The organism is Rossellomorea vietnamensis (assembly GCF_008180615.1).
GTDB classification, from domain to species: domain Bacteria; phylum Bacillota; class Bacilli; order Bacillales; family Bacillaceae_B; genus Rossellomorea; species Rossellomorea vietnamensis_D.
In genome coordinates, this window is the sequence record NZ_VTEH01000006.1 from 57672 (window position 1) to 115342 (window position 57671).

53 protein-coding genes (2 of these 53 cut by a window edge) are annotated in these 57671 nt (G+C 41.6%); 42 read left to right on the forward strand and 11 right to left on the reverse strand.

Annotated features, from left to right (window positions below; all coding sequences use genetic code 11):
* The 8 genes from FZC79_RS10035 to FZC79_RS10075 all read left to right on the forward strand — a co-directional run.
* A protein-coding gene (locus FZC79_RS10035) for a YaiI/YqxD family protein (protein WP_148946664.1) crosses the window boundary here: on the forward strand, positions 1-134 show its 3' end. It extends 340 nt beyond the left edge of the window; the window shows 134 of its 474 coding nt (coding positions 341-474); its start codon lies beyond the left edge, outside the window; the stop codon is at positions 132-134.
* Between the two features lie 50 nt (positions 135-184).
* Positions 185-1990, forward strand: a complete 1806-nt coding sequence (gene dnaG / locus FZC79_RS10040) for a DNA primase (protein ID WP_148946665.1) — start codon at positions 185-187, stop codon at positions 1988-1990.
* Positions 1991-2030: 40 nt separating this feature from the next.
* Complete coding sequence (gene rpoD, locus FZC79_RS10045; protein WP_113927522.1) at positions 2031-3161, forward strand: RNA polymerase sigma factor RpoD; 1131 nt, start codon at positions 2031-2033, stop codon at positions 3159-3161.
* Between the two features lie 249 nt (positions 3162-3410).
* Positions 3411-3950 carry a hypothetical protein gene (locus FZC79_RS10050; RefSeq protein ID WP_148946666.1) on the forward strand — a complete coding sequence of 180 codons (540 nt, stop codon included), beginning with the start codon at positions 3411-3413 and terminating at the stop codon, positions 3948-3950.
* A gap of 182 nt (positions 3951-4132) precedes the next feature.
* On the forward strand, positions 4133-5275 hold the full coding sequence (locus FZC79_RS10055) for an acyl-CoA dehydrogenase family protein (protein WP_148946667.1): 1143 nt from the start codon (positions 4133-4135) through the stop codon (positions 5273-5275).
* Positions 5276-6193: 918 nt separating this feature from the next.
* The gene (cccA, locus tag FZC79_RS10065; RefSeq protein ID WP_148946668.1) at positions 6194-6571 is read left to right on the forward strand and encodes a cytochrome c550; all 378 of its coding nucleotides are present in this window, start codon (positions 6194-6196) and stop codon (positions 6569-6571) included.
* A 133-nt stretch (positions 6572-6704) separates the two neighbouring features.
* Positions 6705-7424 carry a tRNA (adenine(22)-N(1))-methyltransferase gene (locus FZC79_RS10070; RefSeq protein WP_148946669.1) on the forward strand — a complete coding sequence of 240 codons (720 nt, stop codon included), beginning with the start codon at positions 6705-6707 and terminating at the stop codon, positions 7422-7424.
* Positions 7411-8529: a Nif3-like dinuclear metal center hexameric protein gene (locus FZC79_RS10075; RefSeq protein ID WP_148946670.1), complete on the forward strand. Its 1119-nt coding sequence runs from the start codon at positions 7411-7413 to the stop codon at positions 8527-8529. Before FZC79_RS10070 ends, FZC79_RS10075 begins: the two co-directional genes overlap by 14 nt.
* A 343-nt stretch (positions 8530-8872) precedes the next feature.
* On the opposite strand, the gene FZC79_RS10080 is transcribed toward FZC79_RS10075, so the two are convergent.
* On the reverse strand, positions 8873-9829 hold the full coding sequence (locus tag FZC79_RS10080; RefSeq protein WP_148946671.1) for a 4-hydroxy-3-methylbut-2-enyl diphosphate reductase: 957 nt from the start codon (positions 9827-9829) through the stop codon (positions 8873-8875).
* Between the two features lie 452 nt (positions 9830-10281).
* On the reverse strand, positions 10282-10923 hold the full coding sequence (vrrA, locus tag FZC79_RS10085) for a VrrA/YqfQ family protein (protein WP_148946672.1): 642 nt from the start codon (positions 10921-10923) through the stop codon (positions 10282-10284).
* A gap of 400 nt (positions 10924-11323) precedes the next feature.
* Between vrrA and FZC79_RS10090 the strand changes: the two genes are divergently transcribed.
* Positions 11324-12628, forward strand: a complete 1305-nt coding sequence (locus FZC79_RS10090; protein ID WP_148946673.1) for a DEAD/DEAH box helicase — start codon at positions 11324-11326, stop codon at positions 12626-12628.
* Positions 12629-12661: 33 nt separating this feature from the next.
* Positions 12662-13555: a deoxyribonuclease IV gene (locus FZC79_RS10095; protein ID WP_148946674.1), complete on the forward strand. Its 894-nt coding sequence runs from the start codon at positions 12662-12664 to the stop codon at positions 13553-13555.
* 40 nt (positions 13556-13595) lie between these two features.
* On the opposite strand, the gene FZC79_RS10100 is transcribed toward FZC79_RS10095, so the two are convergent.
* Positions 13596-13850, reverse strand: coding sequence for a DUF2624 domain-containing protein (locus FZC79_RS10100; RefSeq protein WP_148946675.1), 255 nt, complete (start codon positions 13848-13850; stop codon positions 13596-13598).
* 114 nt (positions 13851-13964) lie between these two features.
* Here FZC79_RS10100 and FZC79_RS10105 point away from each other — a divergent pair, with 114 nt between their 5' ends.
* From FZC79_RS10105 to FZC79_RS10120, 4 genes are all read left to right on the forward strand, one after another.
* Positions 13965-14843: a YitT family protein gene (locus FZC79_RS10105; protein WP_148946676.1), complete on the forward strand. Its 879-nt coding sequence runs from the start codon at positions 13965-13967 to the stop codon at positions 14841-14843.
* Positions 14844-15235: 392 nt separating this feature from the next.
* On the forward strand, positions 15236-16018 hold the full coding sequence (locus FZC79_RS10110) for a metal ABC transporter ATP-binding protein (protein WP_148946677.1): 783 nt from the start codon (positions 15236-15238) through the stop codon (positions 16016-16018).
* On the forward strand, positions 16015-16878 hold the full coding sequence (locus FZC79_RS10115; RefSeq protein WP_148946678.1) for a metal ABC transporter permease: 864 nt from the start codon (positions 16015-16017) through the stop codon (positions 16876-16878). The genes FZC79_RS10110 and FZC79_RS10115 overlap by 4 nt, the downstream gene beginning before the upstream one ends.
* Positions 16875-17285: a Fur family transcriptional regulator gene (locus tag FZC79_RS10120; RefSeq protein WP_148937687.1), complete on the forward strand. Its 411-nt coding sequence runs from the start codon at positions 16875-16877 to the stop codon at positions 17283-17285. Before FZC79_RS10115 ends, FZC79_RS10120 begins: the two co-directional genes overlap by 4 nt.
* Before the next feature lie 57 nt (positions 17286-17342).
* Here the strand turns inward: FZC79_RS10120 and FZC79_RS10125 are convergent, their stop codons facing one another.
* Positions 17343-17909, reverse strand: coding sequence for a hypothetical protein (locus FZC79_RS10125; protein ID WP_148946679.1), 567 nt, complete (start codon positions 17907-17909; stop codon positions 17343-17345).
* Between the two features lie 348 nt (positions 17910-18257).
* Here FZC79_RS10125 and FZC79_RS10130 point away from each other — a divergent pair, with 348 nt between their 5' ends.
* Positions 18258-18659 (forward strand): DUF4190 domain-containing protein, encoded by a 402-nt coding sequence (locus FZC79_RS10130; protein WP_148946803.1) that lies wholly within the window; start codon positions 18258-18260, stop codon positions 18657-18659.
* A gap of 383 nt (positions 18660-19042) precedes the next feature.
* On the opposite strand, the gene ispG is transcribed toward FZC79_RS10130, so the two are convergent.
* Positions 19043-20155: a flavodoxin-dependent (E)-4-hydroxy-3-methylbut-2-enyl-diphosphate synthase gene (gene ispG, locus FZC79_RS10140; RefSeq protein ID WP_148946681.1), complete on the reverse strand. Its 1113-nt coding sequence runs from the start codon at positions 20153-20155 to the stop codon at positions 19043-19045.
* A 479-nt stretch (positions 20156-20634) separates the two neighbouring features.
* On the reverse strand, positions 20635-20979 hold the full coding sequence (locus FZC79_RS10145) for a hypothetical protein (RefSeq protein WP_148946682.1): 345 nt from the start codon (positions 20977-20979) through the stop codon (positions 20635-20637).
* A 301-nt stretch (positions 20980-21280) separates the two neighbouring features.
* Between FZC79_RS10145 and FZC79_RS10150 the strand changes: the two genes are divergently transcribed.
* On the forward strand, positions 21281-23047 hold the full coding sequence (locus FZC79_RS10150; protein WP_252183302.1) for a methyl-accepting chemotaxis protein: 1767 nt from the start codon (positions 21281-21283) through the stop codon (positions 23045-23047).
* A 363-nt stretch (positions 23048-23410) separates the two neighbouring features.
* On the opposite strand, the gene FZC79_RS10155 is transcribed toward FZC79_RS10150, so the two are convergent.
* Positions 23411-24181 carry a DUF1189 domain-containing protein gene (locus tag FZC79_RS10155; RefSeq protein WP_148946683.1) on the reverse strand — a complete coding sequence of 257 codons (771 nt, stop codon included), beginning with the start codon at positions 24179-24181 and terminating at the stop codon, positions 23411-23413.
* A 235-nt stretch (positions 24182-24416) separates the two neighbouring features.
* Between FZC79_RS10155 and FZC79_RS10160 the strand changes: the two genes are divergently transcribed.
* The 10 genes from FZC79_RS10160 (at position 24417) to phoU (ending at position 36572) form a co-directional block, all read left to right on the forward strand.
* The gene (locus FZC79_RS10160) at positions 24417-26048 is read left to right on the forward strand and encodes a Na/Pi cotransporter family protein (RefSeq protein ID WP_148946684.1); all 1632 of its coding nucleotides are present in this window, start codon (positions 24417-24419) and stop codon (positions 26046-26048) included.
* Between the two features lie 75 nt (positions 26049-26123).
* A complete protein-coding gene (locus tag FZC79_RS10165) occupies positions 26124-26603 on the forward strand; it encodes a DUF456 domain-containing protein (RefSeq protein ID WP_148946685.1) in 480 nt (159 codons plus the stop codon).
* A 322-nt stretch (positions 26604-26925) separates the two neighbouring features.
* Positions 26926-27534 (forward strand): superoxide dismutase, encoded by a 609-nt coding sequence (locus tag FZC79_RS10170; RefSeq protein WP_148946686.1) that lies wholly within the window; start codon positions 26926-26928, stop codon positions 27532-27534.
* Between the two features lie 174 nt (positions 27535-27708).
* The gene (locus FZC79_RS10175; RefSeq protein ID WP_148946687.1) at positions 27709-28926 is read left to right on the forward strand and encodes an MFS transporter; all 1218 of its coding nucleotides are present in this window, start codon (positions 27709-27711) and stop codon (positions 28924-28926) included.
* Between the two features lie 635 nt (positions 28927-29561).
* On the forward strand, positions 29562-31721 hold the full coding sequence (locus FZC79_RS10180; RefSeq protein WP_148946688.1) for a penicillin-binding transpeptidase domain-containing protein: 2160 nt from the start codon (positions 29562-29564) through the stop codon (positions 31719-31721).
* A gap of 232 nt (positions 31722-31953) precedes the next feature.
* Entirely contained in the window at positions 31954-32982 is a 1029-nt protein-coding gene (locus FZC79_RS10185; RefSeq protein ID WP_148946689.1) for a PstS family phosphate ABC transporter substrate-binding protein, read from the forward strand.
* A gap of 123 nt (positions 32983-33105) precedes the next feature.
* Complete coding sequence (gene pstC / locus FZC79_RS10190; RefSeq protein WP_148946690.1) at positions 33106-34053, forward strand: phosphate ABC transporter permease subunit PstC; 948 nt, start codon at positions 33106-33108, stop codon at positions 34051-34053.
* A gap of 2 nt (positions 34054-34055) precedes the next feature.
* Positions 34056-34940, forward strand: a complete 885-nt coding sequence (gene pstA / locus FZC79_RS10195; protein ID WP_148946691.1) for a phosphate ABC transporter permease PstA — start codon at positions 34056-34058, stop codon at positions 34938-34940.
* Positions 34941-34958: 18 nt separating this feature from the next.
* Complete coding sequence (gene pstB, locus FZC79_RS10200) at positions 34959-35786, forward strand: phosphate ABC transporter ATP-binding protein PstB (RefSeq protein ID WP_148946692.1); 828 nt, start codon at positions 34959-34961, stop codon at positions 35784-35786.
* A 129-nt stretch (positions 35787-35915) separates the two neighbouring features.
* Entirely contained in the window at positions 35916-36572 is a 657-nt protein-coding gene (gene phoU, locus FZC79_RS10205) for a phosphate signaling complex protein PhoU (RefSeq protein ID WP_148946693.1), read from the forward strand.
* Positions 36573-36607: 35 nt separating this feature from the next.
* Here phoU and FZC79_RS10210 read toward each other — a convergent pair whose 3' ends face one another.
* Together FZC79_RS10210 and FZC79_RS10215 are read right to left on the reverse strand one after the other, a co-directional pair.
* A complete protein-coding gene (locus FZC79_RS10210) occupies positions 36608-37066 on the reverse strand; it encodes an endolytic transglycosylase MltG (RefSeq protein ID WP_148946694.1) in 459 nt (152 codons plus the stop codon).
* 11 nt (positions 37067-37077) lie between these two features.
* Positions 37078-37437 (reverse strand): hypothetical protein, encoded by a 360-nt coding sequence (locus FZC79_RS10215; protein ID WP_148946695.1) that lies wholly within the window; start codon positions 37435-37437, stop codon positions 37078-37080.
* A 792-nt stretch (positions 37438-38229) separates the two neighbouring features.
* Here FZC79_RS10215 and FZC79_RS10220 point away from each other — a divergent pair.
* The 9 genes from FZC79_RS10220 (at position 38230) to FZC79_RS10255 (ending at position 47475) form a co-directional block, all read left to right on the forward strand.
* A complete protein-coding gene (locus tag FZC79_RS10220) occupies positions 38230-38919 on the forward strand; it encodes a DUF4912 domain-containing protein (protein WP_148946696.1) in 690 nt (229 codons plus the stop codon).
* Positions 38920-38928: 9 nt separating this feature from the next.
* Positions 38929-41244, forward strand: coding sequence for a glycosyltransferase family 4 protein (locus FZC79_RS10225; RefSeq protein WP_148946697.1), 2316 nt, complete (start codon positions 38929-38931; stop codon positions 41242-41244).
* A complete protein-coding gene (locus FZC79_RS10230; protein WP_148946698.1) occupies positions 41241-42287 on the forward strand; it encodes a nucleotidyltransferase family protein in 1047 nt (348 codons plus the stop codon). Before FZC79_RS10225 ends, FZC79_RS10230 begins: the two co-directional genes overlap by 4 nt.
* A gap of 6 nt (positions 42288-42293) precedes the next feature.
* Positions 42294-42926, forward strand: coding sequence for a hypothetical protein (locus FZC79_RS10235; protein ID WP_148946699.1), 633 nt, complete (start codon positions 42294-42296; stop codon positions 42924-42926).
* 57 nt (positions 42927-42983) lie between these two features.
* Positions 42984-43133: a 50S ribosomal protein L33 gene (rpmG, locus tag FZC79_RS10240; RefSeq protein WP_148946700.1), complete on the forward strand. Its 150-nt coding sequence runs from the start codon at positions 42984-42986 to the stop codon at positions 43131-43133.
* Positions 43134-43423: 290 nt separating this feature from the next.
* Positions 43424-43987, forward strand: a complete 564-nt coding sequence (locus FZC79_RS10245; protein ID WP_148946701.1) for a 5-formyltetrahydrofolate cyclo-ligase — start codon at positions 43424-43426, stop codon at positions 43985-43987.
* Positions 43980-44765, forward strand: coding sequence for a DUF92 domain-containing protein (locus tag FZC79_RS10250; RefSeq protein WP_187442725.1), 786 nt, complete (start codon positions 43980-43982; stop codon positions 44763-44765). Before FZC79_RS10245 ends, FZC79_RS10250 begins: the two co-directional genes overlap by 8 nt.
* Positions 44766-44856: 91 nt before the next feature.
* On the forward strand, positions 44857-45033 hold the full coding sequence (locus FZC79_RS23085; RefSeq protein WP_187442726.1) for a hypothetical protein: 177 nt from the start codon (positions 44857-44859) through the stop codon (positions 45031-45033).
* Between the two features lie 897 nt (positions 45034-45930).
* Entirely contained in the window at positions 45931-47475 is a 1545-nt protein-coding gene (locus FZC79_RS10255; protein WP_187442727.1) for a rhomboid family intramembrane serine protease, read from the forward strand.
* 233 nt (positions 47476-47708) lie between these two features.
* Here the strand turns inward: FZC79_RS10255 and FZC79_RS10260 are convergent, their stop codons facing one another.
* A complete protein-coding gene (locus tag FZC79_RS10260; RefSeq protein ID WP_148946703.1) occupies positions 47709-48596 on the reverse strand; it encodes a hypothetical protein in 888 nt (295 codons plus the stop codon).
* A gap of 192 nt (positions 48597-48788) precedes the next feature.
* Between FZC79_RS10260 and FZC79_RS10265 the strand changes: the two genes are divergently transcribed.
* The 7 genes from FZC79_RS10265 (at position 48789) to FZC79_RS10300 (ending at position 57589) form a co-directional block, all read left to right on the forward strand.
* Complete coding sequence (locus tag FZC79_RS10265) at positions 48789-50246, forward strand: spore germination protein (RefSeq protein ID WP_148946704.1); 1458 nt, start codon at positions 48789-48791, stop codon at positions 50244-50246.
* A gap of 239 nt (positions 50247-50485) precedes the next feature.
* Entirely contained in the window at positions 50486-50683 is a 198-nt protein-coding gene (locus FZC79_RS10270; RefSeq protein WP_148946705.1) for a YqgQ family protein, read from the forward strand.
* A 19-nt stretch (positions 50684-50702) separates the two neighbouring features.
* The gene (locus tag FZC79_RS10275; RefSeq protein WP_148946706.1) at positions 50703-51674 is read left to right on the forward strand and encodes an ROK family glucokinase; all 972 of its coding nucleotides are present in this window, start codon (positions 50703-50705) and stop codon (positions 51672-51674) included.
* An 844-nt stretch (positions 51675-52518) separates the two neighbouring features.
* Positions 52519-54402 (forward strand): LTA synthase family protein, encoded by a 1884-nt coding sequence (locus FZC79_RS10285; RefSeq protein ID WP_148946708.1) that lies wholly within the window; start codon positions 52519-52521, stop codon positions 54400-54402.
* Positions 54403-54656: 254 nt separating this feature from the next.
* Positions 54657-55844, forward strand: a complete 1188-nt coding sequence (locus FZC79_RS10290; protein ID WP_148946709.1) for a M14 family metallopeptidase — start codon at positions 54657-54659, stop codon at positions 55842-55844.
* A 299-nt stretch (positions 55845-56143) separates the two neighbouring features.
* Positions 56144-57265 carry a hypothetical protein gene (locus FZC79_RS10295; protein ID WP_148946710.1) on the forward strand — a complete coding sequence of 374 codons (1122 nt, stop codon included), beginning with the start codon at positions 56144-56146 and terminating at the stop codon, positions 57263-57265.
* 15 nt (positions 57266-57280) lie between these two features.
* Entirely contained in the window at positions 57281-57589 is a 309-nt protein-coding gene (locus tag FZC79_RS10300) for an MTH1187 family thiamine-binding protein (RefSeq protein ID WP_148946711.1), read from the forward strand.
* 55 nt (positions 57590-57644) lie between these two features.
* On the opposite strand, the gene FZC79_RS10305 is transcribed toward FZC79_RS10300, so the two are convergent.
* Positions 57645-57671 carry the end of a DUF2759 domain-containing protein gene (locus tag FZC79_RS10305; RefSeq protein ID WP_148946712.1) on the reverse strand. 147 nt of this gene lie beyond the right edge of the window, so the window shows 27 of its 174 coding nt (coding positions 148-174); its start codon lies off the right edge, out of view; it ends in the stop codon at positions 57645-57647.

The following is a 57671-nucleotide window of genomic DNA, read 5'->3' on the forward strand; positions in this document are numbered from 1 at the left end:
TCCGGTATCTGTCCGCTAAAGAAAGGCGGAAAGGGAAGTATGGAAAAGGTCCCAAACCGTTTACATCTGAAGATAGAGAAAGGTTTGTCTCTGTGTTCAAGAAAATTTTGTCGAATTTTGCAGGAGATCAATGAGATTGATCGAATGCATTATTTAAGTAAAATAATAATCAGGTGATGTGTTTGTGACAGGGAGAATTCCTGAAGAAAAAATTAATGAGATTCGTCAGTCAGTTGATATAGTGGACGTTATAAGTGATTATGTGCAGCTGAAGAAACAGGGAAGAAATTACTTCGGCCTTTGCCCGTTTCATGGAGAAAGCACACCATCTTTTTCTGTTTCCCCTGATAAACAGATTTTTCACTGCTTTGGCTGCGGAGCTGGCGGTAATGCCTATACTTTCCTTATGGACATAGACGGTATTTCATTTCAAGAATCCGTAGTGAAGCTTGCAGGTAAGACAGGTCATGAGCTGACAGTTGATATCAGCCCTGCTGAAACGACAGCCAGTAAAGCTGAAGAAAAGATGATTGAAGCACATGAACTATTAAGTAAATTCTATCATCATTTACTCGTAAATACAAAAGAGGGCCAGGATGCCCTGGAATACCTTTTGGAGAGGGGATTCACCCGTGAAAGCATCGATAAATTCCAAATCGGCTGGAGCCTTCCAAGCTGGGAATTCACCGTCAATTTCCTTACCAAAAGGGGATTTACACCGGACTTGATGGCGGACGCGGGGCTTCTGGTCAAAAAAGAATCAGAAGAACAGTATTTTGACCGGTTCAGGGGAAGGATTATGTTTCCCATCCATGATCAGAGAGGCAAAACAATTGCTTTTTCCGGCAGGGCGATGGGCGGCGAGGAACCTAAGTACCTTAACAGTCCTGAAACGGTCATATTCAACAAAAGTTCTGTACTCTATAATTTTCACAATGCACGGCCTGTCATAAGAAGGAAAAGCCAGGCCATTTTGTTCGAAGGCTTCGCAGACGTAATTTCCGCTGACAGGGCAGGTGTGGAAAACGGTATTGCTTCAATGGGGACTTCATTGACTGCAAAGCATCTGCAAATGCTGAAGAGGGTAACAGACTCCATCGTGATCTGTTATGACGGTGACAAAGCTGGATTGGAAGCAGCTTTTCGCGCTGCCAAAATGCTCAATGAAGAACAATTCAATCTAAGGATAGCAATGATTCCTGAAAAGCTTGATCCCGATGACTACATCAAAAAGTACAATGCGGAGAAATTCCAAAATGATGTAATAGGGGCAAGCTTGACCTTCATGGCATTCAAACTTGTTTACTTCCGTCAAGGAAAAAAATTGAATGATGAAGGAGATAGGCTTCAGTATATAGAAGAAGTATTAAAGGAAATCAGTTCACTTCAGAATCATATTGAACGGGATTATTATCTAAGGCAGCTGGCAGATGAGTTTTCCTTATCTCTGCAGGCGCTGCAGCAGCAGCAAAAACAGGTTTATTTCGCTGACAGGAAATCAGACAAAAGGGAACAAAGAAAGCCTGATTATGTTCAGCCTTTGCAGCCTAAAGCGGAAACCAAGCTGTTCCCGGCATATCACACTGCTGAAAGGCGGCTGATTGCCCATATGATGAAAAATCCTGATATCTGCTTTAAAGTCCAGGACCTCTTGGGAGGCAGCTCATTCAACCTTGATGAGCATCAAGCAATCATCACCTATTTATTCGGTTATTATGAAGAGGGAAATGAGGCTGATTCCAGTGGATTCATACAGTTCCTGCCGGACAGCAGGCTCAGGAGGGTCGTATCTGAAATCGGAATGATGTCCATTTCGGACGAATGCAGTGAACAGGAATTAATTGATTATGTTAATCAGGTGTTAAAACATCAAAAGATGTTGACAATAAAAGAAAAACAAACAGCGCAAAAAGAAGCTGAAAGACAAAAAGATTATAACAAAGCTGCCATGATTGCAATGGAAATCGTGAGGCTTAGAAAATCGTTATAAAGCGGGATCAAATGTAAGGAAGTTGGAAGGAGGGGAACAAATGGCTGAAAAGTCAGCACGTTCCAAAGAGGTAGAGTCAGAAGTCACAGTAGACCAGGTGAAAGAACAGTTAATGGAGCTCGGAAAAAAACGTGGCGTATTAACATATGAAGATATAGCCGAGAAATTGGCTAATTTTGAACTTGAATCCGATACTATGGATGAGTTCTACGAACAGTTAGGAGAACAGGGAGTAGAAATCATCAATGAAAATGAAGAGGATGACGATCCGAATATCCAGCAGTTGAATAAGGCTGGTGACGAAGAGTTCGACCTTAATGATTTAAGTGTTCCTCCGGGAGTAAAGATTAATGATCCGGTCCGTATGTACTTGAAGGAAATCGGAAGAGTGGACCTATTGTCCGCGCAGGAAGAAATTTCTCTGGCTAACCGGATTGAAGAGGGTGACGAGGAAGCAAAACGCCGCCTTGCGGAAGCCAACTTACGGCTTGTAGTTAGTATTGCAAAAAGGTATGTAGGACGCGGTATGCTGTTCCTTGACCTGATTCAAGAAGGAAATATGGGCCTGATCAAAGCGGTTGAAAAGTTTGATTACCGAAAAGGGTTCAAATTCAGTACGTATGCCACATGGTGGATACGCCAGGCCATCACACGAGCAATCGCCGATCAGGCAAGGACCATCCGTATACCAGTTCACATGGTTGAGACGATTAATAAGCTGATCAGGGTTCAGCGCCAGCTGCTTCAGGATTTGGGACGTGAGCCGTCACCGGAAGAAATAGCTGAAGAAATGGATTTGACTCCTGAAAAAGTAAGGGAAATCCTGAAAATTGCCCAGGAACCAGTATCTCTTGAAACGCCTATCGGTGAAGAAGACGATTCTCACCTTGGTGACTTCATTGAGGATGCAGAAGCTCAGTCTCCTTCTGAACATGCTGCCTATGAACTCCTTAAAGAACAGCTGGAGGACGTGCTGGATACCCTGACAGACAGGGAAGAAAATGTACTAAGACTTCGCTTCGGCCTGGATGATGGGCGTACCAGGACTCTTGAGGAAGTTGGAAAAGTATTTGGTGTAACTAGAGAACGTATTCGTCAAATCGAAGCCAAAGCGTTGAGAAAGCTGCGCCACCCGAGCCGCAGCAAGCGCTTGAAAGATTTCTTGGAGTAGAAGATGATTTCCAGATAGATTACTTTCCTAAGGGAGAGTAATCTTTTTTTGTATTTCTTAGCGGATAACTTTAACAATCAAGTCCTCGTACAGCCAATTGTGAACAAATATTTAAAGGAGAATAAACTATTTGCCTGGCGAGCTAAAAGGACGTTTGCGAATTTGCTCTCTCTCTTTCCAACATAATTCTTAATAAAAAAAGGGTTCCCGGGTACCGATGGCGAAAAATACAGTACAGGATGTGGAACGATGAATAGTAATAATCAAAAAACAAACATAATAATAAACGAAATCCTTTTTTGGAAACATAATAAGATGCTTCCTGAGCAGTACTGTGACTATTTATTAGCGCTTTATAATCAGGGGAATGAGATAGAGGATATCGAGACAGGAAAATCAAGATTCTCTTCTGCTTCCTTAATTCCTTCTATCCTGATCTGTACTTTAATTCCAATTTCATTATTTGTCATTTATTTTACTGAATTGTCATTCGTTTTGCAAACAGCGATTTTGACAGGTTTTGTCGTCTCATTAATTTTTTCGGGGATTTATTATTCTAATAAAGAATTAATCCTTCCGGTCATCTACATAACCATTGCATTGCTCATTCTTTTGCAGACGGTTAGTTTTGCGGATGCCTTTTATAAGGGAGATAAACTCATTACATATGGACTCTTGTTTTTTAACTGTTTAATGTGGTTGCTGTGCGGTTTGTACAGGAAGCTTCTTTATTTTACTTTAGCCGGAGCTGTCGGGATTATCCTTTTGATTGTCTCTATCCTGATATAATAACGGAATTTTAAAAAGTTTTTAAAAGTTGAGAAAATTATGCCAAACCTTTTATAATGAAGAGTGTAAGCGCAAACAACACTTTTTTGGCAGCATGGACATTCTGGAATCATGGCGGAGGCTTGGGTATTTCAAGCAGCCAGGTTCTTAAAACGGATGTTTGCATAATAAGGGGGATGGACATGAATTTTGATTTGACTTCTGAACAAAAAATGATTCAAAAAACAATTCGGGATTTTGCCAGGGAGGAAGTTGCTCCGGGAGCAATTGAAAGAGATCGGACTAAGCAATTTCCAAAAGAGATATTTCAAAAGCTCGGCGACCTGGGGATGATGGGGCTGCCGTTTTCGGAAGAATATGGCGGAGCAGGCGGAGATACAGTAAGTTTTGCGATTGTGACACAGGAATTGAGCAAGGCGTGTGCTTCCACAGGAATTACTTATTCCGCGCATATTTCCCTAGGCGGTGCGCCAATCAGTATGTTTGGTACGGATGAACAAAAACATAAATACCTGACGCCTATTTGTACCGGGGAATCTTTTGGTGCCTTTGGATTAACCGAGCCAAATGCCGGATCTGATGCAGGGGGTACTCAGACTGCGGCTGTAAAAGAGGGAAATGAATATGTCATCAATGGCAATAAGAGTTTCATCACTAATGCAAGCTACGCAAAGAATCTTGCGCTTACGGCTATTACAAACCGCAGAGAGGACGGGAGCAAAGAAATCAGCGCCATCATTGTTCCAACAGATGCACCTGGATTCACAGTTGTAGACAATTATGAAAAGATGGGGCTTAATGCTTCCAATACAACTGAACTTGTCCTCGAAAACGTAAGGGTCCCTGAAGAGAACCTTCTTGGAAAAAAAGGGGAGGGCTTTAAGCAATTCCTTGCAACTCTTGATGGTGGACGTATTGGCATTGGGGCCATGGCGCTGGGAATAGCAGAAGCAGCTTTTGAAAAAGCCCTTCAGTATTCGCAAGAAAGAAAACAATTTGGAAGATCCCTATCCAAGTTCCAAGTAACTCAATTCAAACTTGCTGATATGGCTATGAAAATTGAGCTGGCGAAGAATATGATTTATAAAGCAGCCTGGCTGAAAGATCAAGGCAGGCCTTTCGCCAAGGAAGCTTCAATGTGCAAGCTGTATGCTTCCGAGATCGCGATGGAAGTCGCTGATGAAGCCATCCAAATTCATGGAGGCTACGGATATATGAAAGAGTATGAAGTGGAACGCTATATGCGTGATGCGAAACTTCTTGAAATCGGTGAAGGAACTTCTGAAGTACAGAGAATGGTCATCTCCCGATTGATCGGATGTTAATTCTTGATGAGATGGAGCCTGGAATTTTTATTCCGGGCTTTCTTTCTTAAAGGCTCTTTTCGCAAAGATTGTGGCTTTTCTAATTGTATGGATTTCCGCCCCAGTCGCGCGACTCCGCGGGGCGGGCGCCCGGCCTCCTCGAGAGGAAGGTTCCGTTCCAGTGGGTACGGAACCCGGGTATCACCTGTCCCGCTAGTCCCGCAGGAGGTCGCACGCCTTCCGCTCCAATCCTTCTACGTAAAAGGGGAGGAGGAAAAAATCATTCAAAAGGAACAATCTTTTAGAAAAGAGCCTTCTTAACAGATAAGTATAAAATTTAAGTTCGAATTTAGGGAGCGTTTATGAATCCGGCTTCACCGCCCAGCCCCTCGGAGTCAAATAACCCTTGGCGAATAAAAGGAAAGACCGCCTTTTTTTCTCCTGAGAACATTTGCCTGTCGGGGCTAAAAGGGTTGCTTGTACTTTTTTAAAAAGCCCTTAAAAAGCATCTTCATCTTAGGGTCTTCTGTGCATTTTGCCTTGAATAAGTAGAGAATTGCTCATTTGATTAAAGGATGTATGAGTAATGGGTTAAGGAGAGCCTGAAATTACATGCAGAGGCTGCTATCTGACATTGCATTTCTCAACTTGGAAATCGGATTAGTCAGAATTTGTATCGGGCAGCACTGAATCTCAAAGATAGAGGGATCGCTAGTCAGAAGGCATTCATTCGCATTTCGACATTTTCATTGAAAAGAGAAGAGTGGTACAGTACGTGCATTGTCGGCTTTACTGTGCGTTCAAAAGTGTCTAATTTGCGACAAACGTCGAAAAAGTACTGCTTAGGACTTTTACTTTCTTTCTATTTAAAGTAAAATAAATATTGTTTATAATAAACACAACCTATACTATCAACTGTTACATAAGGGAGGTTAATTTATGAATCGCAATCCGATTATTCCATTCGTTCTTATTATGGTTTTTGGAATCGGCCTTGTTTTCTTTATGTCTTTAGAAGGATTGAATAACTCTGAAGAGATGGCAGAAGGACATGGTGAAGGTACGGAAGAGACTGAAGAGGGCGGTACAGCTGAAGGCGGCGAGTTCGATCCTCAAGCTCATTATGAGAAAGCGTGTATCTCTTGTCACGGTGGAAACTATGAAGGTGGAGCAGGTCCGGCTCTTACTGGTCTTGGTGACCGTTATTCTCAGGAAGAAATCGTGGATATTCTTCAAAACGGTAAAGGCAGCGGAATGCCAGCCGGTCTTGTACCTGGAAACGAAGAAGCCATGGCAGAATGGTTACTGGAATTATAATTCTCTGAAAAAGTTCTTTGCTCATGCAAAGGACTTTTTTTTGTAATGAAACTTGGTTAGAATGAAAAGCGTAAAGGATACGCGTTCGATCTTATAACCGTTAAAAACCAAATACATACTAAAAGGTGAAAATATGAATTCAGAGAAATTATCGAAGAGGTTAGAAGTTGTTGTCTCATTTATCCCCCAGGGCTCCAGGATTGCCGACATCGGCTCCGATCATGCCTACCTGCCTTGCTATGCCGTGGACAAAGGTATCGCGGTTTCAGGGGTAGCAGGGGAAGTAGCGGAGGGCCCGTATCAATCCGCAGTCAAACAGGTGAAGTATTCGCAGCTGGAAGATTCCATATCTGTCCGTAAAGGAGATGGACTTCAAGTTATCCAGCCCCATGAAACGGACTGCATAACCATTGCCGGTATGGGAGGAGCCTTAATAGCCAGTATCCTGGAAAATGGTAAAAGTAAACTTGAGGGAGTCAGCCGTCTGGTTCTTCAGCCAAATGTGGGGGCATCCTCCATCAGAAAGTGGCTGTTGAAAAATGGCTGGGAATTGAAGGCCGAACAGATTTTGGAAGAAGATGATAAAATATATGAAGTCCTCGCCGCAGATAAAGGAAATCCAGAAGAGCCTTATACAGAGGCGGATAGGGACAGTGAACTGCTGCTTGGTCCTTTTTTAATGAAAGAGAATAGTTCTGTGTTTAAGCGAAAGTGGAAACACGAATTAAAGCAATGGAAGACGATCATAGACAAAATGGAAGCAGCTGAAGATTCTCCTCAATTGAGGGAGAGAAGAGCTGGAATCCAAAAGAAAATAGAGATTGTTGAGGAGGTATTGGATGAAAACCGTTAATGGCCATGAAATCATCTCGCTGTTCGAGGCCCTCGCACCAAAAGAGCTTGCTGAAGAAGGAGATAAGATCGGCCTGCAAATAGGAAGGCTTAACCAAAAGATAGAAAAAGTAATGATTACCCTGGATGTCCTTGAAGAAGTTGTGGATGAAGCCGTCGAAAAAGGCGTTAAATTGATCATTGCCCATCATCCTCCATTGTTCAGATCCTTAAAGTCCATTCGGACAGACACGGTTCAGGGAAGAATGATCGAAAAGCTGATTAAAAATGACATATCTGTTTATGCGGCACATACCAATCTGGATGTAGCGAAGGGCGGTGTAAATGATTTATTGGCAGAGGCTTTGGAATTGAAGGATACAAAGGTATTGCTTCCGACCTTCCGTGAGAAATTAAAGAAGCTGGCTGTATTCGTACCTGAAGAAGACGCTGATAAGGTCAGGAAAGCACTGGGAGATGCCGGTGCCGGACATATAGGAAATTACAGTCACTGTACTTTTTCAAGTCCGGGTACAGGCCGCTTCCTGCCCGGTGAAGGAACGGATCCGCATATTGGAGAAAGAGGCAAAATGGCAGAAGCTTCGGAAGTTAGAGTCGAAACCATTTATCCTGAAAAGTTGGAAAAGAAAGTGTTGAAAGCCTTGATTAAAAGCCACCCTTACGAAGAAGCTGCATATGACATCATGCCGGTGGATAACGAGGGAGAAACTTTAGGGCTGGGCAGAGTTGGAAAACTTTCATCACCGATGTCTCTGAAGGAGTTTGCATCTTATGTAAAAGAGAAGCTTGGTGTGGGAAATGTAAGGGTAACCGGTTCCTTATCAGACACAATTCAAAAAGTCGCTGTATTGGGCGGAGATGGAAATAAATTCATCCATAGTGCTAAGTACAGTGGTGCAGATGCCTTTGTGACTGGAGATTTATACTACCATACTGCTCATGATGCAATGATGCTTGGACTCAATGTAGTGGATGCAGGGCATCATATCGAAAAAGTGATGAAAGAAGGCGTTGCCCGGTGGATGACTCATAGATGCCGGGAAAAAGGAATGGAAGTGGAGTTTGTAGTTTCAAAGGTGAATACCGATCCATTTACATTTTTATAAGACATAAAAAAAACAGGAAAGCAGGCATTCGTTACGAATGCCTGCTTTTCTGTTAAAAAATGATAAATTATTATCCCTCTAAGGACAACTATTAACTATGTTATCCTCTTCCAGCCCCTCAGAGTTAAATAATTTGGGGCCGAAAAGGCAAATGAGCGTTTGTTCAAAGATAAGAAAGTATAAAAATTTTCAGATCGAAAATTAGGCAGCGTTTCTGAATCCAGCTCCAGCGCCTAGCCCCTCGGGGTCAAATAACCCCTGGAGAATAAAAGGAAAGCCCATCTTTTTTTCTCCAGGGAACATTTGCCTGTCGGGGCTAAAAGGGGCGCTTGCGCTTTTTTTATTATTCCACTGCCGTCTTCGGTTTTTTGACTTTGGGAAGAATTTTGTTCAAAGGCACTTTCTTCTCCCTTGTCCATGTTTCTTCATTTTCGGTGTCGAATTGGCTGATGAAGTTCATTACTTCCTTCACAATAGGAGTAGGTGTGGAAGCTCCTGCTGTCACGGCAACCAATTCTGCATCTTTGATCCATTCAATTTGAAGCTCGCTGATATCCGCAATGCGATAAGCTTTTGTGCCGGCAATTTCTTCTGAAACTTGAGCAAGGCGGTTGGAGTTATTGCTTTTAGGATCTCCGACTACAATGAGAACGTCTGCCTCGCCCGCTTGTTCGGCTACAGCTTCCTGACGTACTTGTGTAGCCAGGCAGATCTCCTTGTGCACTTCTACCTGCGGGTACTTCTCTCTTACTTTTTCCATTACATCGGAGACGTCCCATTGACTCATGGTGGTTTGGTTGGTGACGGTGATTTTTTCATTTGTAATGTTTAATTGTTCAACATCATCCATCGTTTCTACGAGATGGACAATTCCGGGAGCTACACCTACAGCCCCTTCAGGCTCTGGATGTCCTTTTTTGCCGATATAGATGACATCAAAGCCTTCTGCTTCCTTAGCCCTGATAAGGTCGTGCGTCCTTGTTACATCAGGACATGTAGCATCGAGTGTGACCAGCCCTTTATCTTTTGCCAGCTGTTTTACTTCCGGGGAAACACCATGAGCTGTAAAGATGACGGTGCCTTCTGTAACCTGATCTAAGATCTCTTTGCGGTTTTTGCCGTCCAATGTGATAATGCCTTCTTCTTCAAAAGCATCCGTTACATGCTTGTTGTGGACGATCATCCCAAGGATATAGATCGGCCTTGGCAGGGATTTATCTAAAGCGGCGTTACGTGCAATGACCATTGCATCAACGACGCCGTAACAATAGCCTCTCGGCGTGATTTTCTTAACATTCATATTTGAAATCCTCCTGTAAATGAAGTCGGACTGTTTATTTGTACCTACAGGGTTCATTATAAAGTAGATTCCTGTCGATGACAAAGAATCTTTTCTGAAGAAGGACCATATTAATATAACTGCTCTTTTAAGCTGTAGTTTATTTTACTCCAGGCGAGGACTTCGCGGGGCGTACAGCTGAAGCGGGAATTACTTTTAAAGCAGCATCAAGCTTTTCGAAAGGCTGTATCCGCATACCTTGTTGCTTTCATAATAATTCAAAGAGCCGGATTTCCCCCCGTATACTAAGGTTTTCTCTCAGACCTGAGAGAGCAGCTCTTTTCTTTTCCTGTTTACTAGGGTGCACCGGTGAATTATAGTTATTTTTTGGGAATTAGTCTGAAATAACAACAAAGCTTACGAAAAGAGCGAAAGAAAAAGCCCTCATCCCTTTTGGTGAGAGCGCTGGCTGGCTATACATATAACTTTGGTTTAGAATTTCCGGCTGTGGAAGCTTCTTTAGGTTTTCTTGCAGAATTTGATGATTTTCTTTTACTCTTTTTGCTGGATGAAGCTGTCTTTGCTTGAATTTCTTCCTTTTCTTCTATTTCATCTTCAATAACTTCAGCTGTATCTGTGGATTCTTCTTCTTCACTGGATTCAGCGGCACTCAGCCCCCGGTAAAGCTTCCACATGGCTGGGAGATTCTTGACAAGGGGACCATACTGCTGAACCTGTTGAATCATCGGTCCCATTTGCTGTGCACTCTTCAATACCTGCTGGGTGTTGTTGAGAAATCCGTTTAGTGAGCCTGGGTTCATAATGTTTTTTAAGAATGAGCCTCCCGTGGCTGGTGCGGACCGTTGAAATCCCGCAGCTCCTTGAAGAGGATTAAATTGGCTGGCTGCTGTTTGGGCAGAGCCGCCCCTGTTAAGAATTTTAGCTAAAAGCCCGCCTGATTTCTGTCCGGCACCTTGGGGAACCCTGCCCTGCATCCCGCCAGGTCTCATCATTCCGAATCCTGAAGGACCTGGTCCCCGCATCCCCCTTATTTGCTGAAAAGGCTGCTGTCTGAAGGAATTTGGATTAAAGGGCATTTGCTGTCTTGGCTGCATATTGGGCCTCCTTTCTGATTTCGCTCATAAAGTCTCTTAATACAATATGCTGAATGGGTGAAAACGTCTAAGGAAAGAGCACAAAAATAATAAATATGTGAATCTGCTAGAAGTTTTAAAAATTGTTTATTATAATGAAGAGATGGAATTTTGTCTGAGAAGAATTGATTTGTAAAATTATGCAGCTTTATTTTGAATCTGTGACAAAAAACGGTATTGTTATATAGAGGGACTGTTTTTTGCGTGGATGTTGTTTTCGTATCTGTAAATGACCCTAAGGCCTTCGTGCTTGTATCCTGTAAAGCGGAAAGTTTACGAAAGAACCTGTATGAATACCAAAGCGAGAAATCTAAGATAATCTCTTCACAATATAACATGTGACAATTTAAGGAGTGACGAAATGAAAAATCAATTTCAACAGTATGATTTTCAGCCGTTTATCAATGAGGCCATTGAACGCCTGAAATTTTATGAGCCAACAGAAATACAGAAAAAGATGATTCCTCTGATCAACAGAGGGGAAAGCGCAATTGGACAGTCGCAAACAGGAACAGGAAAGACACATTCTTATTTGCTGCCGATTTTGAACAAGCTGGATAAAGATTCTCAAGAGGTACAAGCCATTATTACGGCGCCGACACGGGAACTTGCTCAGCAGATTTATCAGGAGATATTAAAGATCACTGATGAAGAGGGAATCACTTCCCGCTGTTATATTGGCGGAACGGATAAACAGCGTATGATCGACAAACTTAAAACACAGCCGCAAATTGTAGTGGGTACCCCGGGAAGGATCAATGACCTTGTGAAAGAAGGTGCGCTGCATGTACATAAAGCAGCCACGCTGGTTGTGGATGAAGCCGACTTGATGCTTGATATGGGATTCATCTATGATGTCGACCAGATAGCGGGAAGAATGCCTGAAAAGCTTCAAATCCTTGTTTTTTCAGCGACAATTCCTGAAAAGCTAAAACCATTTTTAAAGAAATACATGGAGAACCCTCAGTATGCACATGTAGAGCCTGAGCATATTTCAGCTAAAAACATCAAGCATATTCTCCTTCCAAGAAAAAGCCGGAAGAAAGAGGAACTGCTCTTTAACGCGCTGACCTCATTTAATCCTTATTTGGCTATTGTGTTCACTAATACAAAGGCAAAGGCGGATGAAGTGGCGGACTTCCTGCTGGGCAAGGGAATGAAAGTTGGAAGGATCCACGGGGATCTTTCTCCGCGCGAAAGAAAGAAAGTGATGAAGCAGGTCCGTGCCCTGGAGTATCAGTATATTGTTGCAACAGATCTTGCAGCAAGAGGGATTGATATTGAAGGAGTCAGCCACATCATCAATTACGAAATACCCGGAGAGCTTGATTTTTATATCCACAGGACGGGAAGAACCGCAAGAGCGGGTTCTTCAGGTGTTGCTGTAACGATTTATGAGCCTTCGGACGAAGATGCTCTGAATCACTTGGAGAAAATGGGAATCACGTTTGAGAATCAAGACCTTATCCGCGGAGAGTGGGTAGAACTTGTAGACAGAAATAAACGTAAAAACCGCAAAAAAACAGAAGACAGCATCGATCAAAAGGCGAAATCACTTGTACGTAAGCCGGACAAGGTCAAACCTGGCTATAAAAAGAAAATGAAATATAAAATGGATCAAATCAAGAAACGGGAAAGAAGAGTCAAAAGACGTAATAATTCCTGATTGATCAAGTGAATGCAAGGGAGTTGGATACAGATGGTTAAATTAGGTTCACACGTTTCCATGAGCGGAAAGAAAATGCTGCTTGGTTCAAGTGAGGAGGCAGCTGCATATGGTGCCAATACCTTCATGGTGTATACAGGTGCCCCTCAAAATACCAGAAGAAAGAAAATTGAAGACCTGAACATCGAGAATGGGCTTCTTCACATGAAGGAAAATGGAATTACCGATATCATTGTTCATGCTCCTTATATCATCAACATAGGGAATACCACCAATCCTGCCACATTCGAACTGGGCGTAAATTTCCTGCGGTCGGAAATCGAGAGAACTGCAGCTATCGGAGCAGGGCAAATCGTCCTGCATCCGGGTGCCCACGTTGGTGCGGGTTCAGAAGCCGGCATTAAGAAAATCATAGAAGGTCTAAATGAGGTGCTGGTCAAGGATCAGGAAGTTCAGATTGCCCTTGAAACTATGGCAGGAAAAGGCTCTGAATGCGGCAGATCTTTTGAAGAGCTGGCCATGATCATAGAGGGAGTGGAACATAATGACAGGTTGTCCGTATGCTTTGATACCTGCCATACCCATGATGCGGGATATGATATCGTCAATGATTTTGACGGCGTCTTAAATGAGTTCGATCGTATCGTCGGCATCGACCGTTTAAAGGTTCTTCACATCAATGACAGCAAGAATCCAAGCGGAGCAGCGAAAGACCGCCATGAAAATATCGGTTTCGGGCATATCGGCTTCGATGCACTTTCAAAAATTGTCCATCATCCTCAATTGGCGGATGTCCCTAAGATACTCGAGACTCCTTTTGTAGGAGAAGACAAAAAAAATAAAAAAGCTCCATATAAATTTGAAATAGAAATGCTGAAAAGTAAAACCTGGGACGAGGAACTGCTTCTTAAAATTCAGGAATCATAAGAAAAATGGGGCTTCTCTAGTAGAGAGGCCCCGCTGATTTTCAGTTAACGAATTTGGTGAATATCTTGTTGACATCTTTGGCAGTGGACGGACCGGCAATCTTGGCTATTTCCTTAATTACTTTGCTTCGTTCAGCATTATCGAAAATATTAATGTTCTTGCCTCTGAGATAGGCAGCGATTTTTTCTGCCTGGACAGGACTGATATTCACATTGAATTGCTTCCCATAGCTTAATAAATCATCACCGGTTATGCTGTTGATCTTGTGATTAATAACATTTTGCAATAGTTTCATCGACCATCACCCCTCATAGGATACATATGAACGGGACGAGGTCTTTGTGACAACAAAAGTGTAGGAGGCTTGTTCTATTTTACTTGCTTAACGTTAAGCGGGAAGGGGAAAAGGATGGCACAGCGAATACATAAAAAAGAAAGTGTTTTCCATTTAATTTACCGGTTCTTCTTTATCATTTTAGGTGCCGGGCTTGCAGCAATTTCCATTGAGCTTTTTTTAGTTCCGAATAATATTATCGATGGTGGCGTTATCGGGGTATCCTTAATTCTTGACTATCTGCTGTCCGGCATACCATTCGTCAATTTTGCAACCCTGCTGGTAGTTCTCAACCTTCCATTCATGTACTCCGGCTATAAACAAATCGGTAAAACGTTCGTGATTTCTTCTTTGGCTGGTATTGTAGCTCTAGCTGTTATAGAGAGTTATCTTCATAATGTGGAACCATTTGTAACAGAAGAGATTCTCGCAACTGTATTTGGCGGACTGACCCTCGGTGTCGGGGTCGGCTTGGTCATTCGGCATGGAGGTTCACTGGATGGAACGGAAATCCTCGGAATTCTGTTGACGAAGAAGCTGCCGTTTTCAGTGGGAGAATTCGTCATGTTCATCAATATCTTCATATTTGGATGGGCAGCATTTGTGTTCGGAATCGAGGAAGCGATGTATTCTGTCATGACCTATTATATTGCTTTCAAAACGATTGATACGGTCATTCAGGGGATGGATGAAACCAAAGCCGTCATCATTGTGTCTGACTATTACACAGAGGTATCAGATGCCATTTTGCAAAGGCTTGGCAGAGGTACGACGATGCTTAAGGGCCGCGGCGGCTACACAGACAATGACAAAGAAGTGATTTATGTAGTAGTAACAAGGCTTGAAGTGATGAAGCTGAAGGGGATAGTGTCCGATGTGGATGCCAATGCCTTCATTACGATTATGAGTACCCAGGAAACCAAAGGGGCAAGGTTCAAATCAGCTATTCATTAAAGATTCTCTAGCAGAAAGAAGATCAATTGAATGGGATATTGCTGAGGAAGTAGTAAGAAAAGAGCTGTTCATGCGGGCAGCTCTTTTCTTTCTTGCTTACGGTTATTTCGACTCAATTATGGAGGTAGTTTCCAAATCTATATGGAATAGCCACAAAGTTTACGAAATGCGCCTTCTTGAATTGAAAACCGGAGCACCATCACTGATATTCCCAAGAATATCTCAGAAGAAAAGGGGCTGTTTCGGTTTACAATAAATTATTCATCCTGTATACTTCTTATATTAAATCGGAACGATTCTTATAGCCTCTTTCGTATCTTGTAGTTTTCCTCCTAATCTAATGAGGATGACGCTTGAAGGGAAGACGGTTTTTTTATGAAGGGGTTTTTCTCGTGGAGAATTACAAATCAGTTATAGATATAAATCATTTAAGCTTTCGCTATGATAAAGAAGTTGTATTAGAAGACATCAACCTGTCGATTCCTAAAGGAGCGTTTTTGGGTATTGTTGGACCAAACGGCTCTGGAAAGTCAACGCTGTTAAAGCTGATTCTTGGTCTGCTTAAACCAAAGGAGGGGGAAATCCGCTTATTTGGACAGTCTCAACAAAAATTCAAGGATCGGGACAGAATTGGATATGTCTCCCAAAAAGCAAACTCATTCAATACAGGCTTTCCTGCCACCGTCAAGGAAGTGGTGTCAAGCGGCCTAACTAAAAAGGTCGGTATGTTCCGCATGATTGGCAAGAAACATTCTTCACAAGTAGAAAAAGCTATTGAATCTGTTGGAATGACTCCATTTGCCAGCCGGAATATAGGTGAATTATCAGGCGGGCAGCAGCAAAGGGTATTCATCGCGAGGGCCCTGGTGAGCGAGCCGGAAGTTCTGATACTGGATGAACCGACTGTAGGTGTCGACAGCAGGAATGTAGCGGCTTTCTATGAGATGCTGGAGCATTTGAATAAAGACCTGGAGATTACATTGCTTCTGGTAACCCATGATATCGGAACGATTTCAAGTAAAGTCACGCATGTAGCCTGTTTGAATAAAAAACTTCATTTCCATGGAAATACTATGGAGTTTGAGAACCTTCAGGAAAGTGAACTTTCAGGCATTTACGGCCATGATGTTCAATTGCTTCATCATGATCACAGCCAAGAGGAGGCCGACAGATGATTGAAGCATTATTGAATTACGAATTCTTGCAAAATGCCTTTCTGACAGGCCTTCTGATCGGCATTATTGCACCATTGATCGGTGCATTCATCGTAGTAAGAAGATTATCCCTGATTGCGGATGCTCTAAGCCACGTAACACTTTCCGGGATAGCGGCCAGCCTATTTTTAAGCAAAAATATTCCTGCTATGGCTGGTTTAAATCCTCTGTATTTAGGGATGGCATTTTCTGTGACGGGATCCCTATTCATAGAACGGTTGAGAAGCCTTTACAAACACTACCAGGAATTGGCGATTCCAATCATTTTATCCGGCGGTATCGGCATTGGTGTCATTTTCATTTCATTGGCAGATGGATTCAATACTGACCTTTTCAGCTATCTTTTTGGAAGTGTCAGTGCAGTCAGCAGAACTGATTTATATTTAATCCTGATCGTTACAGTCATTGTGCTTGCCATAATTATATTTCTTTATAAAGAATTATTTTTGTTGTCTTTTGATGAGGAATTTGCCAAAGCCTCAGGAATTTCGGCCAAGACGATCCACTTTATATTCATGGTTATGGTCGCATTGGTCATTGCTGCTTCCATGAGAATAGTGGGAATTCTTCTGGTATCTTCTTTGATGACATTACCTGTTGCTGCGAGTATAAGGGTAGCACGCGGGTTTAAGCAGACAATCGGTTTTTCTCTATTATTCGGGGAATTAGCTGTCATTACAGGCCTGATATCAGCGTATTACCTTGACCTCGCTCCAGGAGGAACAATAGTCCTCTCAGCGATCCTCATTTTATTACTGACGATTTTGTATAAAAAAATCACTTCCAATCAGGCGGTGAAAAAGGACGGGGTGACGATATGAAATTGGATGAAGCCTTGGTGCTTATGAAGGAAAAGGGATATAAACATACAGGAAAGCGGGAGCAGATGCTTGAGCTTTTCTCGTTTTCAGACCGCTACTTGACTGCGAAAGATGTTCTTGAAAGTATGAAGGATGAGTACCCGGGATTAAGTTTTGATACAATCTACCGTAACTTATCTCTATTTGTGGAACTTGAAATTCTGGAAGAAACCGAACTTTCGGGAGAAAAGCATTTCCGGTTTACCTGTTCTAATCATCATCATCACCATCATTTTATCTGCATGGACTGTGGAAAAACAAAGGCCATTAATACCTGTCCAATGGAAATTCTGCAGGAAAGCTTGAATGGATATGATATTTCAGGACACAAATTTGAGATTTACGGTAAATGTCCTGAATGCAGCTGAATAAATGATGAAAACCCGGCAGTTGAGAACTGCCGGGTTTTCTAATGACCATAGGATTTATTCTTTCAGCCAACTATCCACCCAGCTGTGTGCTTCCTGCCAGTCATTGACCCTGATGACGCCATCCGGAATAGGATCCTGGTTATACGGCGTGTTAAAAAGAATGACCGGAATGTCCAGGTTTTCATGGATGGAGACAGCATTATCATGTTTGTCTTCGAAAAAAATATCTACATTATATTTATGGGCTGTCGATACTTTGTCATGTGAACCAATAAGTTCAATATGGTGAAATAAAAGATCCTGGTAATTAAACCAGTCTTTTGTCAGTTCTAAAAGATGTGAGGGACGCGCGCTGATAAAATAAAGCTCATGATTGTCCTTCCAGCCATCCAGCACAGATTTCGCACCTTTTGCCAATGGTGATTCCCTGTAGATGTCTCCCTCTGCCCTTTTAAACCACTCTCCGAAAACCTCTGGTGTAATATTCAGAACCTCTGTTAGTTCATATTGTGTAATGTCATTCAAAGTAAGCTGCAAATTGAATTCCTTGTTGATAGCAGGAAGAAGAGAGGTGGGACAAGTTACAGTGCCATCAATATCTATACCGAATCGTTTCTTCATATGTACATCTCCTTCATGGTCTGGTGCAGATCTGAGTCGATTTCTCTGATTGAAGCCAAATAGGTTTTCTTTTCATTAAGCACAATTGTATTTAATTTATAGCAGCAGGCATGTATTTGAAGATAGGCCTGAGATCTGAGCGGAGCAGTCTATAAAGCATGAACACAACCATGACAATAATACTCTGTAAGTAAAAAGGAACCTGAAACAAAGTGTACCATATTCTTGCTAATAATAGGAGATTCACCTAGAGGTTCTTCATTTTTGACAATCATTAGCATAGGTAAAAAACTGACTTTGACAAACAATAATAATGCTCCTGAATACGGAAAGCGAGGGATTGTAAAAATGGATAATGAGAGACGCAAAAATGACAGCGTTAATCAAGATCTTCAAAATATAGACATCTATCATGACTATATCAAAGTAAACAACAATCCGGAAGCTGAAGTGGTTCAAAACAAATACAACGAAGAAACAGCGGCAGAACTGACAACTCCTATGGCCCTTGGAAGTGATTTCGAAAGAGATACGGCAGAAGAAACCAATGCCTCAGGAAAAATTTTGGGATATTCAGCGCTTGCGCTTTCGATTTTGTCACTTTTCATTGTACCTGTTCTTTTTGGTGCAGCCGGAATCGTACTTGGCTTTGTTGCCAGGAGACGAGGAACAGATGCGCTTGGAACTTGGGCAATAGGCATAGGAGCCGTTTCCATCATTGTTGGAATTTTCGTCTTGCCGTTTTTCTAAAAGAGGATTAGCGGAATTGGGAGCATTCCGGTAATAAAGAAAAAGCTTGGCTGAAATATCAGCCAAGCTTTTCTTTATTGTTTAGGAAATTATAAATTCACTCTCTGTGGATAACTTATAGCTTATTATCCACATCCAGCTTCAGCGCCTAGCCCCTCGGGGTCAAATAACCCTCAGAGAATAAAAGGAAAGTGCGCCTTTTTTCTCTGAGGAACTTCTGCCTGTAGGGGCTGTTCGAGGCGCTTACGCTTTTGTTCCGTCCAGCTACAGCGCCTAGCCCCTCGGGGTCAAATAACCCCCAGAGAATAAAGGGAAAGTGCGCCTTTTTTTCTCTGAGGAACATTTGCCTGTCGGGGCTGATCGAGGCGCTTCCGCTTTTGTTCTTAAATCTCTTGTTTCTCTTCTTCTTCTCTTTGTTTTTTGTAGTGTGCTTCAGCAAGGATATCGATTTCTTTCTTCAATTCCTCGACCATTGTTTCTTCTGGAACTTTTCGGACAGTTTTCCCATGGCGGAATAGCAGTCCTTCTCCACGGGCACCGGCGATGCCGATGTCTGCCTCTCTAGCTTCACCTGGTCCATTTACAGCACAGCCGAGTACGGCAACCTTAATTGGAGCTTTGATGGTAGAGATGTACTCTTCGACTTCGTTGGCAATGCTGATTAGGTCAATTTCAATTCTTCCGCAAGTAGGGCAGGAAATCAGTGTTGCTGCATTTGCTGCAAGGCCGAATGACTTCAAGAGTTCTCTTGCGACTTTGACTTCTTCTACGGGGTCGGCACTCAATGAAATACGCAGCGTATTTCCGATTCCCTTACTCAATAAGGCTCCCAAACCTGCTGCACTTTTCACTGTGCCAGCGAATAGTGTACCGGATTCAGTTATGCCAAGGTGCAATGGGTAATCGAATGTCTGGGCTGCTTTTGTATATGCTTCAATAGCAAGGTTCACATCCGATGCTTTCATTGACACGATGATATCATGAAAATCAAGCTCTTCCAGAATTTTAATATGGTGCAGGGCACTTTCAACCATACCATCAGCTGTTGGATATCCGTATTTCTCGATGATTTTTCTTTCGAGACTTCCCGCATTCACTCCAATACGGATAGGGATACCTTTTTCTTTTGCCGCTTTAACAACTGCTTCCACTTTTTCGCGGCGGCCGATGTTGCCTGGGTTAATCCTGATTTTGTCAGCTCCGCCTTCTATTGCTTTCAAAGCAAGCTTGTAGTCAAAGTGGATATCGACTACTAAAGGAATATTGATTTGTTTTTTGATATCAGCAATGGCATTAGCCGCTCGCTCATCAGGGCAGGCGACACGGACAACCTGGCATCCTGCTTCTTCAAGACGGTGGATTTCTTTTACTGTAGCTTCCACATCATGTGTCTTTGTCGTTGTCATACTTTGTATAATAAGCTCGTCATTTCCGCCGATTGTTAAGTTCCCGACTTTGACTGGACGAGTTTTAGAACGATGGATTATTTCACTCAAGGCTTATTCGCTCCTTTTGGAAAATTCATTTATAGTGAAACAAAATAATAAGCGTACGAAAGTATTGTATCAATGTTTGATTGAAGTTGACAAGAAATAGATGGTTTCCGATTGTAAATACTGTTGTTAACAGTTAAGAATCACCAAGTTATAAAAAGATAATTTTTAGTTCGAAAATTAGGGAGCGTTTCTAAATTCAGCACCCGAGGGGCCGTACCCACCGGAACGGACTCAGCCCCTCGGGGTCAAATAACCCTTGGAGAATAAAAGGGAAGACCGCTTTATCTTCTCCAGGGAACATTTGCCTGTCAGGGCTAACATGGTGCTTGCGCTTTTTTTCACAAATATTGTTGTTTTCAGATGTTCCGATACTAAGATTTTCTTCTCTACCTGAGGGTGCAGCTCTTTTCTTACCATTATTTTCAGTGATATCTTACCCATTTCATGTTAAATAGCAGAAAAGTTTACAATAAGAGCCTTTAATAAAGAGGAAGCTTATAAACCTCTCCAGCTTGAATATCCTGAGGAGTCGCTCCTTCATTAAGAAATTGAAAATCCTCTATCAGCTGGTCGATGGAAACAGGAAGCGGCCCATCAAGGTTCTGCTCCATTAAAGACAGAATGGTATCACCTGATTTGATTTTCACCTCGACATATTCTATTTCTATTTCATCAGATATAATTTCTTTCGGTTCTTGTTCAGGTTCCATCACAGCAGCTGGTACAGCTGGTTCGGCTGCCCTGGGGAGTGTCCCGGCTTTTAAATCATAATATATGCTATATGAGACGATCATAACCATCAGAAAGATACCAAGCCTTTTCATGAGCTGCTCCTTTCCCTGGAAGGAAAAATTTATATTATATTTCTGAAAAATATCCTTGAAGGATTTCTACTAAATCACTATATGTAATTCTGCATTTCTCCCTTAGTTTCCTACCTGTTTTCGAACTTTTGGATAACGGGCATACTATTTTTAAAAATAAAGAACGCAACTTTCATACAAATATTACACCTGATTTACAATTCCTTAATATTTCTCTGTGAAAATAAAAATGGATACATTGTCGAATATAAACCTTATTTGTAATAGTATGCCGAATGCAGAAGAAATTGGGGGACTTAGGGTGAAGAAAAGGCTGAAGGATATCTTTGACACTACAATGAAAAGAACACGATTGAGAAAAGATACTTTGACCAAAATAGAGGAGGCAGGGTTCTTTGGCAGATTAAGTTCAAAACTCAGTCTTCAAAACAGACTGTTATTTTTGTTCGTCCTATTATTGACGGTTTCAATCGTGGTGGTGGGGGTCAGTTCATACATAAAAGCGAAGGAAGCCACTATTGATACTATTGAAAACAGGCTGGGAAGAGAAGCGGAACTAATATCCTATGTGGCTGAAAATCTCAAATTTCTATATGTCAGTGATGATGAGTACTTCTTTCAGCAGCTGGAAATCAGCATTAGAGATCAAAAGGAGCAGTTGGCCAAAGACGGAATAGAATCAGACATTTTCTATATCTCGAATAATGAGGTGACCCCCTTTCAAGCTAGCTCGGGTTCAGAACTGAAATTCAATGAAACGCTTGTTTCCAAGATTACGAATGATTCGCGAACGCTTTTACATGAAACAATCAACGGAAAAGAATATACAATTTCCTCGATGAAGATAAAAGGGATTGATGGACATTATATCCTTGCGGTGCCTTCTGAATCATACCTTAATGCGGTAACGGACATGGCACAATTTACCCTTGCTGTTATATTAATCAGTTTAGCTGTGTCATCCATACTCATTCTCTTATTCGTAAGAAGCTTTACGAAACCTCTCATACAGCTGCAAAATATCATGAGGGAAGTTAGAAATGGCAACTTGAATAAAAGAGCAGAATTTAAAACGAATCTGCCGGAAATCCATTCACTGAAAAAAAGCTTCAATATGATGATTGAGCAAATGCGCGATGTTCTTTATGAGCTGAATGAAACTACAATGGAGCTTGAAACAACAGGCATCAGCCTCAGCAGCTCTTCTGAAGGGGCGCTTAATTTCAGCCGGGAATTAATTGAAGCCATTAATGTAGTACAGCATGGAGCGGAACAAACAGCTAGCAGCTCAGATAACAGCGTCAATGGATTTCAAATGATGAAGCAAAAAATTGAACAATTGATCAATAATATGGAAACGGTCCATAGAAGCGCAGTAGATATGAACAATTCAGCTGAAAAGGGAGAAAGAAATAACACTGAACTTATTGAAGCTATTCATTCCTTTGAAAATGATTTCGCCCATATGACTTCAACAATCCAACAGGTCAGAAACCATTCTTTATCCATTGCAAACCTGGTGGGCTTGATTAAAGGTGTGGCTGAACAAACTAAACTGTTGGCTTTGAATGCAGCCATTGAAGCAGCGCGGGCTGGTGAATCAGGAAAAGGTTTTGCGGTCGTTGCTGAAGAGGTGCGGAAGCTGGCAGATCAATCCACTAAAGCTGCAGAAGATATTACAGGCTCGATTGAAGGCATGGAAGGGGTCACAATAAGGGCAGCTAAGGAGTTTGATGAAATGCTCTTGAAGATAAAAGGCAACCTGGATACTGCAAGTGAATCAAAAGGATCCTTCGACGAACTAATGAAAGAAATAAAGAATGTCAGCGGAAACTTTGAAAAAATGCAATCTGCATTAGTGGAGCTGAAATTGGAACTTCCGCAGCTTGAACAAGCTACCGTAAGCTTTTCTTCCGTCTCCCAGGAAACTCTGGCAAGCACAGAACAGATGCTGGCCGCAAGCAGCTCACAAATAACAGAAATGGAAAATACACATGAAATTGGAATACATCTGAAGTCGCTGTCAAACTCACTTACCACATTATCAAAACGATTCTCTGCCAAATAAGCAAGAAAGAGGCTGGGACAAAACCATAATAAATGCTCTCTTCGCAAAGATTGTGGCTGAGTAAAAAGAATGGATTTCCGCTCCAGGTGCACGACTCCGCGGGGCGGGCGGTGAGCCTCCTCGGCTTTGCCTGTGGGGTCTCACCTATCCCGCTAGTCCCGCAGGAGGTCGCACACCTTCCACTCCAATCCGTCTACGTTCAGGAAAAATCGATAAATAACCTTTAAAGCAACATCTTTCAAATAGAGCCTATTAAAATGAAAGAACCGCATGAAATCAAGTATAAAACCTTGAACTCATGCGGTTTTATTTTTCTACTATCCCAACTTATGTCCCAGCCTCTTTTTTTTGACGGCGTTCGTATTAAGCTGTTTTCTTTTTAGGAATTTCCTTGATTGTTAAATAAAGGACAATAGAAGTAACAATCCAGTCAAGAAAGAAGCTGGCAGGAACAAAGGTGTTTAACATTTCCATTATAGTGAAAAAGATTGTTGAAAGCGTTATACTGTACGCAGTAATCCGCCATGCCTGTCTATATGGAAGCTTTCTGTGTAAGGCATTGGCGAAAAGCAGTGCAATTAGTGAAAAAATGCTGACCTTAATGAAGGTCATACCAGCTGAAAAAAGATACAGAATCAGTATGAAAAGAGAAAGGATAATGCCTTTCAGGGAATCCAGTGTCTCCAGGTAATTGGCGATTTCTTCATTGTCAGCCTCCAGTCCGTCAATCATGGAATAGGGATATGACTGGACTTGTCCGGCAATCACCAAAGCAAATTCATCCTCTAAGAGAGCAACAGCATCTTTTTGTCCGCTCAATTCAGAGAGTGACACGCTTCCGCTGCTGTCCATTATAAATGTCAAATGTTCTTTCCTGACGGTAACCGGTTCTTGTGAATCAGAGACGAGCACGCCGTCTTCGATTGAGAAGGCAGGAAGTTCTGATTCAACTGCTGCAATACTCTCGTCAATAGCTTTGTTGGATAAAATTGCAAGGTTATAAGCAGCAGGCAGGATAGAAACTAGTACCAGGAGAAATACGTACAAGATTGTTTTCCCTATGCCTTGAAATCGATAAGAAGCTATATCCTTGGGAGAATACAGACTTCTGTATAACTGTTTGAAAATATTCATCTTCTTTTAACACTCCCTAAATAGTTGTCCAATCCTCATTTTATGCCCGACAATGCCTTTACATCAAGCGGTAATTAGAATTTTATAATTAGCAGGCTAATATGGATGTCAGAGAGTATAGATGCTGCTTCAAAAAAAACTTAAAAAAGTCTTTACTTTATCTTCATAATGCATTAATAATTGAAAGGGGTTTTTGTTGTTTGATGTCGAAATCTTTAATTAGGGGTTGAAATCTTTGGAACTAAATTGGCAACAGATATTATTTGAGTTTTTTGGCGGGCTCGGTATTTTCCTTTTCGGAATTAAGTACTTGGGCGACGGCCTGCAGAAATCTGCTGGTGACCGTCTGAGAGATATTCTTGATAAATTTACAACCAATCCTTTTATGGGTGTTCTAGCCGGTATCTTTGTAACGGTATTATTACAGACAAGTACTGGTACGACAGTTTTGACTGTTGGATTGGTAAGTGCGGGCTTCATGACGCTTCGCCAGGCGATTGGCGTCATTATGGGTGCGAATATCGGTACTACTGTGACAGCCTTTATTATCGGTATTGACATCGGTGCATATGCACTGCCGATCATCGCCGCAGGTGCGGTATTAATTTTCTTCTTCAAGCATAAAAAGATTCAGTACTTTGGACAAATTACATTCGGTTTTGGTGCACTATTCCACGGATTAGAATTAATGAGTGGCGGAATGAAGCCGCTTCGTTCATTGGAGGCTTTTACTGACTTGACTGTCAGCATGAGTTCGAATCCGATTCTGGGGGTTGTTATCGGAACAGTGTTCACTGTGATAGTACAAAGTTCTTCAGCGACGATTGGAGTTCTGCAAGGCTTGTATGCAGAAAACTTAATATCAATCGATGCAGCTCTCCCTGTGTTATTCGGAGATAATATTGGGACAACAATTACTGCTGTTCTGGCTGCTATCGGAGCCTCTGTTGCTGCAAGAAGAGCCGCAGCTACACATGTGCTCTTTAACTTGATTGGGACAACGATTTTCTTAATTGTGCTTCCGTTATACGAACGACTGATTTTGTTCTTTAAGAGTTCACTCGATTTGAACCCTGAAATGACTATTGCCTTTGCACATGGTACGTTCAACTTGACAAATACCATTATTCAATTTCCTTTTATCGCTTTGCTTGCAGTGATTGTGACAAAGCTTATACCGGGAGAGGATGCATTAGTTGAATACAAGCCAAGGCACCTGGACCCATTATTTATTGAACAATCTCCTTCAATTGCACTTGGACAGGCTAAGGAAGAAGTTATCCGAATGGGAGAATTGTCGGTAAAGGGACTAGAGGAATCCCATAAGTTCCTTGAAAATAAAAATAACAAGCATTCTGAAGTTGCATATCAAATCGAAGATGCCATAAATAATATGGATAAAAAAATAACGAATTATTTGGTTGATATTTCTGCTGCTTCTCTTACAGATGAAGAATCTGAAAGACATTCGATCTTGATGGATACTGTAAGAGATATCGAGCGGATTGGCGATCACTTTGAAAATATCCTGGAACTGGTGGAATACCAGCAGGCAAATAAAGTGAAAATCACAGAAGATGCAATGACAGATTTAAATGTAATGTTCAATTTGACAGTTGAAACGGTGAAGAAGGCAGTTTCTTCTCTTGATACAAATGATCATAGTCTTGCCCGTGAAGTGGCTGAAAAAGAAGACCTCATTGATAAAATGGAACGGAAACTTCGAAAACAGCATATCCTTCGCCTTAATGAAGGGTTATGTTCCGGCCAGGCAGGGATCGTTTACGTGGATATAATCAGTAACCTTGAGCGTATCGGCGATCATGCTGTCAATATTGCTGAAGCGGTATTGGGAGAAAACGAGTAATTTAGAGTGTATAATAGGACTGACCAGAGGTGTACTGCCTCTTGGCCAGTCCTTTTGTTTTAGGAGGAAATAAATTTGGAGATTATTTACTGGGCTATAATTATTCTGTTGATTGCGGCATCATTCATTGGATTAGTCTATCCGATTATTCCGAGTGTATTGGTTCTGCTTGGAGCCTTTCTTCTTTATGGAGTGCTATTCAGCTTTGAACCATTCAGTTTATTATTTTGGATTATTCAAGGTTTGTTCGTTGTGCTGCTATTCGGGGCCGACTATGCAGCAAATATGCTTGGAATAAAAAGGTATGGAGGGACCAAAGCGGGCATCTGGGGAAGCACGATTGGATTGATCATAGGTCCATTTGTCATCCCGGTAGTGGGTATTATTGCCGGACCATTCCTTGGAGCGGTGCTGGGTGAAATGCTTGTGAATCGCACAGGTTTTAAACAGGCCCTGAAAGTTGGGACTGGGTCTCTGATCGGGTTCATCTCAAGTGTTTTTACCAAAGGGATCATACAGACCATCATGGTTATCTATTTTGTAATAGTCGTATAAGCAGGGGTTGTTAAGGAGATATGTCCCTCGCGCTTCCAAGATAAATAGCACTGTGTAATTGGGAGAAAAAGAGGAAGTTCATTATTCACCCATGCACATGATCAGCTTTTGGGGGAACAGAGGAAATTAGAAAAACTTTGAGGACCATCAGGAATAGAAAGGATTGTTTTGGCTATGATAAACATGTCATCAAACCTATTATCTATTCCAATTTTAATAATCCGAGCATTTCGTTTGATGGAATAAGCTAAATTTGGTAATCTAAAAATGAACAAGGCGGAATCAATAAGGATTCCAAATATTACATAGGGAGGAATATATCATGGCATTTGAATTACCGCAATTACCGTATGCTTACGATGCACTAGAACCTCATATCGACAAGGAAACAATGAACATCCACCATACGAAGCACCACAATGCTTATGTAACTAAATTGAACGATGCACTTCAAGGAAACGACGAACTTCTAAGCAAATCAGTAGAAGAAGTTGTTGCAAACCTTGATGCTGTTCCAGAAGGTGCACGCACTGCAGTCCGCAATAACGGCGGCGGCCATGCAAACCACTCTTTATTCTGGACGATTCTGACTCCAAACGGCGGCGGAAACCCTGAAGGTGAATTGGCGAGCGCAATTGAAAGCAAGTTCGGCAGCTTTGAGAAGTTCAAAGAAGAATTTGCTGCAGCAGGTGCAGGCCGTTTCGGTTCTGGCTGGGCTTGGCTGGTAGTAAACAATGGCGAGCTTGAAGTTACAAGCACGTTAAACCAGGATTCTCCTTTAATGGATGGCAAGACACCGGTTCTTGGATTAGATGTTTGGGAGCATGCATACTACCTTAACTACCAAAACCGTCGTCCTGACTACATCAATGCATTCTGGAATGTAGTGAACTGGGAAGAGGTTTCTAAACGATACAGCGCAGCAAAATAATATGCAAAAAAGAGGGTCCTTACGGGATCCTCTTTTTTTATGTCTGTGATAAAAATCGATAATACTGATCGTTCTTCTATTCTGACTGCAGCCTTATGACCCTTCTTTTTTTAATGGGTATAAGTTAGGTCCCTTTTTCAAAAAATAAGATTACGAAAAAGGGGAGTAATGCAAATGACCAGGTTTAAAAAGCTTTTAGGTGATATTGAATTAAAAAGGGATATTATGTTTTTACTGTTGATAGGCGGCTTGTATTCCATGAGCGTGGCATTGTCCAACACATTTGTGAACATTTATTTATGGAAACAGTCAGGAGAATTTATAGACCTCGGAATTTATAACTTGACGGTTGTCATTTTCCAGCCGTTAACCTTTATATTGGCTGGCAGATGGGCCAAAAAGATTGACAGGGTGATTGTGCTGAGAATTGGCGTCATTTTTTTGGCTGCTTTCTATTTATCTGTGCTGTTTTTTGGGGAAAATGCAGGTGAAAATCTGGTGATTCTGGGTGCACTCCTTGGAATTGGTTATGGCTTTTACTGGCTGGCTTTCAATGTTCTTACTTTCGAAATCACCGAACCGGAAACACGTGATTTTTTTAACGGTTTTTTAGGAACATTGACTTCGGCAGGCGGTATGGTAGGGCCTATACTTGCAGGATATATCATATCAAGGTTTACATCATTTCAAGGATACACAATTGTCTTTGGAATCTCTTTAGGGCTTTTCTCCCTGGCTGTCATTTTGAGCTTCTTCTTAAAAAGGCGCCCGGCACATGGAAGGTATTGTTTTACGAGGATTCTTAAAGAAAGAAAAAATAATGAGAACTGGAAACTGATAACAAACGCTCATTTCTTTCAAGGATTGAGGGAAGGGACGTTTATATTTGTTATTTCGGTGTTTGTTTTTATCAGCACCGGAAGTGAGTTTGCAATAGGTACTTTTGGCTTGATTAATTCAGGGATTGCTTTTGTAGGTTATTATTTGACTTCAAGGCTGATCAAAAAAAGATATCGAAAAAAGTCGATCTTGGCAGGCGGTTTGATTCTATATGCAGCCATCTTCTTGATCGTGTTTGACTTAACCTATGCCAAGCTCCTTCTATATGCAGGAATCATAGCCGTAGCATACCCATTACTGCTAGTTCCATATATTTCCATGACCTATGATGTCATCGGAAAAGGCTGGAAAGCTGCTGAGATGAGGATTGAATACATTGTGGTAAGAGAAATTTTCCTTAACTTAGGAAGAATAGTTTCCATATTGGCATTTATCTTTGCCATTACATTCTTCAATGAGGATAAAAGCATACCAATCCTGCTGCTCATACTGGGGTCGGGACACAGCCTCATCTATCTATTCATCCGGAAAATTAATTTGTCCATAACTTAGTGATTCAAGCAGGAAGGGCGCCCTTTCTGCTTGTTGTGCTTCAGAGGGAGCATTGAATCTTTTAATAGCCAAAGCCATGCTGTCAGCAGTTGCAGACGCCCTATGACTCCAATAAAAGTGATAATGACTAGTCAAAAACGGTGGCAGGCAGCTCAATGTTCAGAAATGTGCGCAGGCTGCATCGAATCCTCAAAAAGCGAAATCGGTTCAGTCTGACAGTATGAAATCCTCAAAAGTGAAATTGATGCCCTCAGAAGCAGCTTAAAAAGCATTGAAAAACTAAAATTGAAGCAGTCAACAGTATTTGCAGGTCCGCCGGCACAATTATGCTATTACTGAATCAGTTAATCCTCCATTTTGTAGCAGCAAGTCTTCCGATAACAAAATAACATTAGCCTCGCTTTAATGCCTGCTTTTAATAATTATCCAAGGAATTTAAATAAAAAATAAACTAGAGCAGAATTGGAAAAATTTTATTATATATCCATCAGTTGTTATGGGTGGAAAAGGTCCTTTTTTTTCTATACTATAGAGTATATGAGAATGGATATGAATTTTTGGAATTAATATAGAGGAAGGACTGGAAAAGCTTGAAAAACACTAAGAAAAAGAAAAAGACACATGTGCCTGCTCGTATGAACCTCTTGTTTTTTGCGGTCTTTTTATTATTTTCTTTACTGATCCTGCGGCTTGGACTGGTGCAGATCGTGTCAGGGGAAGAGTATAAGCGGGAAGTGGAAAGAACAGAAGATGTATTAGTCAATAACAGCGTGCCAAGAGGGAAGATTTACGACCGCGTTGGTAATGTTATTGTTGATAACACACCGATGAACGCCATAACTTATACAAGGACCCAATCTACAAAATCCCAAGATATGATCAAGGTGGCCCGCAGTCTTGCCCAATTGATTGAAATGGATACAGAGGCTGTGAGGGACCGGGATAAGAAAGATTACTGGATGCTGATCAACAAAGAGGAAGCCGATGAAAAAGTTTCAGCAGAAGAGAAAGCGGAGATCGGCAGCGATGACGAACTATCTCAGGATGAGATCAATGCAAAAATTTATCAGCTGACTTTAGACAGAATCACAGAAGCGGATCTGAACTCTCTGTCTGAGCAAGACCTTGAGGATCTCGCCATCTTCCGTGAAATGAACAGTGGATATGCTCTTTCTCCACAGATGGTCAAGAATAAAGGGGTCACCCAAGAAGAATTTGCAAGAGTGAGTGAGCATCTTTCCGAGCTTCCAGGCGTGAATACGACCACAGACTGGGAAAGGACTTATGTATTTGATAAGACCCTGAGATCCATCCTTGGAAATGTGTCTTCTTCCAGAGAAGGACTTCCAAGGGAAATGGTAGATTACTATTTAGCAAGAGACTACACACGTAATGACCGGGTGGGGCAAACTTACCTGGAGCTTCAATATGAAGATGTATTAAAAGGGCAAAAAGAAAAAATTAAAAATATCACTAAAGACGGAAGTGTCCTGGAATCTGTACTGATGCAGGAAGGTCAGCGCGGAAAAGATGTTGTGCTGACAATCGATATGGAATTGCAGCAGGAAGTGGAAAAAATCGTCACAGAAGAGCTGCTGAAAAATGTTAGCAACCCGCAGTCGTCCCATCTTGACCGGGCATTTGTAGTCTTAATGGATCCGAATACAGGTGAAGTACTGGCAATGGTCGGAAAGAGATATGCCAAGGATCCTAAAACAGGAGAGTATGGGATTCAGGATTATGCACTCGGCACATATACGAGTTTTTATGAGGTTGGATCAGTTGTAAAGGGTGCAACAGTATTGACTGGTTATATGACTGGTGTGCTCCAGCCTGGAGAAACCATCCTCGATGAACCAATTAAGCTTAAAGGCACCAAGGTTAAGAAGTCTTGGTACGGAGGCTCTCGGTCCTTGACTGACCAGCAAGCCCTTGAGGTTTCTTCCAATGGCTACATGTGGAAGGTTGCGATGAGGATAGGAGGCAACCCTAATTACGTTCGTGATGCAGCCATCAGCGGGGATGCAAAGGACCTTGATAACATGAGGAACCATTTTGCCCAGTTCGGCCTTGGTGTCAATACTGGTATTGATTTGCCCGGTGAAGTGAACGGATATAAGGGAAGTTTTTATACACCTGGGAACATGATGGACTTTGCTATTGGTCAGTTCGATACGTATACACCGATGCAGCTTGCTCAATATGTCTCTACTATTGCCAATGACGGCTACCGAGTAAAGCCGCACATCCTTAAGGAGATTCGAAAGCCGACGGGCGATAAAGAAAACATGGGACCGATCGAAACGGTCAAACAGCCCGAGATTATGAACAAAGTCAATGTTTCGCAAGCCCAGATAGAACACGTACAACAGGGTTTTTACCGTGTTTACAACAATCAGGATGGTACTGCCTACAGAGAATTCAACGATGCCCCTTATGTAGCAGCAGGGAAATCGGGTACCGCTGAAGCCCGGTATAGAGATCCTGCAACAGGAAACTATTATGACACGTATAATACAACACTGATAGGCTATGCTCCTTATGATCAGCCGGAAGTCGCTTTTTCTACAGTGGTGCCGTGGTCTCATAATGGCCAGCAAGATCCATACATTAATAAGAACATTTCAAGAAAAGTTATGGATAAATATTTTGACTTGAAGAAAGAACGTGAAGAAGAGGGATTGAACTCTTTAGAAGTAGAAAGAAAAGTGGAGAATGTTGATGAAGCAGAAGAACTGCAAGAGGAAACAAGAGAAGAAAACGCAGCAGGTGAAAGTACAACTGAAGAAGAGTAAGCGATAAGAGACCTTCCTTAAATGGAGGGTTTCTTTTTTTTTATGAATAAATACCCGGGATATTCAAATAATATCTATAATTCGATAAAATTTTCCGAAATTCAATGGAATTAAGCAAGAAATAAGTCGAATTTACAAAAGCTTTACAATCGATTAAAACCGGATTAACACTTCTCTATTATTCTATTACTCGTAGGACAAAAACAAAAATTTCTTTAGGGGGAATTTAGGAATGAAGAACTTCAAAGGACTACTTCTTCTAGTAGTAATGGCAGCACTAGTAATGTTCACAGCTGCTTGTGGATCTAACAATGGAAACAATGCTGGAAACAATGCTGCTAACAATGGCGGTAACACGGACACAGGAAATAACGGCGGCAGCGCTGACAGCGAAGAAACAGCTTCACTTGAAGGAAGCGTTGTAATTGATGGTTCTGGTACTGTATATCCGTTCATGGCTCAAATGGCTGAAAACTATATGGGTGAAAATGGAGATGTTTCTGTAGAAGTCAGCCGTGCTGGTACATCTGCAGGGTTCAAAAAGTTCTTAGTTGAAGAAGGCGGAACAGACTTCAACGATGCTTCCCGTGAAATTAAAGACGAAGAAAAAACTACAGCTGAAGATCTTGGTATGGAAGTAATGGAATTACAAGTTGCGCTTGATGGTTTGACTTTCGTAATCAACCCTGAAAATGACTGGGCAACTGAAATGACTCAAGAAGACGTTGTAAACATCTTCCTTGCTGAAGGTGGAGTAACAAAATGGTCTGATATCAACCCTGAATGGCCGGATGAAGAAATCAAGCCAATGGGTCCAAACGAAAACCATGGTACGAATGAATTCATGTTTGAAACAATCATGGAAGAAAAAGATTTTGTTGACGGTGTAAACCTGCAACAAGAATACTCAACTCTTGTTGACCTTGTTTCTAAAGACAAAAATGCAATCGCGTTCTTCGGATTTGGTTACTATGACAACAACAAAGATAAAATCAATGCTGTAAATGTTGACTTTGGCGATGGTCCTGTAGAGCCTAACCTTGACACAATCGGATTAAGCGAAGATTTTGCATACAGCCCATTTACACGTCCAGTATTTACTTACCTGAATGTGAATATGGCTAAAGAAAAGCCACAAGTTCTTGACTATGCAAAATACACAATGAACAATGCTCAAGACGTAGCTACTGCAACAGGTTTTGCTCCTCTAGCAGATGAGACTATCGAAGAAAGCCTAGCTAAATTAGAAGAAATTCAATAATAATTTGAGTCGAACTGTACGCTGAGAAGATGAGAAGATAATTCCTTCTCATCTTCTTGTGTGTTATTAAAATAAGAGTAATTTTCTTCCTCAAGGGATGAAGGATGAAAGGGGTTATCAACCATGAAGGATTCTGGAACAAATGGCAAAATAAATGTTCGGGAAATGATTGAAGAAAAGAAAAGTACACTGAACATTAATTCTGTCATGGAAAAATTCATTCCGAAATTCTTATTTGCCATTGCGGCGATATCGATTTTCACGACTATTGGAATTGTTTTCACCTTATTAGCAGAAACAGTTAACTTTTTTAGGAATGTTCCCTTCTTGGACTTTTTCACAGGAACAGAATTGAATCCAATCGGAAGAGAACCGCAGTTTGGGGTACTGCCGTTGCTCACTGGTACGATTATCTCTTCTGTCATTGCTATGTTTGTAGCGATTCCAGTTGGATTAATGTCTGCTGTATATTTAAGTGAATATGCTTCAGATAGAGTAAGAAAAACACTGAAACCGATATTGGAAATCCTTGCTGGAATTCCAACAATAGTCTATGGATTCTTTGCATTTACATTTGTGACTCCTCTAATAAGATCATTTATTCCTGCAGTAGAGCCTACGAATATCCTCAGTCCAGGAATAGTAATGGGAATTATGATCATCCCGATGGTAGCATCTCTTTCTGAGGACGCGATGAGTTCTGTGCCCAACTCAATGAGAGAAGGAGCACTTGCACTTGGTGCAACAAAACTCGAAGTAACCTGGAAAGTAGTTATTCCTGCTGCTATTTCTGGAATAATATCTTCCTTTGTACTTGGTATATCCCGTGCGATTGGAGAAACGATGATTGTTACGATTGCTTCTGGAAGCAATAAGAATTTCACGTTTGACATCACCCAGTCCATGCAGACTATGACTGCTTATATAGTAGAAGTAACCGGTGGAGAAGCAGCAGCCGGAACAACGATTTACTACAGCTTATACGCTGTGGCGATGACTTTGTTTGTGTTCACTTTGATCATGAACTTGATTGCACAATATATTTCTCGTAGATTCAGGGAGGAATATTAATTATGAAGTATGTAAACGCAGAACAAGTACAAAAGCACATGGGCTTGCGCTTATTTAAAAATAAGCTGGCAAAAACTTTATTCTTATTATCTATCCTGTTCGGACTGGTCGTATTGGTAACATTGATATACCGTGTTGCTTCTGACAGTATCGGCTGGATTGACTTTGAATTTCTATCAGGAAAGCTTTCAGTTAACCCTGATAAGGCAGGAATCCTGGGAGCCATTCTTGGAACGGTCTGGCTAATGATCGTCGTGGCGCCAGTCACTATGTTCCTTGGTGTTGGTACAGCAATCTACCTTGAAGAATATGCAAAAGAAGGAAAGCTAAAGAGTATTATTCAAACAAACATCAGTAATCTTGCTGGAGTACCATCTGTTGTATTCGGTATCCTGGGATTGACTGTATTTGTCCGGATGGCTGATTTAGGTAACATAATCCTTGCCGGGGGCTTGACAATGTCCTTGCTCGTTCTTCCAATTGTTGTTGTGGCAAGCCAGGAAGCGCTTAGAGCAGTGCCGCAATTTTTAAGGGAAGCATCATATGGAATGGGTGCAACCAAATGGCAGACTGTCAAAAATATTGTTTTGCCTACAGCGATACCGGGTATTTTAACAGGTGTAATACTAGCTCTATCACGTGCAATTGGTGAAACAGCACCTCTTGTCGTTATCGGTATACCTGCATTATTGATTCCACTGCCAGAAGGCGTTTTTGACAAATTTACCGTAATGCCAATGCAAATTTATTATTGGACAGTTGACTCTGCTTTGACTGATGAATATGCCTATTTAGCAGCGGCTACGATTGTTGTGTTATTGATTGTACTGTTCGCGATGAACTCTATTGCAATCATTATCAGAAACAAGTTTCAAAAGAGATTCTAATTTTTGGAGGTTTTTTCAATGGCAGTACTATCTGGTAACGAAAAGAAGAGCAATGTCACTTTAAAAGAAGATACAACGGTAAGCCCAAAGAAAAGCGTTGTTTATGAAACAAAAGACCTTAATCTTTGGTACGGAGAAGACAAAGCACTGAAAAACATTAACCTTGCGATAAACCAAAATGAAGTAACAGCAATTATCGGACCGTCCGGGTGTGGTAAATCCACTTTTATTAAAACATTGAACAGAATGGTAGAACTGATCCCCGTAGTGAAAATTTCTGGTGATATCAGCTACAGAGGAAAAAGCATCTTGGATAAATCCTTTACAGTTGAGGATCTGAGAACAAGAGTTGGAATGGTGTTTCAAAAACCAAATCCGTTTCCTAAATCAATCTACGACAATGTCGCTTATGGACCAAGAATTCATGGTATCAAAAATAAAAAGGTATTAGACGAAATTGTTGAAAAGAGTCTGCGAGGTGCGGCGATCTGGGATGAAGTCAAAGACCGCCTGAAGGAAAACGCCTATGGACTTTCCGGCGGACAGCAGCAGCGTCTATGTATTGCCCGCTGCCTCGCCATTGAACCAGATGTCATCCTGATGGATGAACCAACTTCAGCACTTGATCCTATTTCTACCCTGAAAGTGGAAGAACTTGTGCAGGACTTAAAAAAAGATTACAGTATTATCATTGTCACGCATAATATGCAGCAGGCTGCACGTATCTCTGATAAGACAGCTTTCTTCTTGAATGGAGAGGTCATTGAATTCGATAAAACTGATACTATTTTCTCTACTCCAAGTGATAAGAGAACAGAGGATTATATTTCAGGCAGATTCGGTTGATCATGGAAATATCCTTAGTTTATCAGCTAAGGATATTTTCATATGGGTTGCGAGGGTGAGACTAATCAGAAGAACAGTGACAGAATCATAATGGATTGATCATTTAATACTTAAAGTGGAGGGGTATGTATGGCCAGAGGACAGTTTGATGAAAGCTTGCAAGACCTGCAGGCAAAGTTAATGGAGCTGGGAAGACTTGCGAACACTGCTCTTGATATGAGTGTCAAAGCTCTTGAAGAACAGGATATTGAAAAAGCTTTGGAAATCATTGAAGATGACACCCATGCAGATTTGCTGGAAGAGGAGATCAATGATATTGCCATTCTGCTTATCGCCAAACAGCAGCCTGTGGCAACTGACCTGCGCAGGATCATTGTCATAATAAAAGTGGCATCTGACATTGAAAGGATTGCCGATTTTGCCGTTAATATTGCAAAATCTACAATCAGAATCGGCAAGGAACCGCTGATTAAGCCAATTAAAAATATTAAACAAATGTATACTCTTACTTCTAACATGATTAACTTGACACTTGAATCTTTTGTTGAAGAAGATGTAGTCAAAGCGAAGAAAATTGCTGATTTAGATGATGAAATTGATGATCTTTACGGAGAGACTATCAGGGAGCTGCTTACATTAAATAAACAGCAGCCTGAGTTCACCGACCAGATTACACAGTTATCCTTTATCTGCCGTTATCTTGAGCGCTCAGCAGATCATGCTACAAACGTGGCGGAAGGTGTATTCTATCTCGTAAAAGGAAGACGCTTCGATTTAAATTCCTGATTATAGAAAAAGGCAGCCCATTTGCGGCTGCCTTTTTACTTTGTTAATAAAGTTGATATTTCCTCAAGTGTCATTTCCGAATGAAGCTGATAGTCACCTATCTGAATTTTATCGGCACGTCCACTTTTCACCAAGTAGCTGTTAAAGTCACTTGCATTTTTTATTATTCCTTTGCTTTCGAGCTCATCGCCGATTTCGATGGGAGTCATTCCTGAAGAAACGGTCAGTGTTATTTCAGTTCTTGCATCTTCTTCAACTTCGGATTCTTGTTCTCCAGATACACTGTCTTTAGACAGTTTATCTATCTGCTCTTCAAGATTTCCGATTTTTTCTCGCTGATTCCTTGCTTCTTCCTCAGTCAAAACAACATAACCCTGCTCTTCCAGCGTCTCCCTGGAATCAGCTTTGTCCTCAGTACTATAAGAGAATATGATCAAGAGGATGGCAGAAAGCAAAAGACCTGCTGCGAAAGACCTTGAGTTTTGTTTATTCATGGTGACTCCTTTCAGACGCCGCGATTACGGATGATTTCTTGTACATCCATTAGCGGCAATGCAGATTGTTTGGCAATTTGCTCTATGTTCATTCCTTGAGCATGAAGTGCCAGTACCTGATTTTTCACGATCTCATGTACCTTCTTTTTAGGACGCTGGGGCGGGGGTGCTTGGAAGAGGGGACCTTCATCCATTAGCAGCTCTTCTTCAAGAACTTTCAGCCTCTTTTTCAGTGTGTAATTTTCCTGAAGGAAGTTCATAGAAAGCTCTTCCACATCTTTTTCCAAAGTTTTGTATCGGTCTCTTTGAAAAAAAGAGAGGATAAAAAGCAGAGAGGAAAGAGAGAGAAGGCTGATGATTACGATTGTCATAAGTTCACCTCGTATGAGTTTGCTACCTATTATTTATAGCACAGTTTTCCGTATTTCTCTATACCATTTACTAGACTTTAATTTTCAAGATCTATGGCTATTACCTTAAGAGACGCGGGGTGAAATAACTTTGGTTCTTCGCTCGTAAATATGAATAAAGCGATTGTATAACTGCATATCGGGCTAGCAAATATGAATGAAGCCCTCGTATATAAGTATATCCCTCTCGCAAGGGGCTATAAATTTGGTAACCCGCTCGTATTCTCATAATTTCGCTCGCATTTATGTATAACTCGTTCGTATAACTGTATATCCCGCTCGCAGCTATGAATGAAGCGCTCGTATATAGGCATATTCCGATCGCAAGTTGCTATAAGTCTGGATGTCGCTGGTATATATGTATATCCAGCTCACGCCTGGATTAAAAAATAGCAGTTACCGCTCCTATCGCTCGCCTTAATCTATAATAGATCATGGCGAAATTCGCAGGTATATAGGATTTGGCAGGTAGTCCTCTGATTAGCTTTTGAAATTTATATGGAATAGCAACAAAATTTACGGGCCTATTAATAGAAGAAACTTGTCGTTTTCCGCTGTTTAATTGGATTAAAAACCATTTAAACAGCTGTAAACGAATTTTTTTTGCCCTTTTTTCATTGTCTTGATGCAGGGAGGCAGAATGCGACAAAATGCGTTTATTGTAGGTTTTTGCCCTTGGTGATACCATTAAATGGACGAATAAACATTGTACTCAATGCATATAACCACAAATTGATATCAGAGGTGAAAAGAATGCTGCAGCAAATTATTGAATACCGTAATCAGGGAATGTCTTTTAGAAAGATTGCAAAAGAAATGAATACAACAGTCGGAAAAGTACAGTATCAATGGGTGAAATTTCAAAAGGCCCTTGGAGATTCCCAAGCGGCTGTTGCGGCAGCCTCAGAAAATACTGAGATAGTGTCCAAGCCTAAAAGGCAGGGGAAATATAAAGCGAGAATCTCTAATAAAGGCACAAAAGCTAAGCCGTTGAAATCTGAACTGACCGCAGTATTCTCAGACAGCACAAGAATTCTATGTTATTGGAACATCCCAAGGGCGATTATTAAGCAAGTGAAGGAGTTTCATGGGGTTAAGGAAAACCAATCTCTATATTGTCTCAGAGTATTTGATATCACGTCCATTGTCTTTAACGGACACAATCACCATAGCTATACTGATATTATTATACAACCACACACAGGACACTGGTTTATTAACAGCCTCAAACCAAACAGGTCTTACTGTGTTGAATATGGGATAGTAGACCAGGGAGGCAGGTTCACGGGAATAACACGCTCTAATGTTATACAAACCCCTCGGACTGGCCATGAACAGGACTATCACCCGCTTAATGCACTTAAGGATTTTGAAGCGGGCAAAGCACAGACCCCTCAATGGGTGGAACATGTAAGTACCTATTCGTATTACGTGAAAAACTAGGAGGAAGCCATGGAAAAGAAACCTATATCCTTTATGCTCTTATCTAATACAGTATCCCTGTTCCCATCAGATATTAAAAAAAATTTTGAACTGATCCAACAACTATTAAAAGAATGTATCGTGCTTTTCGATAAGACGGACAAAAAAGGAAAGAGTTTACTTTATATTATCAACCCGCTGATTGTCGACTGGCTATCCACAAACGAAGCTAAGGAACATATAGAAAAATATTTCCTGTCGGCATTACAAATTCAGAGGAACCACGAAGGTGAAAGTATGGAGGAACTGTACTCTCTGTGGGTAAGAATGAATCGGGATATCCCTTCTGGACTAAACATGCTTCAAGAAGAGAAGAGGATTACGATTATTCCTTCAGCTTTAACCAACTTTCCGGTTACCCACCTTGTGACAGGATGGGGAATAAGGATGATGGTGCAGCAAGCTTTACTGCTTCATAGAAAGCACTTCACTAAACGCCCTAAAGGTTTCTGGCTGCCTGATTGTGCTTATACTCCGGGGATTGACCTTTACTTGATCGAACTCGGCATCGAGTATTCCTTCATATCTGAAACCACTTTCATTTTCAGTGAGAAAGGGGATGAAGATGCAGGTATGCTAAGGACCCCTCGAGGACTTAAACTCCTTCCTGTCAGTTTAGATGAGAACAATCGCCACTTGACAGCAGTTGATGGCAGCGGGGAGATTAAGGGACGTGTCGAAGAGCTCTGTGAATGCTGCGAAATGGAGTACAATGAAAATTCACTTTTAGATGAAAAGAGCACTCTGACAAGGGCAAGCTTTGGTTACCTTGGGATGGATCAAGGAAAGGCGATTCTCTCTGACGAAGTACTCACAGGATTGCTAGAGCTTCATGAAATGGAAAGAAAGCTGAAGGAGATTACCCAGTCTGACTGTCCAAGCGGCAGGGTTGTAAAGCAAATGACCAGGGAATGGATATCCTGTTTGCACCATCTGCTTAAAGAAGAAAAGGTGGAGGAATCTTATCTGCAGGCATTCAGAGAGCTTGAAGAGCAGCAGAAAGGAAAAAAGGAAGACAGCAGCTTACTGGAATATCGAGAGAGTGTTGAATACCTGCCAATAGAGATAGATAATTCGATTGTTGAGGAAGTGATATCTGTTCCTGGACAACGCACTGTCTTGCTTCTTTCCTGGGAGTATCCTCCCAACATCGTAGGCGGCTTATCAAGGCATGTTCATGACTTGACCAAATCCCTTGTAAAAAAAGGGTGTAAAGTCATCTTGTTGACCGCATCAACGGATGGTGCTCCGCCGTTTGAAGTAGATGAGGGGGTACATGTTTACAGAACAGGCCCGCTCCATCCTATGGAAGATGATTTTCTTCATTGGGTGTTTCAGCTTAATCTTTCTTTTTTTGAGAAAGCCGGTGAAATTTTTCAAAAAGAAGAAATTGATCTGATCCACGCCCATGACTGGATTGTTGGAAAGGCTGCATGCATGTTGAAACTTCATTATGGAGTGCCTCTTCTGACGACTATTCATGCCACTGAACATGGCAGAAATCAAGGGATATACACTAATTTACAGCAGCAGATCCATGAGGAAGAGAAAAAGCTCGTCGGCTCTTCTGATAAAGTGATTATCTGCAGTGAACATATGAAGGAAGAACTCTCTGAATTAGAGCCGAGAAAGGACCTGCCAGTGTCTGTCATTCCAAATGGTGTAGATCTCTATAATGTAAATCAAGAAGAAGGGTATCTTAAGGATCAATTCAAAAACGTAAAATACTACTTTTCAATTGGAAGAATAGTGCACGAAAAAGGGTTCGAAACCATTATCGAAACAGCGGGAATGATCAGCAGGGAAAAAGGGATACACTTTGTCATCGCCGGCAAGGGGCCTCTTTTGGAGTCGTACCGAAATAGAGTAAGGGAGAATGGGCTGGAAGAATTCGTGCATTTTCTGGGTTATATCAGCGATAAGGAAAGGAATGCCTTTCTTTTCAATAGTGAGGCCGTAATTTTTCCAAGCTTTTATGAGCCTTTCGGAATTGTTGCCTTGGAGGCAATGGCGGCGAAAAGGGCTGTAATAGCATCTAAGACAGGCGGGCTTAAGTCACTGGTGGAACATGGGCATGCAGGACTGTTGTTCGATCCAGGAGACGCCTGCAGTTTAGGTGCATGCATCTTGCATCTCGAAGAAGAGAAAGAGCAGAAGAGACAAATGGGGGAAAATGGGTATAAGATGGCCGAAACCATGTTCAGCTGGGAGCGTATTTCAAAACAGACGCTGGAGTTGTATGATGAATTGACATTGCAGCACAAGGTGGAGGGCTCGGTGTCATGAAGGGTGTCATTTTGGCAGGCGGCAGAGGGACACGCTTAAAACCTTATACACTTTCCATCCCTAAACCGATGGTGACAATTATGAATAAGCCCATTCTGGAATACAATATCGATTTATTGAAGGATAATGGAATATCTTCCATTATGGTCACGACTTGTTATAAGGCAGAGAAGATTTTAGAGTACTTTGGGGATGGAAGTAAATTAGGAGTAAGCATCACTTACTTACAGGAAGAACTTCCCCTTGGAACGGCAGGAGGGGTTTTTGGCTCAAGTGATTTTCTGGATGAGGCGTTTGTGGTAATCAGTGGAGATGCTTTTACAAGTTTGTCCCTGCAAGAGGCAATCCAATTTCACCAGCAAAACGACTCTTTGTTGACGATCGTGGGGAAAGAGCTTGATTCTCCTCAAGGGTATGGGATATGCAAAACGGATAGCAAGGGAAGGTTGACAGAGTTCATCGAAAAACCCCGCTTAGGTCAGATCGACAGTAATTTGGTCAATACCGGAATCTATATTGTACAACCAGAATTGTTGAGGAAGTACCGCTTTGAGGGCAGAACGGATTTCAGCAGGGACGTATTTCCGCTTATGCTGGCAGAACAGGAAGACATCTTCGTGTTCCGGACCAAAGATTATTGGCGTGATATCGGCAGCCCTGAAGAATATAAACTGGCAAGAGAAGAGTTCCTTACCGGTCAAATGAAAGATATTAAAGAAAGGGTCGGCGCAGGCATTATGGATGAATTCGTAACAGTGAGGGATGGATTTGAGAATACCCTTAAGTATCTGACACGGATGATGGTTGCCTGTCCGGACCACCAAAAGCAGAAGGTTATCACTAAATTGGTGGAAGAACAAAGAGATGAACCGGTCTTGAACCTTGATGGAATCTTAATTTCACATAGTATGGGAGGCTGGACCAGAATTGTCGATCAGCCAAGCAATGGTTTTATCATCTACTCAAAAGCAGAAAGAAGAAATCTGGCCAAGGAATTTGCTGGCTACTATTTCAATAAAATCAAACAATGGCAAAAGGTGTAGAGGAAGATGAAAATGAAAATGAATGTATCTCATGCAAAGGTATGTAAGGAGCCTAAGGAAAACATCACAAACTTTCATTACGAGATATTCGCCTCTTGTGAAGAAAGCGGCAGAAATGAATCTCAGCAGCTTGCTAATTTTGCGAATTGGAAGGACTTCAATTGTGTTGTTCAGGAAGACAGCAGCACTGAAGGCAGTATTTTGACATTTTCAGTTGAAAACAAAAAAAGGATCCATCGCAGGCTTAAGTTATTCTTACTTTTGGACTGGAGAACAGCGGGCACTGAAAGACTGAGCTTCATTTCGCCTGATGACCATCTTGTCCACCATTATTCATCAAACAGGTCATCCTTGGTCGACTATCAAGTGGATAACAGCAACGGAATGGTCCGGAGATCACTATATCCGCTGACCGCCCGCGGAATTTCCCATTGGAAGCAAACATTGAAAACCGGCTCTATTCCTTATCAGCCTCTACTTAAGGGACCTGCTTTGACTGTGGCATCTTTCGACCTGTTGTTTTCGCCTTTACAGAAAATCCAGGGTCATGTAATTGGTGCTGAGGCGGCTTCGAGGGAAGATCTGAGAAAATTCCACAAACACTTGAAAAACAGACTAGCATTTCATTTGAAAAAGTGATATTATAGAAAAGTCGTATGAACAGATGAAGATAGCTAAGTTTGGAGGGAAATAAAAATGCGTGTAAACATCACTTTAGCTTGCACAGAAACTGGTGAGCGTAACTATATTACTACAAAAAACAAGCGTAACAACCCAGACCGTTTAGAGCTAAAAAAATATTGCCCTAGATTAAAGCGTGTAACATTGCACCGTGAAACAAAGTAAGCAGCCGGGATTTTTCCTGCTGCTTTTTTTTGTTGGATAAGAAATTATAAAGATAGTATAAAATCAACCTTTGTGGATTGCTTTAACCGGTTTGATCCTTGCCAGGCTTTAGTGCATAAGAGTTCGATGCTGCTGGAACTGAAACAGCCTCTCAAAGGCATAACCCAGAGAGTATAAAAGGAAAGGCCGGGTCCGCCTCATTTTTCTCCGGGAAATTTGCCTATGGGGGCTGGCCAAGGCGCTTACGCTTTTGTTCTGCACAAAAACAGACTATAAGGGGTGACTCACAAGTGGATAAAAAGGATCTTCGAAAAAAGCAAAAAGAACTGCTTTCTTCTTTTGACAGACCTGTATATGAACACAAATCCTTTCTTGTTGCCCGTGAATTGTATAAAACGGAAGAGTGGGATACATCTCAGACGATTGCTTTAACTGTATCGAATTTCCCTGAAGTGGATACTTGGCAGATTATTCGAAAAGCCTGGGAAGATGATAAAAGGGTTCTTGTGCCAAAGTGCTCTCCTAAAGACAGAAGGCTTGATTTTTATCAGTTGGATTCATTTGCCCACTTGGAAAAAGTATACTTCGGGCTATTGGAACCGAATCCGGCTGAATGTACCTTCGTTGAAAAGGATGTTATTGACTTGGTCATCGTTCCAGGATTGGCATTTATGAGGAGCGGGTATAGATTGGGATTTGGTGGAGGCTATTATGATCGCTTTTTGGAAAACTATCAGGGCCGGACATTGTCCCTTGCTTTTCATGAACAAGTGATGGAGGAAGTGCCTGTTGAACATTTTGATGTTCCGGTTGGCAGAATCATTACAGAGGGAGCAGTCCTGAATTGTGAATGAGGCAGTCCTCTTACTGATTTTAGCCGTCAGCTTTTTAGGCTGGAAGACGAAGAACCTAAGTGGCAGCGGAGCTATTGCCGCCTTTTTTACCGGGATAACAGTCGTGTCTGCGTTTGGCTGGAGGGGGCTCGTTGTCCTGGGGGCGTTCTTTGGGACGAGCAGTTTATGGTCGAAATTCCGAAGCAGTGCCAAAGCAGAAATTGAGAAAAAACTCGCCAAGACGTCTGAAAGGGATTGGCAGCAGGTATTGGCTAATGGAGGAAGTGCGTTGATCTTTTCACTTCTTTATATCATAACGGATGATGCCATTTACATGCTGGGGGCCATTTCATCACTTGCCGCTGCCAATGCTGATACTTGGGCTTCTGAGATAGGGCCTTTGAGCAAAAGCGATCCTATTTCTATCAGAAATCTGGCAAGAGTGGAGAAGGGATCTTCGGGGGCGGTTTCTTTACTTGGAACGCTTGCAAGCCTTGCTGGTTCTTTGTTGATAGCTCTCGTCTCTATACTGCTGTTCAAGGAGATCTCAATCATATCAGCGATTCTTATTACCTGTGCCGGCTTTTTCGGCAGTCTGGCTGATACCATGCTGGGAGCTTATCTGCAAATAGAGTATCGCTGCCATCGTTGCGGGCTGGTAACAGAATCACCGGAGCATTGCGGAGTTAAAGCAGAAGGACTGAAAGGATTCTCCTTTATAAACAATGAGTTCGTCAATTTTTCTGCCAGTTTTCTTGCCGGTTTTCTGACTATCATGATTTCCAATGTGATTCGCTGAATTCTAAAGGTTGATATTTTTTATGTTTTTAATCCATCCAAGGATAAAATGCAAAAAAGGTACACAACATAGAACGAGGAGGCTGATTACTATGAACGGAATTATTAAGTGGATCATCATTGCGTGCTTTGTATCTGTGTTCTATCAATACCGTTACAAACTTCTGAATGGGCTGTTGAGTAATTTTACAGTCAGGAGGATGGTAGTCCGGGCAGCCATGAGTCTTCCATGGCTCCGCAGTAAGTTTCTTGGAGCAGCATTTCGTTAGTTCTGCATTAGCTTGTAAAAGTGAAAGGTGTTCATCAATAGGCAGCGGAGAGAATCGCCGACAGACAAGACTGTGGGGATGATTACCTGCTATTATTGAGGGCATCTTTTTTATTATGTGATATTTTAAATTTTGCGGCTGTCAGGCAATGAACACCGCTTCAGCACAAAAATTTCTGGAAAGCCCTTAGAATCCTTTGGGATTTTTTATTTGCCTGCCACCGCTGGAAAGATAGAAGGGTGCTAATTAAAGGCATTGACCGGTGGTGCTTAACTATGTAGTTCAGTGTTATGGATAGTAAATAGAGGAAAGAGATTCCCTTATTTCTTACAAAACTCTAAGAAAACTAAATAGGGGAATGAATTTCCCTTAATTAGCTTAATACGGTAGAAAAATTGTGCTTTTAACCATATAAGGGAATATAGTTCCTCTATTTTCCCCGTAATAAGCTTGAAATTGCAGATAAGGGAAAAACATTCCCTTATTTACGGGTGAGTACCCAATTAAGGGAATGACTGGACAATTTCTCTCTAAAGCCCATTACATTATTCACCCAACCAAGCGGAGTGGGCCTCCTCAAGAAAAAACCAGCACTCTTTCATAAACTTTTATGAATAAGGCAGAATCGTTCTTGGAAGTGAGCGATTCTGCCTTTAAACTAATTTTGGGACTTTTTTAGCGGACTCGAACCTCCCCGGCATAATAAAAGCGTAAGCGCTGTTCAGCGGTGTAAGGATTTCAGCTGAACATGGCGCTTGCGCTTTTGTTCTTTGGATGTGGAGATGCTGCGGGCAGAGCATCGAGTGAGTATGCTGAAATCATATGCCTTTACTTTTTTCTTTGGTGGTGATTAAGTAGAATAAAGTCAAAATTACCTAAAAAGGCAGAGGATAATTTTTGAATACGAATCTTAATTATTTGTTCTGGAGAACGATAGATTACTTAATAGTAGAAAAAGGGTATCGGATAATAAATATGTCTCAAGATCAGCTGCAGGTTTGGCTGGAGAATTCCTCATACAAACAGGCGCCGGTCATCAGGGTGGTTCGAGAGGATTTGGATTGGGGCAATAGGCTGAAGCGCGATGTTCACCTGACAGCTTTAAATAGTGAAAAAATCAGGAAAGCCCTTAAGAAAAATAAATTGATTGTAAAAAATTTTTATATAAGCGCCTATCACCCTGTTGATGACTATGAAGCAGTGATAGCACAGGACTATGTCCTGCCTCAGGCAGCCAAGACGTCTGTTCAGAGTTCGATCATCACTTTGGACAGTCTGGATAATGATATTTATAAAGTTTCAAGCCTTTTCAATGAGGAAGTGCAGTGGAAAATCAAAGAAGATCCTGAAGAGATGGAAGTGCATCTGCTAAAGGAGAATGTCCTGGCATTTGCTTCTAATAAGGCAAAAGAAGAGGAGTCGCTTTTCTCTATGGGCAGACCGTTCTTTACCTATATGTTCATTGCGTTGCAGCTTGCCGTGTTCTTCATTATGGAAATGGCAGGAGGCAGCCAGAACACAGAGAATCTTATTCGGTATGGAGCTAAGTACAATCCATTGATAGTAGAAGGGGAATGGTGGAGATTCTTTACGCCGATTGTCATTCACATAGGATTTCTTCATTTATTGATGAATACGTTTGCTCTTTATTTTTTAGGGATGGCTGTTGAAAGGATTTTTGGAAGTTCCAGGTTTTTGTTTATCTACATCTTTGCCGGATTCACTGGAACACTGGCCAGTTTTGTTTTTACTAATTCCATATCAGCAGGAGCCAGCGGTGCAATCTTCGGCTGCTTTGGAGCTCTTTTGTATTTTGGCACAGTCCATCCGAAAATTTTTTTCCGGACGATGGGAACCAACATCCTGCTTGTTATCGGTATCAACCTTGCGCTGGGATTTACTCTGCCTGGGATAGATAATGCCGGGCATATCGGCGGACTGGCAGGGGGAGCGCTCTCAGCTGCCGTTGTTCACCTTCCCCGCGGAAAAAGATGGGGAGTGCAGTTATCTGCTGTCCTTCTGTCCGCGGCTGCCATCCCGGCGCTGCTCTGGTACGGATATCAACACGGACCGGTTCTGTTTGACCCTTCTATCAGCAATGCTGAGGCCCAGGAGAAGCTCAATGACGGTGATATCGAGGGAGCTTCTGCTATCCTTGAGGATGTCATGGAGAAGAATGAAGCTGATAAACACAGTTACTTTTTGTATTCCATCGTCATGATTAAAGATGAGCAGTATATGGAAGCTGAAACCCTCCTTAACCAAGCTTTGGAGCGTGACAGGGATTTTCCGGAAGCTCATTATAATCTGGCTATTCTCCTTCTTGATAGAGGAGAAGAAACTGAAGCCAGGGAACATGCTGAGAAAGCATATAATTTACAGAAGGATAACAGTCAGTTCAAGGAACTTCATGAAAGGCTGCAGGCCGATGAGCCATCGTAAGGTTCTTTTCTTAAACTTTGTTTGCAGAAATATCCCTGTTAAGCAATTAAATATGAAGAATCGTATTTCAAGTGACTGCTAATTAATAGGTACAGGCATATAAAACATATATGAAAACGCACTTGAATTCTCTTGGAATTCACAGTGCGTTTATTGTTAACTCAATATATTGGCGAATTTCAATCGCTTGTTTTTTTATTCCGCTTAGTCAGCCCCAGCTTTTGAATAGGCTGCTATGGCAGCGGGACAGGGAACTTTTGCTGAAGAAGTACGTACTCTCCCTCTTTTGTTGTAAGAAGGACGAGCAGGTCACCAGTTTCAATGCTAATCAGAATTAATGGCATCAAGCTGTCTATTGGGTCCACGGTCTTGCCGGAATCTGTCTTGATTCCTAGAAAATAATTTTTATATAACCCCTCCCATAAGTTTCCCACAAGTTCGTTCCACTGCAGCGTTGAAAATCCTTTGGGGGGATCTGAATTATATTCCGGTAAACGGATTAACGGGATCTGCAAGTAATCCTTGCCGCTGATATTATATTTCTTCATTGCATTCTCCCAATTGTATTGAAGCTGCTGAGTTGTTACTTTGTCCAGAATCATCTTCCATTCTTTTTCAGCAGGGCTGTCCGGCTTTCTGAATGAACTCAATGGACTGAAATTTGAATCAATAACATAAAGCTGATCCTCTGACATGCTTTGTGCACTTGTGTAGTTTTCCTCGTTCTCATGTATTTCAGAATAGTGAAATGAGACAGCCTGCAGAAGGCTGCTTTCCTTTCCCGCTGCAGTATCCTCTTCGACTATCCTGTCTGTATTCTGCTCCCATTCACTCATTTTGGATGTTAATCTTCCATTGAAAAAGAGAAACCCGATATCCTGTCTCAAATAGGCATCCTGATCAAGCACGGAAGTTATTTTCCAATTCACTTCATATAAGTCATTCACTTTTTTCTCATTTAATGTTAACAGCGTGTCGGCTGATTGGTAGCTGGCCTTTTCGTTTAAGGGAAAGAATATGATGCTTTCCCTTGCAGCGGGGTTAAACAGCATGAACAACCACCATGTGATCAATATCCCTGCTGCTCCTGCTATGATAATCAAAGAATGTTTTCCTCTCATAATGCCCACCCACTTAATCAGGTTTGTCCCTTTTAGTGACATTGTATGTGCCTGGCAAAAAGATTATGTTCCCTATGTATGATTTCAGCCGCAGATGTCTAGTATGGTAGATATGGTTTATACATGAAAATATTGTAAATTTATTCAATTAGACCGGGAACGGGTTTTGCTATATAAAAGAGGTGAATTTTCGTGTCAGATAATAAAAAACCGGTTTCAGCTTCCCTTCAGGAGAATACTGATTATTTGAAAGATCTCCTTGCGGTTGATAAGAGCTTTGATGTCATTCAACTCGACTTGTTCTATGCCGGCAGAAAGATGGCCATGTACCTTGTTGATGGATTTGTAAAAGATGATATTATGCACTTTTTGATGAAGCTGCTTGCTGATCTTGACGAGGAGCAGCTTGATGGCGATACCTTGCAGAAGCTGATGAAGACTTATATCCCTTATGTGGAAGTAGAGGAAACCGATGACTTGAATAATGTAGCTGACATGGTGCTGGCCGGTCCAACAGCCTTGGTGGTAGATGGAGTAGACAAGGTCATTTTGATCGATGCCAGGACGTACCCTGTCAGAGGCCCGCAGGAACCTGATATGGAAAGGGTGGTACGGGGAGCGAGAGACGGCTTTGTAGAGACACTGGTTTTCAATACTGCTCTGACCAGAAGAAGAATCCGGGACCGCTCATTAAGGATGGAGTATCTGCAAATTGGCAGAAGGTCCAAGACGGATATCGTTGTCTGTTATTTAGAGGATATTGCCGATCCGGCACTCGTCAACCGCATAAAAGAATCACTATCAAAAATAGATACTGACGGTCTGCCGATGGGAGAAAAGACATTGGAAGAATTCATATCCGGGAGGCATTGGAATCCCTATCCGATGGTAAGATACACGGAAAGACCGGATACCGCTGCGGCCCATTTGTATGAGGGGCACGTCTGCATCATGGTGGATGGATCGCCAAGCGTATTGATTACCCCGACTACCTTTTGGCATCATTTGCAGCATGCAGAGGAATATCGTAATAAACCGATGGTCGGAGCCTATCTGAAGTTCGTTCGTTTCATCGCCGTATGGGCGTCTATTTTTCTTTTGCCGCTTTACTATCTTTTTGCCTCTCAGCCTGATTTGCTTCCTGCTGCTTTGGACTATGTAGGTCCTGATGATACAGGTGAGGTACCGCTTATATTTCAGTTCCTGATAGTGGAAATCGGTATTGATATGCTGAGGATGGCCGCTATACATACACCGACCTCACTTGCGACAGCTCTAGGCCTTGTAGCTGCCTTGATGATTGGGCAAGTGGCAGTTGAAGTTGGCTTGTTCATCAATGAAGTGATCCTGTATCTTGCAGTCGCCGCCATAGGAACATTTTCAACACCAAGCTATGAATTAAGCCTGGCAAACCGGATTATCCGGATTGTACTGTTGATTTTGACCGCCTTGTTTGGAGTTTACGGACTTGTGATAGGCATTACGGTATGGATTGTCCTTCTGTCAAGAATCAAATCTTTCGGTGTCCCTTACATGTGGCCGTTCATCCCATTCAACTTCAGAGCAATGAGGGATGTGCTGTTTAGATCGCCGATGCCATTGAAAAACAGGAGACCGAGGTTTCTTAATCCTCAAGACCCTGACCGTTGATAGAAAGCAGTGCTCTTATGGGTACTGCTTTTTTCTTTTCTATTACAACGTCCCCAAAAAGAATATCATCAATTGCAGCAAGACAAGGCTGGTCAGTTTTCATAAAGAATTTCTTTGGAATAATTATGTACAGCACCTTCTAAATCATTATTACGGAAGAAATAAGGGATTTTCTTGAGAAGAGAAAGACTTTATTTTATACTAAAAGGGTTAGCGAAGCTTGAAAGACGGTGCGGAAATTGAAAAACATGTATGATGTTCAGCAATTGTTAAAAAAGTATGGAATCTTCATTTACCTGGGCGACCGAATGGCAGATTTGGAAATGATGCAGGAAGAAGTGAGAGAACTGTATAACACAGGCTTGCTCAGTCCCGCTGACTTCCAAAAGTCCATGCTGGTTCTGCGGAGTGAGCTCTCGAAGGAAAACAAAAACTAGAAACAGGGTGAAATAATTGATGTCAGATAAATGGCTTGTTGGTGTAGATTTAGGCGGAACTACAACGAAAATAGCATTCGTTAGTTTTTACGGTGAAATTGTACATAAATGGGAGATTCCCACAGACACCTCTGAAAATGGAAAAAACATAATAGTCGATATCGCAAAGTCAATCGACCATCATCTGGATGAACTTGGAGAAACCAAAGCAAAGCTGAAAGGTGTTGGGATGGGAGCTCCGGGACCGGTCGACATGGATAATGGCATTATTTATGAAGCGGTCAACTTGGGCTGGGAAAAGAATACCCCTTTGAAGGACCTTCTTGAAGTAGAGACAGGACTGCCATGTGTTATCGACAATGATGCAAACTGTGCTGCTCTCGGTGAAATGTGGAAGGGTGCAGGAAATGGTGCGAAGGATATTGTAGCCGTAACATTAGGAACCGGAGTAGGGGGAGGAGTCATCACTAATGGTGATATCGTCCATGGAAGCAAAGGTGCAGCCGGCGAAATCGGGCACATTACTGTAATGCCTGAAGGAGGTTTTCAATGCAACTGTGGAAAAACCGGCTGCCTGGAAACAGTCGCATCTGCAACGGGTGTTGTGCGTTTAGCCCTTCAAGCCCTTGAAGAAAGCAGTGAGGACTCTGTTCTCCGTTCAGGTTTGCAGACGGAAGGAGTACTCAGTGCAAAAGAAATCTTTGATGCCGCACGTGAAGGAGATACTCTTGCGGTTTCAATCGTGGATAAACTAGCTTTCTATTTAGGATTGGCAATTGCCAACCTGGGTAACGCTTTGAATCCGGACAGAATAGTATTGGGCGGAGGAGTGTCTAAAGCAGGGGAAGTATTATTGAGCCCGGTTGATAAGTATTTTAATTCATTCGCATTCCCTACAGTTGCATCTTCAACGGCCATATCCATTGCTAAGCTTGGCAATGATGCGGGCGTGATAGGCGGGGCCTGGCTTGTGAAAAACAAACTCGATTGAACAAGTATAGAGTAATTATCCTAGGTTCTTTTTGTAATCTTTGCTGCTGTTTAGTTTGAAAATAGTGAAAAAGGTGCTGATCGTTTGTGATCAGCACCTTTTTTTGTTGTATAGAAATTTTAACCTCAGCTCTGTGGAAACCTTTATAGCTATTATTTCCATACCGTGTTTCAGCTCCACAGGATCCATACTCTCTGGTGCGGACTCCCCCCTTGCGGTCAAAAAACCTCAAGGGGCTGAGCAGGCGCTTGCGCTTTTGTTCAGAATCGGGCAGCTGGCTATTAACGAGCAGCACCCAGGATAATTGGTGAAATTTAACGCTGGTTTATTTTTAAAGCCAGGAGTATGATGATGAACAATGAATCAACTTCCGATTCATGAAAACTGGAATAAAGTTGCCGAAAGTGTTATTATAAAAGGATGGTTTCAAAAAATGACTATAAAAAAGCATAATATTTCCAGTGGGAATCATAGCATTACAAATACGTCCTGAAAAGGACAAGTTTGTTTATCCAGCTTAATAAGGATGCGCTCACAGAGGCCGGGACGAAAGGATGGACCTTTAGAATGATGTGTTTAAAGGGACTGGGTATATGGTAGGGTTTATAAAAATATAACCTAAATTTGAAACTTTTACCGGTTTGGCTCGTCTTATATAAGGGAATTGAAAATCACCCTAATACATTAGTTTAAACTGTTTAAATTAACTTACAATTGACGGAATGTAAAAAAAGTATTAAGATATTGAATGATTATCAGATGGTATCACCTGATAATGTAAAAATAAGTCAATATCTTCCATTAGAAAGTTGCTGCGCACTCAATCGCAGCAAGGAGGTAAAAAATGAAAAACCTAAAAATGCCAAAAATATCACTGGTTATCATTGCTTCGGTGTTACTCTGGCTCAAAACGTATATTGTCTATCAAACTAGTTTTGATATCAAAATTGAAAATGTCATGCAGGAATTCATCCTGCTGATCAACCCGTTAAGCTTTTTACTGTTTGTATTCGGGGTAAGCTTATTTATGAAGAATGAGAAGTCGAGAGTAAGGTATATTTTGATTACCAGCTTTGTGCTTTCCTTTATTCTCTATGGAAATGTCGCTTTCTATAGATTCTTTGATGATTTCCTGACACTGCCGGTACTAATGCAGACCAGCAATTTTGCTGATTTGGGTACCAGTGCAGGGGAAATTGTCAGCTGGGCAGATTCCCTATATTTTATCGATACTGTAATTCTTGCCTTGTTCGTCAAATTTAAACCATCAATGCTGGAAGTGAACACATTCAGCAGGGTGAATAGAAGGGCTTACTTTTTTGTTGCAATAGCTCTTACTTTTTTCAACCTTGGTCTTGCTGAAGCTGAAAGACCACAGTTGTTGACACGTACTTTTGACAGGGAAATACTTGTAAAAAACATTGGAACATATAACTACCACATTTATGATGCGTTTCTTCAGTCTAAATCATCAGCACAGCGTGCACTTGCTGATGGCAGTGAACTTGCAGACATCGATAACTATGTCCGTGCAAGTCATACCAAGCCGGATAATGAATTGTTTGGAGCCGCAAAAGGAAAGAACCTGATTGTCATTTCTTTGGAATCCCTTCAGTCATTCCCGATCAACAACACGATGAATGGAGAAGAAGTAACCCCTTTCCTAAATGATTTTATTAAAGATAGTTACTACTTTGATAATTTCTATCATCAAACGCAGCAGGGGAAAACATCTGATTCAGAATTCATCCTGGATAACTCTCTTTATCCATTGAACCGTGGAGCGGTATTCTTCACTCATTCCGGGAATGAATATCAATCAATGACAGACAGGCTGAATGATGAAGGGTATTTTACTTCAACAATGCATGCTAACAATAAGAGTTTCTGGAACCGTGACATCATGTACGATTCTCTTGGTTACGATAAGTTTTATTCAATGACAGAGTATGAAATTGATGATGAAAACTCCGTTAACTGGGGAATGAAGGATACCCCATTCTTCCTGCAGTCAGTTGAACACATGAAACAAATGGAAAAACCATTCTATACAAAAATGATTACATTGACCAATCATTATCCTTTCTACCTTGATGAAGAGGATAAGTATATTAATGAGTTTGATTCAAATTCCGGTACGTTGAATCGTTACTTCCAAACTGTACGTTACATGGATGAAGCAGTAAAAGAATTCATCCAGGAATTGAAAGACAGTGGTGTGTATGATGATTCAGTCATCGTCATGTACGGTGACCATTATGGTATCTCAGAAAACCATAATGTTGCAATGAGCAAATACCTTGGAAAAGAAGTGGATCCTTTTGTAAGCACCCAGCTTCAGCGAGTACCGCTGATCATCCACATTCCGGGTATGGAAGATGGAAAGACGATTTCCAAAGTCGGAGGCCAAGTCGACCTTCGTCCAACACTTCTTAATCTTCTTGGAATCGATTCAAAAGGAGATATCCAGTTCGGTTCAGATCTTTTCTCTAAAGAACATGAAGACTTAACTATCCTGCGTGACGGACGCTTCATTACTAAGGATCATGTTTATGCCGGCGGAGAATGTTACAACAAAGACACTGAACAGCCTGATGACATGAAATTCTGTGAGCCTTTGATTGAAAGTACTCAGCAAGAGTTGAACTACTCTGATCAAATCATATATGGAGACCTGCTTCGATTCTACGAACAAAAAAATGAAGCTCTTTCTCCTATAGAAGAGTAACAAAAATCCTGCGGATGCTATCCGCAGGATTTTTTGCTGCTAAAAGTGTTTATCATATTCTGTTAAAACTTAGACGGCGGTTTTGAAACTGCTTCAAAGCGTTTGAGCTCACCCTTGCCCGCTAAACGGACTCAGCACCTCTAGAACATTTGCCTGGCGGGGCTGAACAGGGCGCTTCCGCTTTTTTTCTTGTCATCAAACTTCTTTTGCAACATACATGTAGTAAGAGAGTGTGATTACAGGGGGTATGAACATTGGAAGTACAAGTCAGAAGAGGCGACACTTTTTACTATTACAGTCAGCTGTTTTATCTTCCTCTACAGCTGATTATTGATTCTAACTCTGACATGGCCGGCAATAGTCTCCAAATCGGTCAAACCGTAAGCATTCCCGGTTTCTATATCGGAAATTATACAATTAGGCAAGGGGATACCTTTTGGGGAATAGCCAGGAGAAGAAACCTGTCAGTTGATGCGCTGCTCCTGCTCAATCAAAGTCTGAATCCAAGTGCCTTGCAGGTTGGAGCGGAAATCAGTATCCCGCTGCGGATTACACAGCCGGTTGTCATGGGGCAGCAGGCTTATTCTTTTGGGATTTTGGATCGGGATATCAAAAGTTTAAAGAATGCCTTTCCTTTTATAAAAGTCAGCCAGATCGGTGAATCTGTCCTTGGAAAGCCTCTCTATGAAATACTGATTGGTAATGGAGAGAAAAAGGTTCATATTAATGCATCCTTTCATGCTAACGAGTGGATTACGACCCCGATATTAATGCGGTTCATGAATGACTACTTATTATCTCTGACCAATCGAGGGGCTATCAGAGGGGTAGTTATGGAGCCTCTGTATTCAAGTGTTACCCTTTCTCTTGTTCCGATGGTGAATCCCGATGGAGTGGATCTTGTAATAGAGGGGCCGCCGCCAGCCCTCAGAGAGGAACTGATTGAGTTTAATAAGGGAAATACTAATTTTTCCGGGTGGAAGGCTAATATTAATGGAGTTGATCTGAATAATCAATATCCTGCAAAATGGGAATTGGAGAAGGAAAGAAAAGAGGAGAAAAATCCTGCTCCCCGTGATTTCCCGGGCTATAAGCCATTATCGGAACCTGAAGCAATTGCGATGGCTGAATTGGCAAGGAGCGGAGATCTCGACAGGGTCCTCGCCCTGCATACCCAAGGGGAAGAATTTTATTGGGGCTTTGAGGGAATGGAACCTCCTGAATCCGAGATGCTCGCAGAGGAATTCGAAAGAGTAAGCGGGTACCGGTCGGTTAGATATATAGACAGTTTTGCAGGATACAAAGATTGGTTCATCCAAGAGTTTCAGCGTCCGGGTTTTACTGTTGAACTTGGAATGGGCATCAACCCGCTGCCTCTATCTCAGTTTGACCGGATATATGAGTCGGTTCTTGGGATTTTCCTTGTATCAATCTATCGATAAGCTGTATTGCAGATTGTTATATTAGTAAATGCGAGGTAAAATGTACTATAGTCTTTTTCAAATGTAAAAGGTTGTTCAGAGGTCTATACCCTGACAGCCTTTTTTTAAGGGCTGGACAATAAGAGAACGTTCATCTAAAGTGACGCGCAAAGATAGAAGGGTTCAATCTCACTTGTCACCTCGTGGAGGGGATGAGTAACATGTTTAAAATAAGTTATCTAATTCTTTGAAAAAATTGAAACATTTTTAGTGAAATTACGTACTAATTAGTATGAAGAAATATGGAGGAGGGAATAAACATGAATAAAATACATAGGCTTCTTTTTCTTTTGTCATGCTTATTTCTCTTAGCCTCCTGCAATGGAGATCCTCCTAATAATGAGCCGGAGAAACAACCTGTTTCAAAGAAAGAGCAAGTGGATGAGCAAGAGGCTGCCGCAAAAGAATTGATACCTCTTGCATTGGAAGAGAATTCATTTCAGAGAGTTATTGATTGGATTGATAATGACAGGGTCATAATTTTATCTAAATCTGATAATGAGAACCAGTTAATAGATTATAATATATTCAGCGGTGAACAAAAGCAGTTGTTTTCAGATGAGGAAGTCATTGTGGATGCCAAGATAAGTCCTGACAGACAAAGGATTTTAGTTCACAGTGCCCCTCTTACTTATTCGGCATCCATGACGGTAATTGACCTGGAAGGAAATGTGATTTTTCAAGAAGAGATCGACTCGTATGAATTGGCTTTTGAGTGGAATGAAGACAATACTGATTGGCTTTTCGTAACGAGCTTTGCAGAAGATTGGAGCTTTGAGACTTTGCTGGCAGATTTATCACAAGGAACAGTATCGGCCGTGGAATCTCCACAGCCATTTATTAAGTGGCATACAGAGAACAGTTTTCTCTTCCAGGATTGGCCTGAGGATAGCATTAGTCTGACAGCTCCATTATATTCCCGGAACTTATACTCAAAAGATAAAGTGCTTGTTGAAGAAGAAACGATTCACTTTAATAGAATTTCCCCCTATATATTATCCATTTCAATGGACGATGTAACAGAAGGGAATGCTGTTTATCAATTTATAACAGAAGAAGGAACGATAGCTTCTTCTACTGAACAGCCCCTGCTGAGCAGCTATTCTAACTGGATGATTCCTTATTATGATAAGATAGATTCTGAACATGCACTCGTCTCTTTCACTGCCGGTGAATCGATGCCGGAAGACACCTATCAGGGGACCTTCACTTTGGAAAAGTGGGATTTGAAAACGGGTCAGCGGGAAGTGATCCTGTCCGGCCTTTCAAATGAACCTCTCCAGTGTTCTCCATCAGGTGACTATTGTTTAACAGGATATGATTTAAAGCAGGCGGTTGATTTGAAGAATAAAGAGACAGCAGACTTAATTACCGTTAAATAGAAAGGATGATACTTTTTGGCTATAGTGGATGTTACCGTGATCCCGATTGGGACCGCCACACCAAGCGTAAGTGATTATGTTGCCCAATTGCAAAAAATACTGAAGAAACATGAAGAACAAGGAACTATTTCATTTAAACTTACTCCGATGAGCACTTTGATAGAAGGTGAGCTGTCAGATTTGTTCCGTGTGGTGCAAGAAATTCATGAGGCACCTTTCAATGAGGGAATTCAAAGGGTTGCAACGAATATCCGGATTGATGACCGCAGGGATAAAAAAAGGAAAATGGAAGATAAGCTGGCTTCAGTGGAAAGCAAGATGTAAGGAAGCCGGCATCTTGCTTTAGAATAAAAAAAATGGAGCCGAAGGGCTCCATTTTTTAGTGTCCGCCAGGATAACCTGAGTG

Bases quoted from the DNA above. Each gene is read 5' to 3' on its own strand.
- rpoD (WP_113927522.1), top strand. From the start codon at position 2,031: ATGGCTGAAAAGTCAGCACGTTCCAAAGAGGTAGAGTCAGAAGTCACA.
- FZC79_RS10050 (WP_148946666.1), top strand. From the start codon at position 3,411: ATGAATAGTAATAATCAAAAAACAAACATAATAATAAACGAAATCCTT.
- FZC79_RS10055 (WP_148946667.1), top strand. From the start codon at position 4,133: ATGAATTTTGATTTGACTTCTGAACAAAAAATGATTCAAAAAACAATT.
- cccA (WP_148946668.1), top strand. From the start codon at position 6,194: ATGAATCGCAATCCGATTATTCCATTCGTTCTTATTATGGTTTTTGGA.
- FZC79_RS10070 (WP_148946669.1), top strand. From the start codon at position 6,705: ATGAATTCAGAGAAATTATCGAAGAGGTTAGAAGTTGTTGTCTCATTT.
- FZC79_RS10075 (WP_148946670.1), top strand. From the start codon at position 7,411: ATGAAAACCGTTAATGGCCATGAAATCATCTCGCTGTTCGAGGCCCTC.
- FZC79_RS10080 (WP_148946671.1), bottom strand. From the start codon at position 9,829: ATGAATGTTAAGAAAATCACGCCGAGAGGCTATTGTTACGGCGTCGTT.
- vrrA (WP_148946672.1), bottom strand. From the start codon at position 10,923: ATGCAGCCAAGACAGCAAATGCCCTTTAATCCAAATTCCTTCAGACAG.
- FZC79_RS10090 (WP_148946673.1), top strand. From the start codon at position 11,324: ATGAAAAATCAATTTCAACAGTATGATTTTCAGCCGTTTATCAATGAG.
- FZC79_RS10095 (WP_148946674.1), top strand. From the start codon at position 12,662: ATGGTTAAATTAGGTTCACACGTTTCCATGAGCGGAAAGAAAATGCTG.
- FZC79_RS10100 (WP_148946675.1), bottom strand. From the start codon at position 13,850: ATGAAACTATTGCAAAATGTTATTAATCACAAGATCAACAGCATAACC.
- FZC79_RS10105 (WP_148946676.1), top strand. From the start codon at position 13,965: ATGGCACAGCGAATACATAAAAAAGAAAGTGTTTTCCATTTAATTTAC.
- FZC79_RS10115 (WP_148946678.1), top strand. From the start codon at position 16,015: ATGATTGAAGCATTATTGAATTACGAATTCTTGCAAAATGCCTTTCTG.
- FZC79_RS10120 (WP_148937687.1), top strand. From the start codon at position 16,875: ATGAAATTGGATGAAGCCTTGGTGCTTATGAAGGAAAAGGGATATAAA.
- FZC79_RS10125 (WP_148946679.1), bottom strand. From the start codon at position 17,909: ATGAAGAAACGATTCGGTATAGATATTGATGGCACTGTAACTTGTCCC.
- FZC79_RS10130 (WP_148946803.1), top strand. From the start codon at position 18,258: ATGGATAATGAGAGACGCAAAAATGACAGCGTTAATCAAGATCTTCAA.
- FZC79_RS10145 (WP_148946682.1), bottom strand. From the start codon at position 20,979: ATGAAAAGGCTTGGTATCTTTCTGATGGTTATGATCGTCTCATATAGC.
- FZC79_RS10155 (WP_148946683.1), bottom strand. From the start codon at position 24,181: ATGAATATTTTCAAACAGTTATACAGAAGTCTGTATTCTCCCAAGGAT.
- FZC79_RS10170 (WP_148946686.1), top strand. From the start codon at position 26,926: ATGGCATTTGAATTACCGCAATTACCGTATGCTTACGATGCACTAGAA.
- FZC79_RS10175 (WP_148946687.1), top strand. From the start codon at position 27,709: ATGACCAGGTTTAAAAAGCTTTTAGGTGATATTGAATTAAAAAGGGAT.
- FZC79_RS10180 (WP_148946688.1), top strand. From the start codon at position 29,562: ATGAACCTCTTGTTTTTTGCGGTCTTTTTATTATTTTCTTTACTGATC.
- FZC79_RS10185 (WP_148946689.1), top strand. From the start codon at position 31,954: ATGAAGAACTTCAAAGGACTACTTCTTCTAGTAGTAATGGCAGCACTA.
- pstC (WP_148946690.1), top strand. From the start codon at position 33,106: ATGAAGGATTCTGGAACAAATGGCAAAATAAATGTTCGGGAAATGATT.
- pstA (WP_148946691.1), top strand. From the start codon at position 34,056: ATGAAGTATGTAAACGCAGAACAAGTACAAAAGCACATGGGCTTGCGC.
- pstB (WP_148946692.1), top strand. From the start codon at position 34,959: ATGGCAGTACTATCTGGTAACGAAAAGAAGAGCAATGTCACTTTAAAA.
- phoU (WP_148946693.1), top strand. From the start codon at position 35,916: ATGGCCAGAGGACAGTTTGATGAAAGCTTGCAAGACCTGCAGGCAAAG.
- FZC79_RS10210 (WP_148946694.1), bottom strand. From the start codon at position 37,066: ATGAATAAACAAAACTCAAGGTCTTTCGCAGCAGGTCTTTTGCTTTCT.
- FZC79_RS10215 (WP_148946695.1), bottom strand. From the start codon at position 37,437: ATGACAATCGTAATCATCAGCCTTCTCTCTCTTTCCTCTCTGCTTTTT.
- FZC79_RS10220 (WP_148946696.1), top strand. From the start codon at position 38,230: ATGCTGCAGCAAATTATTGAATACCGTAATCAGGGAATGTCTTTTAGA.
- FZC79_RS10225 (WP_148946697.1), top strand. From the start codon at position 38,929: ATGGAAAAGAAACCTATATCCTTTATGCTCTTATCTAATACAGTATCC.
- FZC79_RS10230 (WP_148946698.1), top strand. From the start codon at position 41,241: ATGAAGGGTGTCATTTTGGCAGGCGGCAGAGGGACACGCTTAAAACCT.
- FZC79_RS10235 (WP_148946699.1), top strand. From the start codon at position 42,294: ATGAAAATGAAAATGAATGTATCTCATGCAAAGGTATGTAAGGAGCCT.
- rpmG (WP_148946700.1), top strand. From the start codon at position 42,984: ATGCGTGTAAACATCACTTTAGCTTGCACAGAAACTGGTGAGCGTAAC.
- FZC79_RS23085 (WP_187442726.1), top strand. From the start codon at position 44,857: ATGAACGGAATTATTAAGTGGATCATCATTGCGTGCTTTGTATCTGTG.
- FZC79_RS10260 (WP_148946703.1), bottom strand. From the start codon at position 48,596: ATGAGAGGAAAACATTCTTTGATTATCATAGCAGGAGCAGCAGGGATA.
- FZC79_RS10275 (WP_148946706.1), top strand. From the start codon at position 50,703: ATGTCAGATAAATGGCTTGTTGGTGTAGATTTAGGCGGAACTACAACG.
- FZC79_RS10285 (WP_148946708.1), top strand. From the start codon at position 52,519: ATGAAAAACCTAAAAATGCCAAAAATATCACTGGTTATCATTGCTTCG.
- FZC79_RS10295 (WP_148946710.1), top strand. From the start codon at position 56,144: ATGAATAAAATACATAGGCTTCTTTTTCTTTTGTCATGCTTATTTCTC.